Source organism: Chryseobacterium ginsenosidimutans (genome assembly GCF_039536845.1).
GTDB classification, from domain to species: domain Bacteria; phylum Bacteroidota; class Bacteroidia; order Flavobacteriales; family Weeksellaceae; genus Chryseobacterium; species Chryseobacterium ginsenosidimutans_B.
This window is the reverse complement of the sequence record NZ_BAAAZJ010000010.1, coordinates 173,015-230,685: the sequence shown is the minus strand read 5'-3', so window position 1 is coordinate 230,685 and position 57,671 is coordinate 173,015. Positions and strand designations below refer to the sequence as shown.

Annotated in this window: 44 protein-coding genes and 1 pseudogene (1 of these 45 cut by a window edge); 31 read left to right on the top strand and 14 right to left on the bottom strand. The window is 36.0% G+C overall.

Annotation, left to right across the window (positions count from 1 at the left end; genetic code table 11):
• The first annotated feature begins 591 nt into the window (after nt 1-591).
• From ABD745_RS21585 to ABD745_RS12945, 19 genes are all read left to right on the top strand, one after another.
• Nucleotides 592-720: a transposase gene (locus ABD745_RS21585; RefSeq protein WP_425549797.1), complete on the top strand. Its 129-nt coding sequence runs from the start codon at nt 592-594 to the stop codon at nt 718-720.
• 932 nt (nt 721-1,652) lie between these two features.
• Nucleotides 1,653-1,850 carry a bacteriocin-like protein gene (locus tag ABD745_RS13025; protein ID WP_344830520.1) on the top strand — a complete coding sequence of 66 codons (198 nt, stop codon included), beginning with the start codon at nt 1,653-1,655 and terminating at the stop codon, nt 1,848-1,850.
• A 524-nt stretch (nt 1,851-2,374) separates the two neighbouring features.
• Complete coding sequence (locus tag ABD745_RS13020; protein WP_344830518.1) at nt 2,375-7,246, top strand: PKD domain-containing protein; 4,872 nt, start codon at nt 2,375-2,377, stop codon at nt 7,244-7,246.
• 1,016 nt (nt 7,247-8,262) lie between these two features.
• A complete protein-coding gene (locus ABD745_RS13015; RefSeq protein ID WP_344830515.1) occupies nt 8,263-8,985 on the top strand; it encodes a phage integrase SAM-like domain and Arm DNA-binding domain-containing protein in 723 nt (240 codons plus the stop codon).
• 61 nt (nt 8,986-9,046) lie between these two features.
• Nucleotides 9,047-9,262 (top strand): site-specific integrase, encoded by a 216-nt coding sequence (locus tag ABD745_RS13010; protein WP_344830512.1) that lies wholly within the window; start codon nt 9,047-9,049, stop codon nt 9,260-9,262.
• A gap of 626 nt (nt 9,263-9,888) precedes the next feature.
• Entirely contained in the window at nt 9,889-11,745 is a 1,857-nt protein-coding gene (locus ABD745_RS13005; protein WP_344830509.1) for a DUF8202 domain-containing protein, read from the top strand.
• Between the two features lie 24 nt (nt 11,746-11,769).
• Nucleotides 11,770-22,161: a polymorphic toxin type 47 domain-containing protein gene (locus ABD745_RS13000; RefSeq protein WP_344830506.1), complete on the top strand. Its 10,392-nt coding sequence runs from the start codon at nt 11,770-11,772 to the stop codon at nt 22,159-22,161.
• A 4-nt stretch (nt 22,162-22,165) separates the two neighbouring features.
• Entirely contained in the window at nt 22,166-22,603 is a 438-nt protein-coding gene (locus ABD745_RS12995; protein WP_344830503.1) for a hypothetical protein, read from the top strand.
• Entirely contained in the window at nt 22,552-22,923 is a 372-nt protein-coding gene (locus tag ABD745_RS21580) for a polymorphic toxin type 43 domain-containing protein (protein ID WP_425549796.1), read from the top strand. Before ABD745_RS12995 ends, ABD745_RS21580 begins: the two co-directional genes overlap by 52 nt.
• A gap of 32 nt (nt 22,924-22,955) precedes the next feature.
• On the top strand, nt 22,956-23,213 hold the full coding sequence (locus tag ABD745_RS12990) for a DUF7660 family protein (protein ID WP_344830501.1): 258 nt from the start codon (nt 22,956-22,958) through the stop codon (nt 23,211-23,213).
• 360 nt (nt 23,214-23,573) lie between these two features.
• Complete coding sequence (locus tag ABD745_RS12985) at nt 23,574-24,632, top strand: RHS repeat-associated core domain-containing protein (protein WP_344830498.1); 1,059 nt, start codon at nt 23,574-23,576, stop codon at nt 24,630-24,632.
• Between the two features lie 4 nt (nt 24,633-24,636).
• Complete coding sequence (locus ABD745_RS12980) at nt 24,637-24,870, top strand: hypothetical protein (RefSeq protein ID WP_344830495.1); 234 nt, start codon at nt 24,637-24,639, stop codon at nt 24,868-24,870.
• 60 nt (nt 24,871-24,930) lie between these two features.
• Nucleotides 24,931-25,641 (top strand): hypothetical protein, encoded by a 711-nt coding sequence (locus ABD745_RS12975; protein WP_344830493.1) that lies wholly within the window; start codon nt 24,931-24,933, stop codon nt 25,639-25,641.
• Nucleotides 25,642-25,978: 337 nt separating this feature from the next.
• Nucleotides 25,979-26,365, top strand: a complete 387-nt coding sequence (locus ABD745_RS12970) for an RHS repeat-associated core domain-containing protein (protein WP_344830490.1) — start codon at nt 25,979-25,981, stop codon at nt 26,363-26,365.
• Between the two features lie 7 nt (nt 26,366-26,372).
• On the top strand, nt 26,373-26,636 hold the full coding sequence (locus tag ABD745_RS12965; RefSeq protein WP_344830487.1) for a hypothetical protein: 264 nt from the start codon (nt 26,373-26,375) through the stop codon (nt 26,634-26,636).
• Nucleotides 26,637-26,645: 9 nt separating this feature from the next.
• Nucleotides 26,646-27,032: a hypothetical protein gene (locus ABD745_RS12960; protein ID WP_344830484.1), complete on the top strand. Its 387-nt coding sequence runs from the start codon at nt 26,646-26,648 to the stop codon at nt 27,030-27,032.
• An 82-nt stretch (nt 27,033-27,114) separates the two neighbouring features.
• Entirely contained in the window at nt 27,115-28,341 is a 1,227-nt protein-coding gene (locus tag ABD745_RS12955) for an RHS repeat-associated core domain-containing protein (protein WP_344830479.1), read from the top strand.
• Between the two features lies 1 nt (nt 28,342).
• Entirely contained in the window at nt 28,343-28,603 is a 261-nt protein-coding gene (locus ABD745_RS12950; protein WP_344830476.1) for a hypothetical protein, read from the top strand.
• Between the two features lie 448 nt (nt 28,604-29,051).
• Nucleotides 29,052-29,360, top strand: coding sequence for an RHS repeat-associated core domain-containing protein (locus ABD745_RS12945; RefSeq protein WP_344830471.1), 309 nt, complete (start codon nt 29,052-29,054; stop codon nt 29,358-29,360).
• A 228-nt stretch (nt 29,361-29,588) separates the two neighbouring features.
• On the opposite strand, the gene ABD745_RS21575 is transcribed toward ABD745_RS12945, so the two are convergent.
• From ABD745_RS21575 to ABD745_RS12915, 7 genes are all read right to left on the bottom strand, one after another.
• Nucleotides 29,589-29,816, bottom strand: a complete 228-nt coding sequence (locus ABD745_RS21575) for a helix-turn-helix domain-containing protein (RefSeq protein WP_425549804.1) — start codon at nt 29,814-29,816, stop codon at nt 29,589-29,591.
• Nucleotide 29,817: 1 nt separating this feature from the next.
• The gene (locus ABD745_RS12940; protein WP_344830468.1) at nt 29,818-29,961 is read right to left on the bottom strand and encodes a hypothetical protein; all 144 of its coding nucleotides are present in this window, start codon (nt 29,959-29,961) and stop codon (nt 29,818-29,820) included.
• Nucleotides 29,962-29,968: 7 nt separating this feature from the next.
• Nucleotides 29,969-30,859, bottom strand: coding sequence for a helix-turn-helix domain-containing protein (locus tag ABD745_RS12935; RefSeq protein WP_344830462.1), 891 nt, complete (start codon nt 30,857-30,859; stop codon nt 29,969-29,971).
• A 27-nt stretch (nt 30,860-30,886) separates the two neighbouring features.
• Complete coding sequence (locus tag ABD745_RS12930) at nt 30,887-32,266, bottom strand: aldehyde dehydrogenase family protein (RefSeq protein ID WP_344830458.1); 1,380 nt, start codon at nt 32,264-32,266, stop codon at nt 30,887-30,889.
• Nucleotides 32,267-32,299: 33 nt separating this feature from the next.
• A complete protein-coding gene (locus ABD745_RS12925) occupies nt 32,300-32,842 on the bottom strand; it encodes a DUF1569 domain-containing protein (RefSeq protein WP_344830455.1) in 543 nt (180 codons plus the stop codon).
• 11 nt (nt 32,843-32,853) lie between these two features.
• Nucleotides 32,854-33,696: an SDR family NAD(P)-dependent oxidoreductase gene (locus ABD745_RS12920; RefSeq protein ID WP_344830452.1), complete on the bottom strand. Its 843-nt coding sequence runs from the start codon at nt 33,694-33,696 to the stop codon at nt 32,854-32,856.
• A gap of 235 nt (nt 33,697-33,931) precedes the next feature.
• Entirely contained in the window at nt 33,932-34,810 is an 879-nt protein-coding gene (locus ABD745_RS12915) for an NmrA family NAD(P)-binding protein (RefSeq protein WP_344830450.1), read from the bottom strand.
• Between the two features lie 123 nt (nt 34,811-34,933).
• On the opposite strand from ABD745_RS12915, the gene ABD745_RS12910 reads away from it, so the two are divergent.
• Nucleotides 34,934-35,296, top strand: a complete 363-nt coding sequence (locus ABD745_RS12910; protein ID WP_344830447.1) for an enoyl-CoA hydratase/isomerase family protein — start codon at nt 34,934-34,936, stop codon at nt 35,294-35,296.
• A gap of 133 nt (nt 35,297-35,429) precedes the next feature.
• On the opposite strand, the gene ABD745_RS12905 is transcribed toward ABD745_RS12910, so the two are convergent.
• From ABD745_RS12905 to ABD745_RS12895, 3 genes are read right to left on the bottom strand one after another with little or no spacing between them, the layout of a single operon-like run.
• A complete protein-coding gene (locus ABD745_RS12905; protein WP_344830444.1) occupies nt 35,430-36,446 on the bottom strand; it encodes an NADPH:quinone reductase in 1,017 nt (338 codons plus the stop codon).
• A gap of 23 nt (nt 36,447-36,469) precedes the next feature.
• The gene (locus ABD745_RS12900) at nt 36,470-37,309 is read right to left on the bottom strand and encodes a helix-turn-helix domain-containing protein (protein ID WP_344830441.1); all 840 of its coding nucleotides are present in this window, start codon (nt 37,307-37,309) and stop codon (nt 36,470-36,472) included.
• 6 nt (nt 37,310-37,315) lie between these two features.
• Complete coding sequence (locus tag ABD745_RS12895) at nt 37,316-37,807, bottom strand: cupin domain-containing protein (protein WP_344830438.1); 492 nt, start codon at nt 37,805-37,807, stop codon at nt 37,316-37,318.
• A 218-nt stretch (nt 37,808-38,025) separates the two neighbouring features.
• Here ABD745_RS12895 and ABD745_RS12890 point away from each other — a divergent pair, with 218 nt between their 5' ends.
• Nucleotides 38,026-38,760, top strand: coding sequence for a pirin family protein (locus tag ABD745_RS12890; protein WP_344830435.1), 735 nt, complete (start codon nt 38,026-38,028; stop codon nt 38,758-38,760).
• 167 nt (nt 38,761-38,927) lie between these two features.
• Here ABD745_RS12890 and ABD745_RS12885 read toward each other — a convergent pair.
• The 4 genes and pseudogenes from ABD745_RS12885 to ABD745_RS12870 form a co-directional block, all read right to left on the bottom strand.
• Nucleotides 38,928-39,185, bottom strand: a pseudogene (locus tag ABD745_RS12885) (DUF1348 family protein); the annotation flags it as partial.
• A gap of 6 nt (nt 39,186-39,191) precedes the next feature.
• Nucleotides 39,192-39,770 (bottom strand): Crp/Fnr family transcriptional regulator, encoded by a 579-nt coding sequence (locus ABD745_RS12880; protein ID WP_344830433.1) that lies wholly within the window; start codon nt 39,768-39,770, stop codon nt 39,192-39,194.
• A 162-nt stretch (nt 39,771-39,932) separates the two neighbouring features.
• Nucleotides 39,933-40,799 (bottom strand): alpha/beta fold hydrolase, encoded by an 867-nt coding sequence (locus ABD745_RS12875; protein ID WP_344830430.1) that lies wholly within the window; start codon nt 40,797-40,799, stop codon nt 39,933-39,935.
• A 48-nt stretch (nt 40,800-40,847) separates the two neighbouring features.
• Nucleotides 40,848-41,393 (bottom strand): carboxymuconolactone decarboxylase family protein, encoded by a 546-nt coding sequence (locus ABD745_RS12870; RefSeq protein ID WP_344830428.1) that lies wholly within the window; start codon nt 41,391-41,393, stop codon nt 40,848-40,850.
• A gap of 382 nt (nt 41,394-41,775) precedes the next feature.
• Here ABD745_RS12870 and ABD745_RS12865 point away from each other — a divergent pair, with 382 nt between their 5' ends.
• From ABD745_RS12865 to ABD745_RS12820, 10 genes are all read left to right on the top strand, one after another.
• On the top strand, nt 41,776-42,351 hold the full coding sequence (locus ABD745_RS12865; protein ID WP_344830426.1) for an isochorismatase family protein: 576 nt from the start codon (nt 41,776-41,778) through the stop codon (nt 42,349-42,351).
• A 70-nt stretch (nt 42,352-42,421) separates the two neighbouring features.
• A complete protein-coding gene (locus ABD745_RS12860) occupies nt 42,422-43,153 on the top strand; it encodes a pirin family protein (protein ID WP_344830421.1) in 732 nt (243 codons plus the stop codon).
• Nucleotides 43,154-43,354: 201 nt separating this feature from the next.
• Nucleotides 43,355-46,120 (top strand): substrate-binding domain-containing protein, encoded by a 2,766-nt coding sequence (locus ABD745_RS12855; protein WP_344830419.1) that lies wholly within the window; start codon nt 43,355-43,357, stop codon nt 46,118-46,120.
• Nucleotides 46,121-46,635: 515 nt separating this feature from the next.
• Nucleotides 46,636-47,946 (top strand): sugar porter family MFS transporter, encoded by a 1,311-nt coding sequence (locus ABD745_RS12850; RefSeq protein ID WP_344830415.1) that lies wholly within the window; start codon nt 46,636-46,638, stop codon nt 47,944-47,946.
• A 75-nt stretch (nt 47,947-48,021) separates the two neighbouring features.
• On the top strand, nt 48,022-49,575 hold the full coding sequence (locus ABD745_RS12845; RefSeq protein WP_344830412.1) for a glycoside hydrolase family 32 protein: 1,554 nt from the start codon (nt 48,022-48,024) through the stop codon (nt 49,573-49,575).
• 11 nt (nt 49,576-49,586) lie between these two features.
• Nucleotides 49,587-52,688 (top strand): SusC/RagA family TonB-linked outer membrane protein, encoded by a 3,102-nt coding sequence (locus ABD745_RS12840; RefSeq protein ID WP_344830409.1) that lies wholly within the window; start codon nt 49,587-49,589, stop codon nt 52,686-52,688.
• A gap of 18 nt (nt 52,689-52,706) precedes the next feature.
• The gene (locus ABD745_RS12835; RefSeq protein ID WP_344830407.1) at nt 52,707-54,404 is read left to right on the top strand and encodes a RagB/SusD family nutrient uptake outer membrane protein; all 1,698 of its coding nucleotides are present in this window, start codon (nt 52,707-52,709) and stop codon (nt 54,402-54,404) included.
• Nucleotides 54,405-54,416: 12 nt separating this feature from the next.
• Nucleotides 54,417-55,811 (top strand): DUF4960 domain-containing protein, encoded by a 1,395-nt coding sequence (locus tag ABD745_RS12830; RefSeq protein WP_344830405.1) that lies wholly within the window; start codon nt 54,417-54,419, stop codon nt 55,809-55,811.
• 11 nt (nt 55,812-55,822) lie between these two features.
• On the top strand, nt 55,823-57,361 hold the full coding sequence (locus ABD745_RS12825) for a glycoside hydrolase domain-containing protein (RefSeq protein ID WP_344830403.1): 1,539 nt from the start codon (nt 55,823-55,825) through the stop codon (nt 57,359-57,361).
• Nucleotides 57,361-57,671 carry the 5' portion of a carbohydrate kinase family protein gene (locus tag ABD745_RS12820; protein ID WP_344830400.1) on the top strand. It continues 601 nt past the right edge of the window, so only the first 311 of its 912 coding nucleotides appear in the window; it begins with the start codon at nt 57,361-57,363; its stop codon lies off the right edge, out of view. The genes ABD745_RS12825 and ABD745_RS12820 overlap by 1 nt, the downstream gene beginning before the upstream one ends.

Sequence of the window (57,671 nt, the reverse complement as noted above, 5' to 3'; positions counted from 1 at the left end):
TGTGAGTCAATCTATTGGTATGACAATAGAGGGTCTATTGGTAAATATTATAACTATTTAGGTCTAAAAAAGGAATTGCTCTTCTGAAAGAAAAAGAATTAAATGACAAGCTGTTAAATCTGTCAATCGATAATTTAGAAAAAATTAAAGAAGATATCATAGAGTTACTTGGACTGTTTGAAGTTGGTACCTATAATGTAGATTTTCACAAATCTACTGAAGGGCATAATGAATATGGATTAAATTACTACAACATCATTTTCCCTAAATTTGATAATTCCAATTTTACAGAGGATGAATTGGCTCAAGATTTCAGGGTAATTTTCGACAAACTAGTTAGTGAAAGAGGTAATTATATACCTGCGGACATTGTAGATTTCTCAGCAACAAATTTCTATGATGGTCGTGAAACTTGTATAATTGCTACTAAGACAGAAAGTGAACTTGAAGATTCTAGAATAGAATATTACAGAGAACAAATTAGAAACGGAAAGGGGGATAATATACTTTAATGTACAAAGTAGATGTTATTAAATTTGGAGTTGCTAACTTTGTTAGGACACAATTCTTATACTCTTTAATTTTAAGAGTATGAAAAAGATCAGAAAAAATTACAGTCTAGAGTTTAAAATTCAAGCAGTATCTTTAAGCGAGCATCGAGAGAATGTATCTTTAGTAGCCCAAGAATTGGGTGTTTGTAAAGAAAGTTTGGTCAATTAGAGAAAGCTTCACAAAGAAGGTAAGCTTACAAAGGAAAAACAAATTTCCTCTGATCCCATAAGAGAAGAACTGCTGAGGCTTCGAAAGGAACTTGAAGAAACAAAGCTAGAACGTGACATCTTAAAAAAGGTGGTAGGCATCTTCTCCAAGAGAGACGGGTAAGATATAAATATATCATCACCTAAAATCAGTAACAATAATTTCGGGTGTAACCCCTGAAGATGCCGTAATATGTGTGATGGTAGATAAATCCAAAAGAGAGGATAATGCCTTGATAGCACTATAAAGTAAACGCTACTATTTATTGCTCGTGGCATCTATGGATGACAGATGACCTTACTAAAAAATTTGTAAGGTAGAAAGAGCGAAAAAAATAGTTTATAATGCTTTATCAGAGGAACATTAATCAACAAATTATTACAATAACCAGAGAGGGTTAGATATTCGGAGTACAGCAAGGTTTTAAAAATTTCTACAACAACTTTGATGAATAGGGTCTGATAATAACCAATGATCCCGATGGGAGAGGCGAGCGGTATATGGATTTATAAACTAAAGCTAATTTTCTGAAGATGGATGAGTTGTTACGAGTAAGCAGAAGTTGCTTTTACTATACAGGAAGCAAGAAAAACCGCTAAAATCTTTTAATGTAACCAATCTAAAAAACAGCGGCTATATAAACTTTGTCTCAAAAAAGTTGCGAGTTCAAGGAAGAGGCTATCTATCTTTTGAGACAGTCTCTTTTATTTGTAAAAAGAACATCATCAATACACGATGGATAATCAGAGTATAGGAAATAAATTACACTCGCTTACCATTAAATATTTACCATATTCATGGTATTTTTTACTGTCAACAGAGTATATAATTTAGCATCAAATTCAAAACGGAATCCGAAAAGTTTTGAGTAGGAAAAATTAAAATCAAATATTATGAAAAATTTTAAAAAAATGTCAAAAGAAAGTTTAAAATTTATTACTGGGGGAATAAATACTCAAACTCTTGGTGACTGGATGTGTGAACCGGGTAAAAAGCAAGTAAGATGTGTTGATCCCGACACAGGAACAACATCTTGGCAATGTACGCTGCATGGAGATCCAAGACTATGTATAAGAGTTATACCAGTTTAAAAACTAACTCTTTTGTTTATCTAGCTGTTACTTAAAATCATATTTTATTACTATTACCTTACCAATTTATTCAATTTTGAAAAAGAGTTTCTGAATTTCTCACATATAAAATTTTTATCAATGAAATAAATTACACAATTTTGAATTGATAATGATAAAAAGTTTATTTACTTTCAGTCTGTTTGTTTTTAGGCAACCTGAATGCTTGTTAATCTAAGGCTTCTCACTGGGTGGAGAACACGTCTTTATGACAACCATGGAAATGCTGTACATTCATAAGCAGTTATAACTTTCACTTTGGTTGTTCTGATCTTGTGAGGTAAATGTACGCAATTTTACGACATGTCTTGTTGTAATCAATATGGATTTATACAGAATAAAAAACAAAGTGGAAAGAGACTTAAAAACGTAAGGTGGAAATCTCTGCTGTAAATTACCTTAAAAAATACAGCAAAGACCTAAATACTTTTAAGTCTAAATAAAAATACTTCTTTCTTAGAAATATTAAAAATCAAAAAAAGCATATGAAAAAAATTATTCTTCTTTTTGGATTAATGTTGATAGGGCATATCTATGCACAAAGTCCATTATCCAGATTTAATGCCGTGGCTTCAGGAGCCAATGCGGTGAATTTTTCAAGTACGAGTGATGGGAATCCTACCTCATTTTTATGGGAATTTACAGGAGGTACCCCATCTTCCTCAACCATTTTAAATCCCAGTGTGTCATATTCTGCAGCAGGAATATATACCGCTAAACTTACTGTTACCAATGCTTCGGGAAGTTCGGTTTCTGTAAGAACGGTAAAAGTTTCAGCAGCAAATATTCTGGATTTAGGTTCCGGAAGAAATGATGATGGAACTTTAATGTCTGATGCAAGTATTCCTGACCCTGACTGGACTTATACAGATCCGAATGGAGTTGTGAGTACACCTGTTACACGTTATGCAGCAACTGCAGCAGGCTGGTCTTCGGCATCAACAGGAGGTGTTGCAGGAATTACAAGATGGATCACGGGAAATAATGTGATAACCGGAGATCACTATTATGTAAGTAAAGAGTTTGAGATACCTGCAGGAGTGTCAACTGCCGTTTTGAACTTAAGATCATTATCTTTTGTTAGAAACTGGACATATCTGGTGAAAAAAAATGCAGACGGAACAGACACTGATACTCAAATTACAGCTACGACTTGGATGAGTGACGGAGCTAAGGGGTGGCTGAATTCCAGAAGCCCGGAAGTTGTTAATTATCCTTTGGCTCCTGGAAAATATTATATAAAAGTAAAGTCCTATACTAATAATACAGGTCAGAGACAGGCTATAGATGTTAATGCCAATGTAAATTTCGGATATGGATTTACGTTTTCGCCAATTGCTGAGTTTTCTGCAACATCTACTTCCACTTTTACAGGAAGTAATGTGCAGTTTACTAATCTTTCACAAGATACGCCGATATCAACTTTATGGAATTTCGAGGATGGAGCTAATGTATTTACTTCAACTCAAAACAATCCTGTTGTAGCATTTTCTACAGTGGGGAATCATTATGCGGAATTAAGTGCAGATTATGGCAATAGTTTGATCTCATCATTGAAAATTGATAATTATGTTCAGACCAGCCAGATTGATGCACCAGTAGTTTCTGTTATACAACCTAATTGTAATGTTTCATCAGGATCTATTACTGTAACCTCTCCACTTTCGGGAGTTACTTACAGTTTTGATAATGGAAATACTTTCCAGATATCAAATACTATTTCAGGATTATCTTCAGGAAATTATCAGGTAAAAGTGAAAAATCAGCAGGGTGCTGTTTCACAAGCTACAAATGTTACTATAAATTCTGCTCCTGCCGTTCCTATGATACCGGTGATTACAATTACCCAACCTACATGTACTGTTAGTACAGGAGGTGTTACGGTAACTTCTCCGGCTTTAGGAGTGGAGTATAGCTTTGACGGAGGTGTAACTTACCAAACCTCAAATACAAAGAGTGGTTTACAGGCAGGAACTTATCAGATTACGGTTAAAAATAGCAATGGGTGTACCTCTGTGACAAGTGCAACTATTAATGCTGTAGACTGCAGAGACTGGACCAAAGCACCTAACAGTTATGTTTTTGATCCTAATCAAAATAATGATGGGTTCTATATTCCTGTAAAAAAAGCCTATGCAATGTGGAAGGATCAAAATGGATTATTAAACGATGCTACAGCACTTGATGGTACACCAACAGCAGAAGTATACTGGGAGGATGTCGCAGGTTTGATTCGTTCTACAAATTATAATCTTGTAGTAGATGGTTCAGGAGAGAATGCAAGGATCAAAGTAGAAATAGATAAGGCAAAAGGCGAAGGAAATGCGGTTGTTGCATTAAAGATCAGCAATAAAATTATTTGGAGCTGGCATGTTTGGGTTACGGATGATCCGTCTAGCGGGGTAACCTATGGAAATATTAGAGCAGGTGCAGAAACAGCAAGTTATCTGGATAATGGGGTTGTAAAAAAGTTCACTCCAAAATGGATGGACAGAAATCTTGGTGCTACAAACAAAGATTTTGTAGGATATAACTGGGATAAATCCGGTGGATTAATGTACCAATGGGGAAGAAAAGACCCTTTTCCTGCTTTTGAATATAAAGATAGCTCGAAATATGAGATCAGTGGAACTATAGGTACAAAAAAACACTTGTATGATTATACCGGAAATGGTACTACGGATAAAATAACGAGTATGCAAAGACCTTATAGTGATATTAATAGTAATATTAAGTATTCTATAAATAATCCTTTAAATCTTATCTTTACAAATGTAGTAGCTGGACATGCATGGTTTGTTCAAAACATAGGAACGGATAATACTACAAGAAAAAAATCAGATCTTTGGGGAGATAACTCTCAGCTTGCTACCAATACAGCAGGAAGCACTGTCAATATATACCAGCGAAAAACGTCCTATGATCCTTGTCCAAACAAATGGAGAGTACCGTCTTTTCTCAACAATACCTTTGCAACAACAGTTAGCAATACTTTTTCCCCTTGGGGAAGAGATGGAGGAAGTCCGGCTAATGACTTAGCATCTTTTGTGAATACAAAACCTACAACGGAAAATGCAGCATTAAAAGGAATAAAAATTTATGCCAATTTAGGAATGGATTTTACGAATACCTATATAGGAACCACCTCAAGAAATATGGGAGTATATCCTGGTAATGGAAAATATGTAGTGGGAACTTCTACAGGCGAATTTTATCATCAGGATCCTCATGAGATTGTTGTTCAGTCTGCAACTGTTACCGCTTCATCTACTCCTTATTCATACTTTTTTTATGCATATGGAGATGCGGGTCAATTTAACTCAAAGCCTGATGTCTCATTATATCCAAATATGATTGGAAAATACTATACCTTTACTTATGAATCTGCCGGTTTATCAGGAGCCATGGCTTGCCGTTGTATAGAAGATAAGTATGCAAATGAATATGACTTCCCAACCAGTTTCTTTACTAATGAGGCTATTGTAAATTATACAGAAGGAATTAAAGAACCCAATAGTTATTTAGTTACCAGAACAACTACTGAAAAGGAAATAAAAATCCCAATTAGTAAAGCATTTTCTGTTTATAATCAATATCTGTCAGATCATGGAATGCTTGATTTTAGCAATCTAAAAGTAAACGTATACTGGTCAGATAACAGATCTCTGATCTCTAACATAAAAGTGATCAATACACCAACTAGTAGAGATAATATCAAAGATGCTTATATCTCTGTAAAGGTGGCATCAGATCAATCTGGAAATGCAGTTGTTTCACTACATAACGGAAATATTTCTACTCCTGCTTACTGGAGCTGGCATATTTGGGTAACCAATACCATTGTAGATGAAGTGGCTTATCAGACAGAAGATGTATTATTACCACCCACAGCAAATTATGTAAATTTCACAAACTCTGGTGCTCAACCAATGAAAAATACATTTATGGATAGAAACCTTGGTGCTACAGATGTATTCCCGGATGTTGTTAATCCTGAATCGGTTGATAATACAAATGAGCTTCCTTTGATCAACGGTTCTGCAGGAATGCAGTACCAATGGGGTAGAAAAGACCCTATTCCTAGTTTTATTACAACTGGAGTAAACATTTCCAATGGAGCTGCAAAAACAGGAGAGTACAGTATATGGACGTCATCTGGACCGGATGCAAACGGAAATATATACCCTTCATCATTTACTGAACTTACAGGCAATACCTATGAAAATACTTATGTTAAGCAAAGAGGTACTGATTACGGAACTGTTGGAATTACGAAGGCTGAAAACATAATGAATAATCTGAAATATTCTGTGGAAAATCCACTCGCTTTTATGATTCCGGGTACAAAATACACAAACAGATCAACTTTGAACTCTTTTTACGGACAGGACTGGTTGTATTCTACACCTAATCAAATGATGGACAGATGGGGACATGCCACATCAAAATCGGTATTTGATCCATGCCCCGGAGGATGGAGAGTCCCGGATATTTCTAATGGAGTAGTAGATAATGATCCAAATGATCAGGATCATTTGGATGACAATAAAGGAAGTTCACCATGGTATAACGGCTTTTATAAGAAAAATGCATCTGTAGATCCGTTTAGAATTCACAGTATGGGTATTGCTCAGGAGGTAGATTTTGATATCAAAAATCCAACGGATATTTATAATGGTGGTGTTCCTTATTATTTAGGAAATACAATTAAAAATGCAAGCACAGTATACGGATATCAGTTTGGTATTTCAAATGACAATAATAATCCTAGTTCAAAATATAAAATCGGAAATTATCCTGTGACGGGGTACAGAGGTTTTAGTACCGATGGTCCCATTTCAGCTTCTATGAAATTAGGAGTTTCCGGAGTTTGGACTGCAGCATTGAGATCGGCTAATTCCTATGGAACAGCACATAACCTGACTTTTTGGACCAATAGTCTTACTTCGTCTAAGCTGACATCAATGAATGATGCGTTTATTAATCATCCAATGAATGCTATGAACGTAAGATGTGTGAAAGAAGAGTCGAAATTTGGACAGTTACTGGGAACAGCGTCTAATATTGGAAAAATAACAGGAAGTACTCCATCTGCGAAAAGCAGTGTGAGACAATCTGCGGATGCTGAAACGGATACTAAGATAGATGTTTATCCAAACCCATTTAATAGTTTCTTTATGGTTAAAGGAGAAAACCTGAAGTCTTATGAACTATATGATACCTCCGGAAAGTTAGTTAAACAGGGAAGTCTTAAAGAAAAGACTATTCAGGCAAATAATTTAATTAAAGGAGAATATATATTAAAAATAACAACGAATGCAAATATAATAAAAATTAAGAAAATTCTTAAAAACTAATAGAATGGCCAGCTTATTAAGCTGGCCATTCTATTAGTTTTTCACGGCTCACTCTATTGATTTGCGATGGAACGAGGGAGTTTTGTAAATATTTAAATTAGCTAAGAGACTGATAGTAATGGATGTGAAGTATTGAAGTTGTTTAAAGATAAAGGTATAGAAAATATTTTACAAATTACTGAAATTGTAATCTTCCCCAAAAACAGGCACGTATAAAAATATAGTTTCTAAATTTGGAATACTATGAAAAACAGTAAATTTTCAGAAGTTCAGATTCTAAAAATTTTGTCTGAGCAAAATCAAGGAAAAACGGTAAATGATATTTGTCTCAAAAAAGATAGCAACTCCATCTTGTCAGTGATACAACATTTATGACTACAGATAAGATCTCAAACAAATTGAGACATATATATTGGTTTCCTTCCAAAGATGTAAACGAGGTGACGAAATTGTTCTTTATACAAAAAAAGGATTTTATAAATCTGTAAACATTAATGATGGACAGAATACCTGTCATATATTCTTTTGGGGTTTAGAGAGTTTTGTTTGGAACAATTCAGGAGATTCAGCAGTATTGTTTAAATTGAATACATGGAAAACAACGAAAATGATTTAATATTTTTTCTTATATTTGATATAATAAAACGAATTAAAAACCTACATTTCAAAAGTGAGTAATTCGGTGAGTAGCCAGGTTTCAATTTCAGAAAATATCGATAAATAAAGGGATTTAAAGAATAGGTGGTTTTACCTCTCTCTCCGCTGGTTGAGAAACTAAAATAAGCTAAAACGCTGTAAACATCAATGTTTACAGCGTTTTTTGTTTTAGTGATAGTATCAAAAAAAATCAAAATAGGTCACGATTTATATGACCTATTCCGTGACCCATCTGAAAAATTTGAAAATGGGTCACGAAAAATTCAGGGAAACCCGACCAATAGGCAGTCTAACGATTGTACATCTTGCAAAAAGTGGTAACAAAAACTAAATTATTAAACAATTAAAGTTACCACATCATGAACAAAACATTCAACCTGTTATTCTTTATAAAAAAGAATAAAATCCGAACAAACGGCACCGCTCCCACCTACTTAAGAATCACGATAGATGGCAAGGCGGCGGACATTGCCGCTAAAAGGTATATCGAACCGCAGAAATGGGATGGTAAAGCGCATAAGGCACTGGGTAACTCCCAGGAGGCTAGAACGCTTAATGTCTATCTTAAGACTTTAGAGCAACAGGTTTACGATTCACACTACGTGATGTTAAAAGAGGATAACAATGTGACGGCAGTTAGTTTAAAATCTAAACTGCTTGGAACTGATATTGAGCAAAGAATGCTCATTCCTATCTTTCAAGAGCATAATGATAAAGTAGAAGCCCTGGTCGGTCACGATTTTGCTCCCGGAACATTGGAGCGTTACAAAACATCATTAAAACATACACAGGAATTCATTAACTGGAAGTATAAAATTTCTGATATCGATATCAAGGCAATTGATCATGCTTTCATTATGGATTATGATTTCTGGCTTCGCAGTGTACGTAAATGTGGAAACAATACTGCCGTGAAATACATTAAGAACTTCAAAAAAATTATCAGACTATGTATGGCACATGGCTGGCTAAACAAAGACCCTTTTCTTGGTTATAAAGCAAAGCTCAAAGCTGTAGAATGTCCATTTCTATCTAAAGAAGAAATCCAGATAATGTATGAAAAAAGAATTTGTTTCCGATAGATTGACACAAGTACGGGATGTTTTTCTTTTCTGCTGTTATACCGGTTTAGCTTATGTTAATGTGAAGGAATTGACAAAGTCTCACATCAATATCGGGATTGATGGCGAACAATGGATATTCACACGTCGTCAGAAAACCGATACCTCAACCAGAGTTCCGCTATTACCTGTAGCTAAAGAGCTGGTTTTAAGATATGAGAACCATCTGCAGTGTGTAAACTCAAATGTGAGTTTAATTGAGATTAAAATAGTGATGGAGGTATTGAATGTAATCTAGCCTTGGGACCAAGAGGAGCATATCTTCAAACACTTTTATCGATTATCTGGTTCGATTGAGCCAAATCAAGCAGGAATTAGAAACCCCATTCTTATCCAATAATTTCTTTTAGTTTGTGTCTATTGCAATTTAATTTTAAAAATTAATAAAAATCAGTAGTGAAATAGTAAGTCTTATTTTATAAAAAAATTAGAAAAACAGTGTCGAGAAGTAGGTTTTCGATTTGCAGTCAATTTCACATATTTAAAGAATTGTTTATTAACTGAATTTTACAATAATCAAGTTTCTTGAAAAAAATTGCTAATACCTATTGTTATTGATAAATGTTCGTTTATTTAAGAGTAAATGTGTTATTTTTAGATTATTTTATCAGATTTGACTTGTTAATAAATCTTAAATTTTATTAAAATTTTATAAAAAATGCATTGTGGTTTTGTGCTAAATGGTTAGTTTTGCAAAAAAATTGATACCATGAAGGTTATAAAAATTACTAACTACTTTTTTATATCGCATTAATTTCTGCGACAATCTTTAACACCATCTTTTCAATTTCTTAATATTTAATTACTACATTTTACAAAGTGTAGCATTAGATATTCTATTAATAAAACTATTACATGAAATTTATGAGAAAAGCATTAACACTATTTTTTGTTTTTTTACAATTATTTTTATTTTCCCAAACCTCAATGCTTGGTGGCGTCTCAGGGCTTGCTTTCAGGAAAAATAGTGCACAACAACAGGTCTTGACTACAGATACATTACAAGATCGTCTGATGAATTATCACTTAATAAAAGATAATTATGAGAATATTTTTAAAAAGCTTAATACAGGCTTAAATCAACCTACTTTTTTTATTGTTGGAAATAAATTTGGAGGAAATGAAAATAAAGTATACGCCAAGATAGGAAGCTCGGTGATTAGTACTCTTGGAATTGTGGATTTTAGTGATTCGTTAAAAATAACCAATCAGGAGATTAATGCCAAAATCTTGACCTTCTCTAAAAAAGATGTCAATAAAAAGATTAATCCTATTGTTTTTTTTAGCAAGAGATCAGACAAAAAAATACTTATTCCCGAAGTTCTTGTGTTTGATAAAAACCTTTCTGATACGGAAATGCAGAAAGTTGAGACATTCTTATCCATAAAGTACGGAATTATGATCAACGATATATCAGAGAAAAACTATATGTCTTCAGTGGGACAAATATTATGGGATTCTAAGAAAAATAAAAATTATAATAATCGCATTACTGGGATAGGAAGAGATGATGCTTTTGAGCTTTATCAAAAACAGTCAAAAAATTCTAACAAAGGAAATGTTGCTATAGCCTTAGATAGCTTAAAGCTTACCAATAATTTTAATACCGGAGTTATTGAAAATCAGAATTTTTTATTGTGGGGAGACAATAGTCAGGCACTAGAGTTTAAAGAAGTTGATTTGCTTTCACAACACCCTAGAAGAGATATGTATAGGATGTGGAAAGTTCAGAATAAAAGAACAAATAATCAATATTTGACTACCAATCTATATGCCGTTTTACCGGCTCAGCCTTCCGGAATATCAGTTAAGCTAAGGTTGTTTCAAAATGAAAATAACTATCAGAATGATATATCTACAGATATTGTTGGTAAGAAAATCAACGATACTTTGTATGTATTTAAAAATATTTTATGGAATATTGATAATGACGAAATTGATTATTTTACTTTTAGTTTAGATGATAGTCAAAGTGATATTAATGTTCAATTGGTTAGTAGCTGTGAAGAATTGGGAAATAATTTGGTGAAAATTTCTGTTCCGGGAAATCTTCCACCTTTCGAGTATTCTCTACAAAGTTTAACAACGAATCAAATGGTTGTAAGTAATGCACAATCTACTTCTAGCCCTATTGTTTTTAATAACCTTACTCCTGATAACTATAAATTAAATATCTATAAGCAAGGATATACAAGTATTATAAGAACATTTGACCTGCAGGGGATTATTAATCAAAATATTGATTCTAATTACCTTTGGCAAGGAGTGCCAATCGAACTGGATTTGAATACCAACTCTTTCCAATATACTTTGATAGCTCCAAATGGACAGACTACAAATGTTGCGCCCTATATGCTTAATGGAACGGGTAATTATCAATTGAAAATTAAAAATAAATTAGGGTGTGAGGTCATTAAGAGTTTGTCTGTACTTAGCCCGACGGATTATGCATCTCTTCAGAATAATTCTTTATTTAAAAAAATCACAGTGTCACCTAACCCATCTCGAGATGGAAATATCAGTATTAGAGTAGAATTAAAATCTGCAAAACCTCTAACTGTTAAAATATTTAATGGGCTTGGGATACTCGTTAAACAAGGTGAATATAGTTCTGCGTCAGAATTTACAATTCCGATGTCTATTCCACCTGTTGTAGGATATTACAACATAAAAATATTTATTCCTGAAGAAGGAAAAGGTGTCAATTTCATTATTTATTAAAAAGCTAACTACCTATAATTTATCATGAGAAAAAGATTTTTCTTCAATATTAAACATATTGATTTAGTGCCGGTTTTCATACCTGTTATTCTTTCTTTGTGTAGCTGGACTATTTATAAGGTTACCCATAAAGACGCAAAGAAAGTATCTTCTACAAGTCAGTATGTAAATCCTTTTAAAATCAATTGCGACTTTTTAAAACCAATTTCTAACTCTGCTACACAAAAAAGAGGAACTTCGATATTCGGGACATTTATTTTACCAACAGATTCTGCATCTGCATCTACAGTGATAGCAAATGATAAAATCAAAAATATAATGCTACCTGCTCAGCCGACAATTTTATTCTATAATGATAAAGCTTTGGTGAATGCTGGGTTTATAGGTGAGATTGGGAATAGAGATGCCAAATATTGGGACTCTGACCCATCAGATAATATTTTTAATGTTCAGCTATCGAATATTAACAAGAACAGTTCTTATACATTATCTTATGATGTTGATGGTTATTCTGATATCAATTCAGTTACAAGAAGTGTTAATGGAAGCTATGCAATTGGCGGCTACATCAAAGAGAAAAAGTCGGGATGGACAGAAGTTAGCGAAAAAATTGATCCTGCACTTTTAAAAGAAGGTGATAACTTTGTTCTTTTTAATGCATTAAATAAAGGTGATTATTATACCATTAAAAATGTCCGAATTACTGAAAATAAAGTTGATAATAAAAAACCATATCAAATAGTATCAGAAATTTATAAAGACAAAGTCTTGTATATTCGAGGTTTTTTTAATGCTAATTCATCAATTGGGTCAGTCGAAGTAGGAGGACAGAAAGCTGAAGTGCATGGAAATGAATTTGAATATTTGTCGTTAGAAGAAAATAAAGAGCCTGAAGTAAGTGTCAAGTTTATAAAAAATGATAACAGTGCTTATCAAGAAGTACTTTCTAAAGATAATACGGATAAGGCATCAGAAACCAATTCTTACAGAGAACTAAATAACAATATTGTTTATAGAAATGAGACAGGGGTTGTATTAGGTCTTAGAAATATAGACTTGCCTCCTGTTGAACGCTCAATCACTAATGTTAGTAAAGATTATTACGGTTTTAGGTTTAAAGGAAAAGCTATGGAAGAAACTGTAGTACATCTTCCATACGATGAAACTGAACTACCTAATGGATATACTGAAAATGATATTTCTACTTTTAAATTTGATTATACAAAGAAAGCTTGGATTTCAGTTGATATAGACAGTGTTAATACCAAAAAAAAATATGTAGTTTTCAAAGCATTATTTGGAAATGAAACTAATTATATAAACGGGGTTATAAAACAACCGGAGAGTCCCGAAACCAGCGCCTTCACGCCTACAACCGTAAATGACGTTCCTATTGCTAATCCTGCGTCTAAAATCAATATGATTTCACCGCCTAGTGCTAATCAGCAAGGATCAGCGGTAGTTCAGTATCCCATTGAAATTCCTAAAGGAACCAGCGGTCTTCAACCTAGTATAGCTGTTACTTATAATAGTGATAATAAATCTGGCTGGGCAGGAACAGGTTGGGACATTCCTGTTGAGACCATAGAAATCGATACCCGATGGGGAGTTCCTGCTTTTGATCCATTGAAAGAAAGTGAAATTTATTCTATCGGGGGAGAGCAATTGGTATTTAAAGATGATTATTTACCAAATAAGGTTCAATTTCAGGAAAATAGGAGTTCTGCAGATACAAGATTTTATTTTAGAATGGGTGTTACAGAAGGTTTATATATAACAAGAAAAGGTAATACACCGTCATCATATACTTGGGAAATATTAGATAAGGATGGAGTAAAGAAAGAATACAAGGAAGTATTGACCGATAATTCAGCTTCTAATTCTACAGGTAACAGGATCAGATGGTATTTAACACAGGTAACAGACCGTTATAATAATACTATTGTTTATCAATATGCAGATTCTTTCGAAGGAGGAGGAAAAGGTAAATACCTGTCAAGTATTACTTATGGTAATAATACAGTCATTACTTTTGAAAATGAACCGGGGGTTAGAGCGGACCGAACTTTTAGTTATAAATTAGGAGTTAAACTTACGGATGCTAAAATTTTAAATAAAATTGCTGTTTACAGAGCAAATATAAAAATTAGAGAATATCAGCTTTTCAATACAACACTCGGACAATTCAATAAAAGACTTTTAACAGCAATTACACAAAAAGATGGAAATGGTAATGAGTTTAATACCCATAGATTTTCTTATAATAAAGTAAGGATTTTTGAAGACCAGCCTCAAACATACAATGCGGGAATTGATGTTGGTAATGTTGGACCTTTTAACGGGGCAAACGCTTCTGCAATTAGTGGAGATTTTAGCGATAATATTAATAAAATTAGAGGTTCTCTCAATATAGGAAGTGGTTCCGGATGCTTTTTTATAGGTTTTAATAAAAAAAATACGGTTGGGATCAATATGTCTTACAGCGAGAATAAGACCTATGGGAAAAGCCAGTTGATGGATATTGACGGAAACGGATTGCCGGATAAGGTTTTTTATGGAGGGAACGGAAACTTATGGTTTAGAAAACATTACGGATCAGGTTTTGGAGGTGTTTCCAGTTCGGTGGACTGGCCAACAGGAACACCACTTTCAAAAACGAGTTCTTATGTGGGATCTGCCGGAGTAGAATTTGTTTATAAAAACTATGCCGCTGGAGCAAATATTAATTGGTCAAATAACAACACACCGGTATATTTTTCAGATGTAAATGGTGATGGTCTTGCCGACTTAATTAGCTATGGAGACGTATATTATAGCAGAATAAGAAATGGAGTGCCTGAGTTTCAGGCTCAAAAAGATAACGAACCTAACGTTACGGAAACAACTCCGAATGTTATTTTAAATGGTGTTCCTGCAGTACAAGTCATTGAGCCGGGACAAACAGGACCACAACTTTTAGGCAACATTGTGAGAATGTGGGAAGCTCCTGTATCAGGTACAATTGTATTTGATGCTAATGCAACATTAGAGCAGCAATCTGTAGATGGTGTGGACTTTTGGGTGGAGTTAGGATCTATGACTAAAGCTAACGAAGATAATTCATCTTATGTACCGGCAAATTCAACAGTATTAGGTTCTCCTGTTACATTAACAACTCCGGGGCAGCAAGCTACAATTCATCAGACTGTTGAAGTTCAAAAAGGACAAAGAATTTTTGTGATTGCCAGTGCTAAAGAAAATCCAATCAAGGATAAAATTAAATCTGAGCTCGGGATTGCTTATGTTCTTAATAGTCCAACTGACATGGCAAAAGATGCTAATGAAAATTACTATTATCGCTTTTATTCACCCGATTCCTATTTAGCGTCTAGTAGAAAGGGGAATCCTGTTGGAGAAAAAGCGAAAGTAGATATTTCTTGGGGGAATGTAGGCAGTCAGGACTTTACAGATGATATTGACTTTAAGATTTATAAAATGGTTGTTCCTAAATCGGATACAACAGGAAGTATGCAACCAAGTATTTCAAATTTAATTTATCATCATAAATTATTAAAAGGAGATGCTTTGAACACTGTAACTCCAACAAGCAATTTAATTTCGGGAGTGGATCTTTCAAATATTTTGGTAAATCAGGTAGTTTCTGATGCCACAATTACTATATTTATTTTTGATGTTTCCTCAGATACCAATGTTTCATGGGAAAAGATAAAGTGGCAACCTAAAATGGAGGTCACAACTGATACTGAGGTTCAGCAGATGAACGCTCTGGTAGAATACCATCCGTATGGCGAAAGACTTTCCAATAATCTTCCTAAAGATTTCAGTCAATATAACCAATATTCTGAATGTAGATTTTTACTATATCCAAAATTCACAAGTAGTCCTTATCAGCCACTCACGATCAATCTTCCAACGTTACATAACACTACGGTCACTTTCTCTTTAAAAATGAAAGATGGCAGTGGAAATATCCCATACTTACTCAAAAATACGGTCAATGTGGTAGATAATGTTATGGAAATTCCAAAATTTAATTTTTGTGATATATTTGGTATAAACGGAATCCCCGGGGTCCCTTATTCTCAATTGTGGCAACATTTGTTTTATTTCGAGATCACGTCATCAGATTATGAAGTTGTAAAAAAATTAGCGGAGTTAAATCCTAATATTTACAATTATAATTTTGAAACGCCACCTAACCCGCCAAGTGCAGGAGATACGGGACATAAAGCGGATTATTTTGCAGCAAGATCAAATAATGTCCATTATAACATCAATACAGGTTTAGTCTACCAAGGCTGGGGTGGCTTCTCTTATAACGGATCCAAATATAAAGGTGAGACTATCAGGGAAAGTGAGTTTAACTCGAGTTTGGCTGGTTTTAATCTGAACCTATCAAATCCTACTCTTCCTTGTTCCGGAGATCCAACTACGCAGGCTTATCAGGATTGTCTGTTCGACTATATCAGTCAGATGATGAATTCAAGATATTTCACTCCCATAGATTTAAAAGCAGATGCAGAAACATATACATCGCCTTTGGAGTCTGCAGAACTGGATCAGTATCATATGCAGCCTGCCCTTTTAGGAACTTATACAGAGCCGGACAGTGAATCTCAATATCCCGGATATTCAGTACCAAGCCCAAGAGGGATAATTAAGTATTACAAAGGAAATGGATTTAATTTATATGGCAGTGCATTTATTGTTGGAGGTAATGCCGGTAATTCAAGGGATTATACAAAAGATCATTTCGTAGATTTTAATGGGGACCGTTATCCGGATGTAGTTTCGAGTTATTCAATACAACAAACCAATCTTTTAGGGCAGTTGGGTAGTCCTTCCAATACATTTGAAAGAGAAATGTATAATACAACTACGAATTACGGATTGAGTCTGGGATTACCGGTTCCTACTAAATTTAGTAATACAGCCAACGGGGGATTCCAAACGGGTGGAGAGAAAAATACTCAAACCACAACATCTGCCAATGCCGTAGGTATTGGATTAAATGTCCAATTAGGTGTAGCTAAATCAAAAAGTAAAGCGATTTGGTTTGATATTAATGGAGATGGTTTACTGGATTTTGTATCAGATGGAACATTATATATTAATAATGGACATACTTTTGTCAGTGAATCTCATGACTGGAATATTTCTGATCTGGCAAATAATAACTCGTCATCTTTATCCGGTGGCGGAGGAATCAGCTGGCCTAATGGAAGTTTTGCTTTAGGAGTGGGCTTGTCTAAATCTATATCGAATACCAACACTGCATTTTTAGATATCAATGGAGACGGATTGGAAGATAAAATTATAAGATCAGCAAACACTTATGATATGTTGATCAATACCGGAACTTCATTTGAAAATAGTGTGATGAATGAAGATTTTGAGCTGGAAAATAAACAAAACTCATCCGGCTTTAACTTCAATTTTACAGTATGTGCTTGTTTTGGAATTAAGCTGTGTGTTAGTTTTGGATATAATAAAGATAAATCTGTTAGCAAACAAACGGTAGATTTAAGAGATTTTGATGGAGATGGTTTACCAGATTTGTTGATGTCTGATGATGAATCCAGTTTGAAAGTTTATCATAATAATTTAGGAAAAGCAAATTTACTTGCAACCATTACTAACCCGCTTCAAGGGAATATCTCGCTTGAATATGATATTCATAACAGTGGTAATTCCGGAAATCTTATTGGGGGCACTTACCAAATGCCTTTTTCGAAACTGGCATTAACAAAAGTTACGGTTTCAGATCTGCAAAGTATTACTGCAAATGGTTCGGGAACGCCTATGTCGATTAATAAGGCTAAGGTGACATTCGAATATGAAAATGGTATTCAGGACAGAAGAGAGAGAGCATTTTTAGGATTTGGTGTGGTTAAAACGATAACATATGAAGGTCAGGAAGGACAGCCATTTACTCAACATCAAACTCATGTCACTGAATATGAAACCAATTTTGATGACAGTGATTTTTATGTAAACTATAATGATACAAGAGTAAGACAATATTTTTATAAAAAAGGTTTGGTAAAGTCAACTTATCTTGTTGATGGCAACGGAAGAAAGCGCTCTGAAACTAAATATACCTATAGATATTTTGACCAACTATCCAATATGGGATACCAATTATCAGAAGCTCAGGTTCAGCCACAGTATAAGGATATAGGGAGAATTATTCCATTATTATATAAAACAGAAAATACAACTACTGAATTTGTTGGAAGCACTAGCCATAGCAAAACGTTGATATCTACGGTAGATCAGTATGATAAATATGGAAACGTGACCCAATATACGGATAGAGGTACTAATCTTACCAATACTAATGATGATATTGTAGTAACAATAGGATATCATGATCCGGGAGCTAAAAATATAGTCGGTATTCCGAGCGAACATCATGTCCTTGCAGGAGGTATTACAAGAACGACAACTTCAACAGTAAATGCTAACCGTAATATTACAAAGATATCAAGAACAATAAACGGGCAGCCGTCAGAGACCGATATGGAGTATGATATGTATGGAAACCTTAAAAAAGTAATAGAACCGGCATCTAATAATGGGCAGAGATTTATAAAAAGCTATACTTACGAAACTATATATAATACTTATTTGACAGGAGTAGTAGATTCTTATGGCCTCATAAGCTCTACACAATATGATTCGAATTATTTATTAGGAGTACCAACTGTTATGACAGATACAAATGGTATAAGCTCTTATTATACCTATGATTCATTTGGAAGGGTAACACAATATAGATCTCCTCTGGATACCGATTGGACAATTAAATTCTACTATTATCCAAATGAAGCAGTTCCGGTAGCTATTACTGAAAGAAAAGCTCCTACTGTTAACGGTGTTACACCGTCTCTTAATTATTTTAGTAGTTTATTTACCAATTTGTGGGGACAAGAGCTGGCTGGCAAAAAATTATTTAAAGCTTTGCTTAATAAATATTCTTTTGCTAACAATATCTTTCAGATTAAGGATTATTTGGGACGTCCTGTTAAAACGGTTCTTAGGGATAATGTGACAACTATTACGGGAGCAGCAAACATAATTTCTGCTTTAAAAACATATGATAATTATACCAGTACAGAAGACGCAACAGCTCAAATATTTTTAACGACCACTTATGATGAGCTTGATCGTCCGAGATTATCTACACAATACAATGTTCAGACAAATAACGGCGTGGAAAATCTCATTACTGAAAATAAGTATGGATTTGGGACTGACAGAGATGGAGTAACGCAGTTCATGACCACAACTATAAGTCCATTAGGTAATACTTCTGTTTCTTATACGGATGAAAGAGGTCGAACAACATCTGCAAAGCAAACTGATGGATCTCAGGATTTATGGATAAGTAATAAATATGATATTTTTAGTCAAGTAACTCAAGTTAAGGATCAAAATAATAATATTACAACTTATCAGTATGATGATTGGGGAAGAAATATTAAAATGATTCAGCCGGATGCAGGGGAAACGAATTATCAGTACGATGCTACAGGAAAAATAATTAGTTCAAATAATGCAAAGCTTATTGCAGCGGGGCAGTCCATTACGTATACGTATGACTATAATAGGCTTATGATGGTTAATTTTGCGCCTAATGATTTTGTGAAATACACGTATGGAGATAGTGGAGCTTCAGATTATTCTGCAGGTAGACTTACGAGTCAGTTGGATAAAACAGGCTTGCAAACATTCAGGTATACAGCGTTAGGCCAGGTAAAAGAAAATACAAGAATTATAGTAGCTCCTAATAATGCTCCTAAACAATTTAAAACTTCTTTTGTTTATGATGTATATAATAGGATTAATAAGATAACGTATCCGGATTTAGAAGAGGTATTTTACAACTATAATGAAGCTGGATTATTGAAAAATATCTATAGTAAAGCTCCTGCAAATCAGCCTTTAGTTCCGATTGTAAGTGATATTGCGTATGACAATAGAGATCAAATGGTTTCTTTTACGGCAGGAAACCAGACCCAAAGCAATTATAACTACAGTCCCTGGGGAAAACTTGCAGATTTGTCTCTAATCAATACAAGTACCAGCTCGTTAATCCGTGAAAACGAATATACATTTGATGGAAATGGCAATGTGGTGAACACAGTTGGCACAACTCCAATGGCGCATAGCTTACCGCTTGATCCTGTTACCGCATACAGTCAGAAAACTTATAAGTACGACAGCTTTAATAGACTTGAAAATTCAAGAATTAATACGATAGGGAAAGAGTATTCCCAGCGTTATGAATTGGATATGACCTATAATAGTGCAGGAAATATTGACAGTAAAAATTACAGATTAAAATCCTACCAAAATAGTGTGACATGCCAAAATCCGGGTAATCAAGGAAACGACGCTAAATATTATTATGCAGATCCGGTACACCCAAATGCTGTTTCTAAGATAGAGTATAAAAGAAATTACCAGTTCAATGCTCCTATGGACTGTGGTACGGGGTCTAACTTTCCTACGGACAATGCCGAACAGTTTGGCTATGATCCAAATGGGAACCTGCAATTGATTTATTTGGTTAATGGAAATAAATTAGATCTGTACAGACAATTATTTTGGTCTGAAACAAATAATTTGAAAGCTCTTGGAGAGCGTGGTGTATTAAGCCATTATGTGTATGATGCAGGTGGAGAGCGTGTCTTGAAAAGTGATGGAGTTTCCAAAAAAATGTATGTGAATGGGAATGATCCTAAAAATACAACACAGATGGGAGCTTATACCTATTATCCTAGTGGTTATCTGGTACTTGGTGAAAAAACAATGAGTAAACATTACTATATTGGAGATCAGCGAATTGCAACAAAAGTGAGTGGGATTCCAACACACAGATTTAAAATAGAGGAAGTCTATCCATATTATAATTTGCGTCCCGCATTGGAATCCGAGATAATGGACATCGCAAATCAGGCACAATATCCTCCTGTGGTATGGGTTCCTAACGAAGATTCGCAAGGTACTTACACACCGCCTACGAATACATTGGTCAACGAGCCCGATTGTCAGTACGCAATGGAACAGTTGCTAATGAATCTTTCTCAGGATCCAAGTAAAGAAAGTTGTTATGAAATGTTATTAGGTATATATGGAGACTTACTTTCAGGTGGAGGAAGTTTTTGTGGGGTACTTGATGATATTACTCAAAATAATCCGGATAATTGTATGGATGGTCAGATCCTTCCTGAAATAATGGACTCGGAAACCTATTGGATACATCCCGATCATTTAGGAAGTTCTTCTGTTCTTAGCAATAGTGCATCTAAAATTACCAATTGGTATGAATATATGCCTTTTGGAGAACCTTTAATGGAACTGTCTACTAGAGCATATGACAATCCATACAAATTCAATGGTAAAGAACTGGATTCCCAAACAGGATTGTATTACTATGGTGCAAGATATTATGATCCTCAGAGAAGTTTTTGGTTGTCTGTTGATCCTTTGGTAGAAATTACAATGTCGCCCTATGCTTATACTTGGAATGATCCTGTTAATTATACAGATCCAACTGGAATGATTGGGGAAAGGATTGGTGATCCTGGTGGACCTAATATCTTTAAAAAAGTATATGATTGGATATTTGGACATAAACCTAAAAACAGTCTTGTAATTGGAACAATAACATCTAGCCGTGAACCTGATCAAAGTAATTCAACAGAGTTACCATGGTATCTTAATAAAAGTGAATATGGAGGAAAACCTGTTTTGACGTTAGGAGCACATAATATTAAACTTCCATACTTAGAAAGAGAAGAATATGGAAATAATATTCTGGAAAATGGAGATACTTTTTTAAAGAACTCTCTTGGCTCAGCTTATAATGGTCTCGCATCTATGTGGAACGATGGAATGGCAGGGAAAGAAGGTGCAGCCATGATGTATGAGGGAGATAGTGATATGGAGTCTACTGTGAGACATATGTCCAGAGGGAAAATAAATGCAGTGGAAATTGAAGGATTAGCAGCATTAGCGCTTATTCATAAAGTAAGTAGAGGCGGACCTGGAGAAGGGCTAACTGGGAAAAACTGGGAATTTAATCCTATAAAAGATATTGATATGCGAGGTGGGGCAACACATTTGATGGCTTTAGAAGAAGCTTTTAAAAGAACAGGCGTTCCAAAAGAATTATTTAAAATTACAAAATGGGCAAAAGATGCGAATGGAAAATCAATACCTGTAGAATATCAGGGACCAGGAGGAGCTAGTGTAAATATGGATATACCTACATTTAATAATGTAAAGTCTGGTGGGAAATTAGGAGAAGGGCCTCATCAATCCCATATAGGATACCAAACAAGTGGCAGAGGAGCTAATAGAATAAGAGGGCATATTTTTATAGATAATATACCAGCAACAAGATAAGAAAATGGAGAATACAGATTTTTTATATAGAATTAAAGAATTAGAAGCAGCAGCAAAGAAATTGTTTTTAGAATATTCAATCATTGAAGGAAAAATGGCTAATGAATTTATTCAAAATACATTTAATAAATTTAATCCTTTTAAAGTAGTAGGTCATTTATCAATAGGTAGCGATATTTCGGAAAAATTATCAACTGATGAATATGAGTTTACATTTTCTGAAAAATATCTTTCAGGTGCTGTGTATATTTTTTTTGAACAAGATTATTACAATAAAAATCAAATATTTGTTTTAAAAGAAGGAAAGCTTCTTTCTAAATTAATTCAAGAATGTTATGCAATGGAGTACTTTATAACGAATGATAAGAATAATTATTTTATCTCTGTTAATTGGTATGTTATAGAATTATTAGGAGTAGGATCTGGACCAGCAGGGTACTAGAAGTTAGTGATAGAGTAAAGTCTGTCGGTCAATTTAAAAATTATTTTCCTAAGCAAGAAGGAATTGAATTTATATTTGATACTGAAAATAATATTTTTTTAGTTGGAAAAGTGAAACCTCCAAGATTTATGTCTCCACACGAAAGCTTGGTTAATTTAATTGCACCAGGAGAGATCGGAAAGAGTAGATATGTTGGGGGAATGTTTCAGAGGGATGGAAATAACATATTAACAACTGAACACTCTGGTCATTATGGTCATAATTGGACGGATCAAAATAGAGTACAATTCAAAGAGTTTATGAAAAAAAGACTGGACTGACAGTTAAACATGAAAATTGGTAAATTAATGATATGCAGGATTTTAAAAAAGTTATTGAAGAACTTAAGACTAAAGATGATTTTATTATTTTCGTCGAATTATTAATTAAAGATTTAAAAAATAATTCGCAAGAATGGTCTAATAATACTCTGAATGAATATCTAGAGGGTATAGCGAGCTGGACGGAAGATATGGAAGGATATTACATAAATAATAACATTCCAGTACCTGAAGATATAAATTGGAAGGTATTTGCTAATATTTTAATTGCAGCAAAAATGTATGAATAATCTATAGAAAAGAAACCGCCGCTCTCGCACGATTGCATCGTGTGGATAATAACAAAAGCTCTCGCCAATTGGCGAGAGCTTTTGTTATATGGGTTCGAAATGAAAGTTAAAATAAAGTGAGTAGGCAAGAATAAAGGAGAAAGTATTATCATCAATATGTAAAAATTAAAAGAGATAATGATTCTTATTTATACTTAGATTTGAAATATGATTATTTTATTAGAAAAAGGATCATATTTTTATTTAAATGCTCTTCCCTGAAATAATAGATTCTGAAACATACTGGATACACCCGATCATCTAGGAAGTTCTTCTGTTCTTACAAACAGTAGATCTAAAATTACAAACTGGTATGAGTATATGCCTTTTGGGGAACCTTTAATGGAGCTGTCTAACAGAGAATATGACAATCCATACAAATTCAATGGTAAAGAACTGGATTCTCAAACCGGGTTGTATTATTATGGCGCCAGATATTATGATCCTCAGAGAAGTTTTTGGCTGTCAGTAGATCCATTGGTAGAAATCACCATGTCTCCGTATGCTTATACATGGAATGATCCTGTTAATTATGCCGATCCTTCCGGTATGCTTGGAGAAAGGATTGGAGATCCGGGAGGTCCTAATATTCATAAAATATACGGACCTAAAGGCGGTACATTAATTGAAGGGGTTGTAATAACTGTAATTAAGCCTATTCCTGATAGACGTAATATGCTGTCTGGTATTATGTCTGGTATGCAAACAACTTTAAAGGATGCCGTAACTTTTAAAGGAATTAGAGATATGATTGGTACAGGAATAAACTCAGTTAGAAGTCTTGTTGATCCATCAGTAAAAAATAGTGATGTTTGGCAGCCTCAAACGTTATGCATTACAGGAGATTGTTCTAAATTTGATCCAATAGAAGAAGCTGGTCCTGGAATGGATATGGCATTTGATACTTTTAATAGCCTTCGAAATGGCGATTATCATCATGCCGGTGAGAATATTGGGACAGGGATTGTAATGTTGGGAATGTTGTTTTTTCCTGAAGGAGAAGCCGGAGAAGCTGGAGCAGTACGAACGGGGAATGGATTTAAAGCTCTTTCTAGGAGGCAAATGGCTAGTGTTAGTGGCGCTAATCTTGTAGAGATAGGTACAATTGAAGATGATGTAATGATATTTTCATCAAAAATTGGAACAGAAACTGTTGAAGGAGTAACAAATTTTTCTGTTAAAGATGGTAAACTACACTTAAATCAATTACATTTACAAGGGTCTTCAGCTGGAATGGTTGGTAGACAAGCTCTATGGAATATTGCTAAGGATTTAGGAAAGCAATTCAATGTAGAAGAAGTAGTTATTCAAGGAGGAAAAAGAACCACAGGGAAATATAAAGGGCAAGTTCCATCACCGAGAATAATTAAAGTCGATTAAATATATGATAAAAATAGTATTAAATAGTTGGAGAGAAGGACTTGAAAAAGTATCTCTAACAAAACTTCAAATTGATATACTTGGAAAATCTTTAAAAGAAGCTAAAATTAATGTAGATTCTCTTTTAGAAGATAAAAAAGTGATTATTGAAATCAATAATTTAGATTTGGCAAATGAATTTTTGAGAGAAGCTGAAAAAATTGGAGTAAATTGTCAGTTGCTTGTAGATCAAGAATGATCGTAATTTGTAAAAGTTTTACAGATCGCCCTCCTAATCAATATCAACCACCTCATTATCATGGAAAAAATGGTGAACATTTTTCTTATAAAAGAGGTAAAGTTCGTTCTACAAATAAATATAAATAATTTAATAGGTATGAGAATCTACAAGGATATAGATAACATGTTTTTGGCTAAAATATTTGAAGATGATTTACTTTTAAAATATACCAGTACTTGGTGTTTTTATAACAAAAGAGAGATGATAGACTTAGAAAAAAAGTTTAATGAAGATAACAAAATCTATTCTTTTTTATGGGCATATTCGGATGAAGGAATCTTAAAAAAAATAGATGAATGGAAAAGAGCATTAAAGAGAAATAGTATTTTAGTTCCTTCAAAATCTGTTGTACATGAAATAGATGTAATACTTGAAAACAGAAAGATATATTTAGATATCATGGAATCTGAAATCACGGACAATACTATGATATTAAGAAATGAAAATCTGACTCAGCTTATTGTAAATAACGAACTGTCATTATCTTCAATAGAGTTAAATTTTATAGATATTCAAAAATATGAATTAAGACTTACAGAATATATTAAACTTCTTGATATAGAAAATGTTGAAACCATAATTCTTAATGGCTATCATCACAATGGCGATCTAATAAAAATATTTTTACATTTAAATACAAAAGAAATTTTTCCTAATTATGAAAATTTAAGGTTAAAAGTATTTGAAAATACTTTTATATATCTTCCTTTTAAATGGGGTAGTAGGTAACTTGGGGGTCTCCCCCGCACGATTACATCGTGTGGATAACCACAAAAAACCACCGCAATTGAGGTGGGTTTTTATTATATAGGTTCTAGATGAAAGTTAAAAATATAGTCAAGAATAAAGTATTATCATCAATATATAAAAATTAAAAGAGATAATGATTCTTTTTTATACTTAGATTTGAAATATGATCCTTTTTCTAATAAAATAATCATATTTTTATTTAAATGCTCTTCCCTGAAATAATAGATTCTGAAACATACTGGATACACCCGATCATCTAGGAAGTTCTTCTGTTCTTAGCAATAGTACATCTAAAATTACAAATTAGTACGAGCATATGCCTTTTGGAGATGACAATCCATACAAATTCAATGGTAAAGAACTGGATTCTCAAACAGGCTTGTATTATTATGGGGCAAGATATTATGATCCTCAGAGAAGTTTCTGGTTATCTGTTGATCCTTTAGTAGAAATCACCATGTCACCTTATGCTTATACTTGGAACGACCCTGTTAATTATACAGATCCCACAGGAAGGATTGGTGATCCAGGTGGAACTAATCCTGATAGCATCTGGCATAAACTTACATGGTCAAAAGCGCATAGAAATGCTGAGCGTTATGCCAATACTATGCGTTATGGAAGCAATGATGTAAGCATGTATAAGCATAATTATGGTGATTGGTCAAGGAAATTTAACAGATGGAGTTTTTACAGTTTCTAAAGAAGCTATGTTAAAGCATAAAGTTGATTTAGGAATAGGTGGAAAGAGTATTTTCTATTCAACAATAAATGCAGATGAAGCTGTACTAAAAGCAGCACAGTATGCTGAAAAAAATAATCTCTGGATATATAATGGAGGTACTAAAGCTAAAGTTCCTATATTAAATACTAATATTGGAACATTAGGTAATGGACAACCAACAAATTTTATAAATGTTTATAAAAATGCAAAGAACGTAATACACGGAGCACCAGGAACTCCGATAAAATAATATTGATTTATGAATATAACAACCTTTATTAAAAAAGCAGTAAACTTAGAAGTAAATTGGAAGTATTGTGACTTTTATGATATTATTGGAGAGCTTACTAAATTCTTTAATATTAACTATGAGTCTGAAGTAGAAAAAATTGCTGTGGTTGAAATTGAAAATAAAATTGTTGGGTATATATATGCTAATTATCCAATATTTTTCATAGAGGATAAATTTTTGTTTCAAATAAAAACAATTTTACATAAGTATGATTATATACAATACATAAACGTTGATTCTTTTGAGCATGAATATCTATCTATGGATAAAGAATTATATGATAAATATTTTAATTGTATGGATGATTTAAATAATTTTTCAGTATTAGATTTTTACTTTTATAATATCACTTAAGTAATTGATGTATACATTTTAAGAGTAAGCTATTTTTACGAAAATAATTATCTTAATATGATAATTGGTGTTGTATTTAAAGGTGGGGTCACGGATAACAGTACTTGATGATATTACTCAAAATAATCCGGATAATTGTATGGATGGTCAGATCCTTCCTGAAATAATGGATTCGGAAACCTATTGGATACATCCCGATCATTTAGGAAGTTCTTCTGTTCTTAGCAATAGTGCATCTAAAATTACGAATTGGTATGAATATATGCCTTTTGGAGAACCTTTAATGGAACTGTCTACTAGAGCATATGACAATCCATACAAATTCAATGGTAAAGAATTGGATTCCCAAACAGGATTGTATTACTATGGGGCAAGATATTACGATCCTCAGAGAAGTTTTTGGTTGTCTATCGATCCACTTGTGGAAATTACGATGTCACCCTACGCTTATACCTGGAATGATCCTGTTAATTATACAGATCCTACAGGAATGATAGGAGAACGGATTGGTGATCCTGGAGGTCCAAATATTAATAAAATATATGATGGGGGTACTATAGAAGAAGTAATTATCAGAGGTATAAGAAATAAACCAGGAATGCTAAATTTATCTTATAGAGGTAATAGTGGAGGTTGGAACGCTTCAAGCGTGTATACAAATTCTACCAGATTTAATATATCATTATTTGGTTTAGTTGATTTAAGTAAAAATTTCACATTCAACTATCCTGTTACTGGAGCTAGAGTACAAATAGGTTTTGATGATTTTTATTTTAAAGATCGGGCAACCGCTTGGGCATATATTAAAGCTATTAATAACTTAGATGACATAAATAATAATGTAGCCCATCATGCTACATTTGATAAATCAGTTACAATAGGAAGTAAAACCTATGATACTTCTGAAAGACCAAGAGATTTTGATTATGGAGATATAAATGGTCAGGCATTATCCGAATTAGGGTGCAATTGTGGAGCAGTAATGATGGGAGCAATGGGAGCAGGGATTAGAACAGAACTTCCAAGAGGTCAACGTTTATCAATGTTCAAAAGTAAGTTGTCTCGAGCTCCAAATCCAACTACCCCACAGGGTGCTTTAAAGTTGATTAACAAAACATTAGATGGTATTGAATTGAATCATGCAGGTGCAAATGATAGAATGTTCGGAATACTGGATAATAAATATGTTACATATCATAGTAGTGGTAATGTGACAGCCCTGACCAAAAGTCATCGAATTGAAATTAAAGCTAACGGAATGTTTAAAATTTTTGATAGAAGAACAGGAAATTTATTTTTTAAAAAATAATATGAAAAATATTAAAATACTTTTTGAATATACACGAGATTTATTAAATCGGGAATCTATAAAATACGAATTTCGGCAATTTGCTTCTGGAGCAATAATGTTAGATATTTGGTATAAAGAAAAATTCTATGTCATTCAATTTGAAAATTTTATTGGTATTTCAGAAATATCTGATGAAAATGTCGGTTTTGATACCAACCCTGATGAAAAGTTTTTTGATGAATCTCAATATAAAGAAAAGTTAGATAATATAACCAGTTGAAAGATAGTAAAAGGATTCTCCTCTCGCACGATTATATCATATGGATAACAACAAGATCCCTCGTCAATTGGCGAGGGGGGTTATACTATATGATGTAGCGAAGTGATAATTGAAAAATAATGAATAACATTTAATTTATTTCTATCTACTGAATTAGTGAATTTTATGATGAGTTTGTATTTATCGATAAATGAAATTTAACTGTCTGATTCAATATGTTTTTATGTGGGTATAGCGTTGTGGTAAAGGAGAAAGTATTATCATCAATATATAAAAATTAAAACATATAATGATTCTTTATTCATACTTAGATTTGAAATATGATCCTTTTTCTAATAAAATAATCATATTTTTATTTAAATACTCCTCACTGAAATAATAGATTCTGTAACCTACTGGATACATTCGATCATTTAGGTAATTAGTTTATCTAAAGTTACTAATTTGTATGAATATGCCTTTTGGAGAGCGTTTAATGGAATTGTTTACTAGAGCATATGACAATCCATACAAATTCAATGGTAAAGAATTCGATTCCCAAACCGGGTTGTATTATTATGGGGCAAGATATTATGATCCTCAAAGAAGTTTTTGGCTGTCTGTTGATCCTTTAGTAGAAATTACCATGTCTCCCTATGCTTACACTTGGAATGATCCGGTTAATTATTCAGATCCTACAGGAATGATTGGGGAAAGGATTGGTGATCCTGGAGGACCTAATATTCATAAAATATACGGGGCTAAAGGGGTACATTAATTGAGGGGGTTGTAATAACAGTAACAAGACCTATCAAAAGTAATATAATGTCCGGTATTATATCTGGCATAACAACATCGGCAAAAAATGTTATGAACGATGCTATAACTGCTCAAGGATTTAGGGATATAATTGGTACCGGAATAAATTCAGTTAGAAGTCTAGTTGATCCATCGGCAAAAAGTGATAATATCTGGCAACCTCAAACATTATGTATTACAGGTGATTTCAGGCGTTTGATGCATCGACATGTACTGGATTACAGTGGTTTGATAATAATTCTAAAGGATTATCATATTTTAAGCTAGATAAAGAATATAATGATATTCTAGCTTTTGTAAACTTACCTTCTTTGTGAAATTTTCTCCAATTGATTATACTTTTTTTACAGATCCCCAATTCTTCGGCTACCGAGGATACATTACTTCGCTGCTCACTTAAAGATGCTGCTTGGATCTTAAACTCTAAACTGTAATTTTTTCTGATCTTTTCTTAAAGATAGAATATAAGAATCGTGTCCTAAATAAGGTAACAACTCCAAGTCAGTACGAACATGAAAATGGCTCAACCAGATATATACCTGATATAGCTGTCTGGCCATTTGCCTATTAATTTAAGAGTCTCTTTTTAAAATCCTTTGGTGTTTGCCCGACTTCTTTTTTAAATAATTTGGAGAAGTACGACATATTTTCAAATCCCAGTGAATAAGCAATTTCAGATACATTTTCGGATGATTCCCTTAACCTATTTTTTGCTACTGTTATGAGCGCAATATGAATCAGTTCCTGCGCTGTTTTCCCGGTCTCGATCTTAAGGGCATTACTTAGATAACGGGGAGACATATGTAGTTCAGATGCCATATAGCTAACGGATGGAAGCCCTTGTTCAAAAGCTTTTTCATCCTTTAAATAATTACCAAGCAATTTATTAAAGGCAGTCACTGTTTTTCCTGACAAATCCTTGCGGTTGATAAACTGCCGTTTATAAAAACGTTCAGCATATCTCAATAAAGAGGTGATATTAACCAGAATAATATCCTTACTGAATTCATCCTGGTTATTGCCATATTCTGAATCTATGGAATCAAATAAACGAGCAACGGTTTTTTCTTCCTTTGGCGAAAGGTGTAAAGCCTCATCTGCTTCATAATCAAAGAAGGAATATTTTTGGATTTCCTTTTGCAGCACGTCACCCAGTAAAAAATCTTCATGAAACAGAAGTATGTAACCTCCTTCCTCCAATTCCAGATTGGTGATTTCGATTACCTGACGGGGCTTCCAGAATACCATAGATCCTTTTTCATGGTCAAACTGTGTGCGCCCGTATAGCCAGTGGCCCGCCTTAATATTTTTTAATCCGATCAGATAAAAATCACAGGTAAATTCAGCGAAGTTTAAAACCAGACCGGGGGTGATCCGAAGCAGGCTCAGCATCGGATGTTCGGGAGCAGCTAAACCATTTTCCCGATGCATTTCGCTTAATGATTTAAAATGTTTCATCGTTTTTGCTATTAAAAGTAATCATTTTTAATAAAGAAACCATTGGTTCAATCCTGCAATCTTTTCCTGCGTATATGGCGGGATCAAATGTTCTATGGATTTTCCTGAAGGGCCATGTAATATCGACTTGGCATGTGTTAATGATTCAAAGCCTGACTTGCCATAATAATTACCAATCCCGGAACTTCCAACGCCTCCAAAGGGCATAGACAAAATATAGAGATGAATGTTTACCTGGTTAACCGCGCCGCCACCGAAAGAGAGTGTATGTAGCAGAAAATCAATATTAGCCTGATTACTGCTAAAAATGAATGCTGCCAATGGCTTTGGTCGTTTTTTGATGTTGGCTACGACTTCACTCGTTTCTTTATAGGTTAATATGGGTAAAACAGGCCCAAATACTTCATCCTCCATAATCTTATCGTTCCAGCTTACAGGATATACGATAGTCGGTGCAAAGTAGTGGGCGTCTTCGTCATAATCTCCACCGGCTATTACTTTTGCCGGGTCAATCAAATCAACCATTCGCCGTACTTCTTTTGCGTTGATGATTCTGGAATAATCAGGGCTGTTTTTGGGGTTGTCGCCATACATTTCCCTTAAAGCTTTTTTTGCTTCCTGTGTAAATGCCTCCGCTATGGATTCGTGTACATAAGCATACCCCGGTGATGTACACCATTGGCCGCCCCAGGCCGTTGCCCCCCAAACTGCCTTACGGGCTGCGTCCGCAATATCAGCTGTCTGATCCACGATGAGCGGGTTTTGTCCGCCGAGTTCCAATAGTACAGGCGTTAAATTTTCAGCTGCTGCGCGTGCCACTATTTTACCAACCCCGGTACTGCCGGTAAAGAAGATAAAATCAAACGGAAGCTTTAACAGCTCGGTTATCGCTTCGCGGCCGCCGGCAACAACAGCAACGGATTCCTCTTCAAAATAGGAAGGTATCAGTGATTGCAACAACCCGCCGCTTTCAGGCAATGCATTGGATGTTGTTAAGATTACAGGATTACCCGCTGCAATAGCTGTGATGGCCGGATGCAGCAATAATAACAATGGGCCATTGAACGGTCCCAGTATCAGGGTAACGCCATAAGGTTCACGGTAAACCATGCCCTTGTGGCCGGTATCAGCAAGGAATTTTGGTACAGGAGCTTCAGCAGGCTGCATCCACTCCTGCAATTGTGATTTGGTGTATTCGGCAATGCCTACAACGGCATCCGTTTCAAAGACCTGTTCAGCAAAGGAGCTTTTGAAATCCTTGCCCACGGCATCTCGTAGGGCTTGTACATTTTCGAGCAACATGCGTTGCATGCGATTCAGTTGATCGATGCGCCATTCATAAGACTTGGTGGCATCGGTATTAAAATAAGCTTTTTGCTTATCGAATATGGTTTGATACTTGTTCATTGCAATAAGTTTTAAAATAGTTTTATAAGATAATCAGGCATTGAATTGTCTTAGATGATAATCCACATGGATCTGCGCCAGTTTACCCCATTGCTTGCGGGTAAGTTTTCCAAACAGCGGATGCGGTCCCCAGTCTTCTGTAGGTGTCTGCCATGCCTTTTCCAATATTTCCTGCAAAAGTTTTTTCTCTTGGTCAAAATCGAATTGTTGGTCATGCGGAATAATGAAATTCAGTGGCATACGCAATCCCTTTGGTTGTTCAGGAAAGAAATCTACCAGTATCCATTTAAACAGCGTCCGGCTCAACCCGTAGCTTTCATCAAAGAGCTTGAAATAGCCCAGTGCCCCGCCAAGGGACAAAGAGAGATGGTGCAGCATCTGAGCAACACTCATCGTTCCCCAAACCCGTTTGGAGTTAGAGGTGAGACTTTGTACCCTTGCCCTGAACTCAGCCTGTTTTTGTGGGGTGTAAAACAGCATCCCATCTACCTGTGGTGTGATGATGGCCCTGGGAATATATTTGATGATCGCAATGAAGGAATACCACAATTCCTTGTTTAGGATAGCGCGTTTCATGGCTGTATGTTTTAATCATCGATTTCGGTTGGTGTAAACTTTCCGGCCAAGGCCTCAATTTCTTCACTCATTTTATCGCGGTTAGTCCGGTAGGTCTGCAGTGAATCCAGGCCAACAGGCAGATGGACGGGCGGGTTTTCTACAGCCGCAAGTTCCACTACGACTTTCGCAAGTTTGGACGGATCGCCGGGTTGGTTACCGTGTAAGGCATCAGGAGCATTTCTCATTTGCCCAACCGTGGTGGTGTTATAATCTGAGATAGCGGTAGCTGCCAGGGAATAAGACTGTGCATTTAAAAACTGTGTGCGGAACAATCCCGGGGCAAGCGCCGTAACTTTAATGTTGAATGGAGAAAGCTCCAGGGCAAGGCCTTCAGAAATGCCTTCAACAGCATACTTGGTAGAGCCATATAAAGCCCAGGCAGGTAAGGCTCCATAACCAAAAAGCGAGGAAATATTAATGATATGGCCGGCTTTCTTTTCGCGCAGATGAGGTAAGGTCGCACGTACGACATTCAGCAAGCCAAAGACATTGGTATCGTATTGTCTCCTTACTTCGTCATCAGAGGCTTCCTCTATGGCAGCTACAATACCAAATCCCGCGTTGTTAACTACAACATCAAGTGTTCCAAACCGGCTTATGCCGTCTGCCACAGCCTGCTTTACTGCTGCTTCATTGACCACATCCATCGTAACGACCAGTAAATTTTCCGGATTGCCCAAATCATCCTGCAGGGCAGTCGCATTATTACGCACAGTAGCGATTACGTTATCGCCGGAGGCAAGTACAGCTTTTACGATTTCAAGGCCAAATCCTTTGCTGGCGCCTGTTACAAACCAAACTTTCTGTTTCATGATCTTAAATTTTAATGATTGTTTTAAATTATTTTTTTGTAATACCCTGTTGCTAAATGTTATTGGATATTTGATAAATCAAAGGTACAACGGATGTGGAGGGAGGTGCTAACCCGAATTTCAGAATTACTAACACTTATTTACCTGCCTGTATTTATCATGTTTGCTCTCACCAAACTTGCGCTACAAACACCAAACCCAAGCCCATTTAGGCTTACAGTAAATGAACCGATGGTTATACGAACAAGGCTTTGTTGCGGGTAAAGAAATCAGCAAGCGTTGTTGGCTTATTACCGGTAATGGTTTCGATCAGATCATTTGTCCCTGAAAAGATGCCATTGACACAATCTTCGGACACATGGGTAACATGCTGGACAAAATGTTCGCTTGCAGCTCTTTTTGAATTGATCTCAAAAAATTGGCCAATGGTTACAGGTTCATACTTTACTGTCCTGCCCAGTACATTTGAAATGATTTCGCTCATTTCAAAGACATTATATTCTTCCGGGCCATAGAGTTTAAGTACCTGTTCTTTATAGTCATCAATATTGGTTGCAACCCTTGCGACTACGCGGCCCAGGTCTGCAGAATCAACAGGGGCCCAGCGGCCATTTTCAAATGGCAATACAATGGAACTATTGGTGTGAATGCCATCCCGGATATAAAGAAACCAGTCATCGAAGAAAGTCGGTCTTAAATGGGTTACCGGTATGCCTGTATTATTCAGGATTTGTTCGCCTACCCAATGATCCTGGGCAGCATTACTTTTCGCTTCACGTCTTGCTGATATCTGCGACATGTTGACGATACCTTTCAACCCATTTTCCACAGCAGCCTGTGCGAAATAAGCAGTAGCCTGTAATACTCCCGGTACTAAGATGGGAAAACACAAATAGGCGGTATCGATGCTTTTCATAGCAGCGGAGATATCATTGAGGTTTAACAAGTCGCCAACTACGACTTCTACGCCTTTCCGCACAAGTTCTTGTGAACGTTCATCAATGCTGTGAACCATTGCCCTGACAGGATAACCCATTTTCAAAAGTTCGTCTATGGCAGCACCGCCGCTCTTGCCTGTGGCACCGGTAATTAATACTTTAGTCTGCTTTTCCATTTTGAAATATTTTAATTATTGGACTTCAAATTGTTTAAGCAAAGATAGATTAGATACACTCGGTCGGTCTAACACAAATTTCAGATTTACTATCACTTTTTTACCGGTGGTTGTATGACTTAAATGATAAAAGAAGAGCGAGATACTTTATCACCCAGGCATTTGCTTAGCGGTGATGATTTTAGTGCTGAAACAGCAGCAAATTATGGTTGGATAAATCGTGCATTTCCGGACTACGAACTGGATACTTTTGCTGAAAATTTAGCAAATAGAATTGCTTCATTTGATAAAAATATCATTACAACCATTACATCTGTTATAAACGAAAGAGTAGTAATTCCTAAAAATGAAGATATTATGAAAACTCAAACCCTATTTTTCGAAGCATTGGGAAAACCGGAAGCTGAAGACAGGATAAAGAATTTAATGGCGAAAGGTGTACAGACTTATGGCGATGTTGAACTCAATCTTGCTAAATATCTTTAAGATATATCTAAAAGTAACCAAATAAAAAGCTGTATGTAAGTCTTACATACAGCTTTTTATTTGGTTATTTTAACGATTAAATTTGTGGAGCTTCAGACCAATCAACGGGTACTTGGAGCGTGTAAAATATTTTTTAATTTTCATCATTTGAAATCCGCACAAGGACTTTCCCTTTAACCTTATGAAACTCCAACGCATCATGTGCTTCCTTGATCTTATCAAAAAGAACAGTGAGTCCAATAGTAGGATTATATTTTCCTTCATTAATACAACGAGTGATATTTTCAATCGCTTTCTTTTTAGATTCTTCAGGCATTGTATAAACATATACAAACCGGAACGCAATATTATCTTTCATAGAATTTAATATTGGCAGGGCTAAACTTTCACCAGGATTTTTTGCAGAATATGTACTTATTACTCCACCAGTTGCTATGCTTGCAAGATTAATATTTAAATTGGAGCTCAGGTCAACTTCGATAATTCTGTCTACGCCCTGACCATTTGTTGCTTTTTTAATTTCTGCAGCTACGTCTTGGTTGCTCATGTCGATGACCAGATCTGCTCCTTTTCCACGGACACGTATTTCATCTTCGGGATTTCGTATTGTAGCTGCAACCCATGCACCCGACCATTTGGCAAGCTGTATTGCAGCTTCACCAACGACTCCTGCTCCTCCTTGAATTAATACCCTTCGCCCTGCGATATCCCCGTCTGCAAATAAACAATAATGGGCAGTCATCGCTGGTATTCCTAAACTTGCACCAGTCTCAAAAGAAACATTTTCAGGTAGTCGTATAGCCTGATTGGCAGGAATCACAATATACTCGGATGCTGTTCCATTTGCTCTGCCATATTGTGCTTCATATATCCAAACTCTTTCGCCTATCCTTACATGATCTATTCCTTCTCCTACAGCATCTATGATACCTGCACCATCCTGATGTGGTATAATTCTGTTAAAAAGCATAGGACCCCAAAAACCTGTTCTCGATTTTATATCAGAAGGATTTACCCCTGATACAATAATACGGACGCGAACTTCCCCTTGTCCGGGAACAGGGATCGGTAATTGATTTACCTGCAAAACATCGGCTGCTGTTCCCTGTTGTTCAAAATAGGCAGCACGCATCGTAATTTTATCTTTCATAATTTTTATTTTTAAATTGATACTTAATACACCGACTCCGTAACTTTTTTACGGTAATGAACAGGCGAAACCCCTTCTTTACTTTTAAAAAACCGACTGAAAGTCTGAATATTATCATATCCCAGTTCGTAAGCAATCTCTTTTATGGATAAACCGGTATAATTAATCTGTCTTTTTGCATGAATCATTATTCTGTCATGAATAATGTGAAGCGGTGCCCGTTGAGAAACAAGAGAAAATAAATTCGACAATGTTTTTGGAGATTTATTGAGTCTTGAAGCATAAAAAGCAACATCGTGGTGCTCTGCAAAATGTCTTTCGACCAAATAATTAAATTCCCTGATTACATCACTCTGATTTTTTTCAAGCTTATTGAATTTGTTGGATTGCCCTAAAATTCTCACAGACAGGATTAGCATCCTTTTAAGCAAAGACTGTAACATTTCCTGCTGAAGAATATCGGTTTTGTTCATTTCCAAGCACAAAATCTCCCACGATAACTCAAAATCTCTTTTCAAAGCCTCATCAACAGTCACGATAGGAATATCCGAAGCTCCGAAAAACAGCATTCCTTTACTTCCCACTTCATTATCATGGTTTACAATACAGTAAAACGGTTGATTAAACCTTACCAATCTGGCAGACTCAATCTCCAGAGAATCAATTTTATGGAATTCCGTTAAAAATATAATCTGATTCCTTTCAAGAATATAAGCATTCTTATCTACTTCTATTTTCATGGATTCTCCTGTATTCCAAATAAAAGTCATGTCAGTTTCTTGTACGTTTGAAACGATATCGGCATTTGCCTGATCCAGATTACAGACCTGCAATGTTTCATTTAAATTATTTGTAAAAATCATAATTTTTTAATCTAAATAATCGATAGGATAAGTTTTCTGTCCGTGAAGCTCATCTAAATATTTTAAAAAGCTTTTTCTTTCTTCCGTCATTTCGGGAACGGGTAAAAATTCATTTTCTTTTACTGGCTGTCCGATTGCTTCAAATATTTTTTCCAAACCTGCAGGCATTACCGTACAAATAATTTTGGCAAAAGAATATGATGTATTTTTAAAACAATGAATATCACCACCAAAAGGAATCATTACAAATCCTCCTTCGGAAACGGTCGTTCTTCCCTGCTCTGTCTTAAATTCAACTTCACCTTCCAACACATAAAATGTTTCATGTGTATCCGGATGAGAATGGGGTGGTGGACCTCCTCCCGGCGGAACCGTCATTTCAATTACCGCATAGCTTTGATTGGTATCATCACCTGACACTATTATCCTGTAATTGCCTCCTGCAACACCCAATCTTTTTCCTTTTTCTTTATCAATGATTCTTATACCTGACTCCATAATTTTCAGTTTAAAGTTTTTCTATTGACAAATTTACAGACCATATAATGTCAAAACGTTGACATTTGTCACAATACAGGAGTGATAAATAATGAAAAGAAAAATTCTGTAATTACAAGACTGAGTAATGATTGATTGTGACAAATATCAACGTCCGGCAGAGTATGACAAAGGTAACTTTGTAAAAGCAAAACAAATATTAATTAAAAAAAGAAGCTATGTTACAGAAAATATCAGGCACTACATTTAATGATCATGGTCCGATCAAGATACTTTATCCGGGTTTAGATAGTACTGCAGACTCAGGCATCGGAAGTATCGGAAGAATAGATCACGCGACATTTCGGGGAAAACATAAAATCCCTATGCATCCTCACGTCAACGATGAAATTCTTTCTTATTTCCGCACAGGAAAGGTAAAACATTCAGATTCTGAAGGTTTCAGTGAAAACCTTGACGGCAAGAAAATAATGCTGATGAAAGCCGGTAAAAGGTTTTATCATGAAGAAGATATTGACGGACAAGCTGAGCCACACGAAGGATTACAGATTTTTATCAGACCGGGAAAAAAAGATCTGAAACCGGAAGTAATCTTCCAGGATCTTGATGAGCTCTACAGCGATAACAAATGGCGCTTGTTGGCATCGCCATGGGTAGAAACGAAATTCCGTTTCAGCAGCCAGACATGGATATTTGATACAAGATTATCAGCAGATACAAGCATTGTCCTTCCTGAATTACCTAAAGATGGTCTTACCGGCCTGCTGTATGTTTATCAAGGCTCTGTAATGATAAATCAGGAGATTAGTTTAGAAAAAAATGATGCGCTTGTTTTCAAAGACGAAAAATTTACAATCAGTACTTCATCAGGAGCAGAATTAGTTTTGTTTTTTACGGATGAAAATAGCTCTATTTTTAAAGGAGGTATGTATAGTGGGAATAAAAAAGGTTAAATTACTGAGTACAAAAATAAAGACTTATTATCCTTTCTTACAGTAGATAATAAGTCTTTTAATTTTATACTATCTCGATTAAATATCTTTATAAAGAATCCAATGAAAACAAGTGTAGGTAGGAAAGAAAAGTCTAAATTTAATGGACTGTATTTTTCAAATAGATATTAAAGCCTTCTTTCAGATTCTTGTATAAGCAAATCATTTACACTTGCAAAACGTCTTTGCATCAAAACATTCTCGTCAAATTCCCAGTTTTCATTACCATAAGCCCTGAACCATTGCCCATCAGCATTACAGTATTCATATTCGTAGCGTACGGCAATACGGTTATCTGTAAAAGCCCAGAGTTCTTTTATTAATTTATAATCCAGTTCTTTCTGCCACTTTCCTGTTAAAAATTTTACGATTTCTTCGAGGCAGTTGGAAATCTAACGAAAACTTTGTTTCCTAATTCTGCTTAAGGTTTCTCTTGAAATCCCCAAATAAGAAGCAATCTGATGGAGAGGAAATCTTTGTATCATCTCAGGATGAAGCTTCACAAAACTTTCATAGCGTTCCAAAGCACTAAGGCTTATCGCATCATCAACGCGCTTCTGCGATGCAATATGATTGTTTTCGCTCATTTTCCAGAACATCGCCTTTATGGCAGGAATTTCCAGAAACGGATCAAGATTAGGTCTCGGTAAAAGCAGCAATTCAGTGTTTTCCCATGCTTCAATATAGTATTTTGAAGGAGTTTGATTAATAAAACTCTGGCGATCCACAACCCACCAGTTTTCAACGGCTAATTGAATAATATATTCAATTCCATGGCTGTCTACACTGAACATACGGATTGACCCATTGAGAATAAAACCGGTATATAGACAAGCATTGCCTTCCTCAAGAAAATATTGTTTTTTTCGCAATTTTTTGGGTACGAGCAACGATTGAATTATTGTTTTTTCTTCAGGTGAAAGACCTGAATTACTGTAACGTTCAATATAATCAAAAAGCGGTTCGTACATTTTTTTATAATTATTTGTAAGATTGGCAACTATAGAATAGCGAATTACCAAATTTAAAAAAATTCCGTCTTTTATTATTATTAATGTATTTTTTTTAATCAAATGTTGAAATTTATTAAAAATCGCTCTGCAAAATTTCACGGAGCGATTCAAAAAAATAAACTACTTATTAACTTTTCTGTTAAGGAAATCATTGATGATTGCCGAAATTTCATCTCCATGACTTTCCAATGCAAAATGTCCAGTTTCAAATAAATGGAACTCAAGATTTTTAACATCTTTTTTAAATGCTTCTGCTCCTGAACTTGGGAAGATGTAATCGTTTTTACCGTATACTATTAACATCTCCGGTTGATGATCCCTAAAATATTGCTGCCAACTTGGATATAATGACACATTATTCTGATAATCATAGAACAAAGCCAGCTGTATCGCTCCATTTTCAGGTCTTTCCAAATGTCGCAAATCGATTTCCCAATTATCCGGAGAGATTACACTTGGATCCGGTACACTGTGGGTATATTGCCATTTCAGACCATTATGATCATGGAAACCGCGAAGGGTATTTTCTGCTTCTTTGTCTTTAATATCCTTCCAGTATGCTTTGATAGGATTCCAAAAATCTTCTAATCCTTCTTCATATGCACAGCCGTTTTGTACAATTAATGAATCTATTTTTTCAGGAGATGCAGAGGCAATTCTAAATCCTACCGGAGCTCCGTAATCCATTAAATAAAGACTGTATTTCTGAATATCCAGTTTAGCCAATAACTCTGTCACTATTTTCGCAAAATTGTCGAAAGTATATTTAAACTCATTCATTGGAGGTTGTTCGCTTCTTCCGTATCCTGGATAATCAGGCGCAATCAAATGATATTTATCTGAAAGGTCTTTAATAAGATTTCTGTACATGTGTGAAGAAGTTGGATAACCGTGTAACAAAACCAGCGTTGGATTTTTTCTGTCACCTGCTTCTCTGTAAAAAATTTCTACTCCATTGATATCGATTGTATTGAACATTGTTTTCATTGTTGTAAGTATTTAAGTTTAAGATTTACATTAAGTTATAATTGTTGATTAGTTTTTAGAGATTGGAGCCAGCTTTGGAAAATCAATATCTGTATCCGCTAAAATATTCGCATAATTGGTAAAAATGCTAAGTGACACCTGAGCTAAGATTTCAAGAATCTGAGCATCATCAAAATCTGCTGTTCTTACTTTTTCTAAAGATTCATCTGAAACTGCTCCTTTTTTATTCAGAATTTCTTTTGCAAAAATTAACGCTGCATTTATTTTAGAGTCAGAAGAAACACCTTTTCTTGAATCATCAATATCCTGTTCGCTGATTCCCATTTTTCCACCAACAAAACTGTGTGCAGCGTTGCAATAGTTACATCCGTTTTCGTTGGCTACGGTAAGCGCAATCAGTTCTCCTAATTTTCCTCCAAGCGAAGAATAACTTAATCCGGCATTGAATCCTAGATATCCATTAAGTACCGCGGGAGAGTTTCCTAAAGTTCTCATCATGTTGGGAACCATTCCCATTTTAGATTTTACAGTATCGAAAAGTTCTTTTGTTTTTCCGGTAGCTTCTTCCGGATTTAATGCTTTAATGCGTGCCATAATATTATTGTTTTTAAATTATTAAATATGCTTGTCGTTATTGACGGTACAAAATTGTGAATTTGAACAAGGCAACAGTTAGGCATCATTTCCCGAAGAGTTGGCAATTTTTCTCAGAGCTGTTTTTTCAGTAATTATTGTCAATTAATTTTTTTACATAAATGAGGTAATATCAATTCTAATATTGTTTTTATGATTTAAGGTATTGTAAATCAATATTTTATTTTTAAAAATTTGAAATTCATTGACATTTGTCACAAACTTTTTGTATCAAATATCACCGTTTTAAGGCTTGCAATGAGCATAATTTTGTCCTGTACAACAATCAGATAATCTGTTGTATTAAAAAACAAATTTTTATTAACATTTAAATAATTACATTATGCACACAAAAGCATTCAACCCGGAAAACGCAGCAATGCTGCTTATTGATCATCAAGTAGGAACAATGGCATGGACTCATTCACATGACATTAACTTAGTAAAACAAAACGCTATTAAACTGGCAAAAATTGCAAAAGCGCTTAATATGCCTGTAATCCTTACTTCCAGCATGGAAGAATATGTACAGGGACCGCTGATTCCTGAGCTGGAAGAAATTTTACCGGAGGCATTCGAAGCACGTATCAAACGCCCCGGAATTGTAAATGCTATGCACCACGACGGTTTTAATAAAGCGGTAAAAGCTTTAGGACGTAAAAAACTTTTCGTAGCAGGGGTTACCACAGAGATTTGCGTTACTTTTCCAGTGCTTCAAATGCTTGATGAAGGATATGAAGTACAGGTTTCTGCAGACGCATCTGCTTCTTACACTCAATACGGAGATAATTTAGCTTTGGAAAGAATGAGACAGGCAGGAGCAATCATTACGACTGTTGACCAGATTATTTCTGAACTGGCTATTGACTGGACAAGCCCTAACGGACAGAAGTTAGTAGGAATTTTAAACTATCATTAACAGCTAATTCATGAAAAGAAACATGGGTTTTATAATCACCTGTGTTTCTTTTTTTATTAAAATTAAAGTTATGAAAATCATAAAAGCTTCAGAAAAACATACCCATGGAAATTCTATTTTTCATGTAGAAATTCTGTATCCAGGTGCTAATCTAGGTAAAACAGATACCGGTTTTTTAACAATCGGGAGAATCGATCATGCCTTATTTAAACCTCCGGGATTAGTTCCTATGCATCCGCATCAAGACGATGAGATTTTATCTTACATACGTTCCGGAAAAATGATTCACAAAGACAGCACAGGGCATGAAGAGCACTTGAATGGTTCTTACATGATGATGATGAATGCCGGAAGTGGTATTTCTCATGAAGAAAGTGCAGAAGAAGATGTTGAAATGCTTCAGATTTTTATGCGCCCTTCGGAAAATGATTTGCCTCCAAAAGTTCAGTTTTATCAGTTTGAAAATATTTATAGTGAAAATATTTGGCGCTTAGTTGCGGGAAATGCAGAAAATGCCCCTTTGAAACTACGAGTTGATAGTAATATTTTCGATATAAGATTGAGTAAAAGCACCCCCGCCAAAGTTCCAGAAAATAATGCGGAGATTATTAATTTCCTTTATTGCTTTAATGGAAATATTAAGATAGGAAACGAGACGATTACCAAAGGAGATTCTGTGATTTTTGAAGAAAATATAATGCTTGAAGCCAAAACGGAAAGTGATTTGATTTTATTTCAAATTAAAAAAGATGCGGAATACAGTGATACAGGAATGTTTAGTGGAAATAAATTTACCAGATAATAGCGGTGAAAGCTCATTAAATTGAGTAGCCCTTTTATTTAAAATTAGTTGTATTACTTCATATAAAAGTTTCATTGTTACGGCAAGTATAAACTGGAAATTATTAAAAATATATGCACATAATCAATAGAGCAGATTTAATGCAAAATACTATCACTAAAAATTGCCCGTCTGCAACATCTTTATTAATATTGTGTTCATATGTCAACAATAAAATTTTTGAAAGTTTTCGGTTTTCTTAAGGCTTATAGAATGTTATTTCTTCTGTTTTTCCTTGTTTTTTTTTCTTGTGAAAAATCGCAGAAAACGTCAGACAAAATTACTATCGGATTTTCACAAGGCTTGGGAAATCATCCGTGGAGACTGGCAATGAACCATTCTATGGAGATACAGGCATCGCTTCATTCCGAAGTAGAGCTTAATATACAGAAAGCAGAAAGTTCTGTTAATAAGCAGGTTCAGGATATACAAAAAATGATTGATCGTAAGGTTGATGTGATTATCATCTCACCCATTGATCCCGAATCCTTGGTTCCTGTGGTGGAAAAAGCGGCAGCCAAAAATATTCCGGTTATTTTGCTCGACAGGAAGATCAATTCAGAAAAATATACGACCTATATCGGCGCAGATAACTTGGAGATTGGTAAAGAAGCGGCCAGTTACATTCTTTCAGATTCCAAAATTGATAAAAAAGTAATCGAAATAAGAGGTGATGACAATTCCTCACCAACCATAGAAAGAAGTCTCGGCTTTCAGGAAATTATCAAAAACAATCCCAGCACAGATCTGATAAAAACCTTTAAAGGTCTTCCTGTAGATGCTTTCCGGAAAACACTTGATTCCTTGGGAAATCAAAGTCTGTATGTTTTTGCCTTTAATGATGAGCTTGCGACCAATGCGTGGCAGGTTGCACGGAATGCCGGTTTGGAAAATCAAATCAAATTTATCGGCGTTGACGGACTGAATACAAAAGACGGCGGAATCCAGATGGTTCTGGATGGAAAGCTAAACGCCACTTTATTGTATCCGACTGGCGGAGCAGAAGCCATCGAGACTGCGATTAAGATTTATAACGGTGTTGCCGTTCCCAAACGCATTAAACTCAGTACAACGATTATTGACCGGATGAATGCAGAAATTATGCGCAATCAGTTTGATAAAATCATCGAACAGCAGGGTGTTATAGAAAATCAGGTACAGGCGGTTAAAAAGCAGATCGAGCTTTATTCTTCGCAAAAAGAATTGTTCCGATGGTCTGTAATATTGTTGATATTGATGTTTTGCCTGGTTGCCTATTCTATATACCTTATTTATGCGATCAAGATAAAAAATAAGCAGCTTACGCTTACCAATGAGAGAATTACCATTCAAAGAAACCAGATTGAAACCATTGCCAATGAGTTGAAAGACAGTAATGAAGCGAGGGTTAATTTTTTCACGGGATTGTCTCACGAATTTAAAACACCCATTACGCTTATTCTCAGTTCATTGGAGTCTTTGGATTCCGACAAAACTAAAGGTGTAAAACCATCCTACGAGTTGGAGCTAATTAATAAAAATTCCAACAGATTATTGCGGTTGGTGGATAACTTGCTGGATTTCAGAAAAATAGAAAATCAAACTTTTAATCTAAGAGTTTCCAAGACGAATATTTACGATTTTACTTATGCAATTTTTCGTGATTTTGAAAATGAAGCTAAGAAAAGAAATATCAAATTCGAAATTCATTCGCAGAATAAAAATCTTGAGCTTTATATCGACAGAAACCTGATGGATAAAGTTTATTTCAACCTTTTGTCTAATGCTTTCAAATTTACACCGGACAATGGAAAGATTGAAATCACGATTCAGGAAAAAGGAAATCAGGCGGTTATCAGCTTCAAAGATAATGGAATCGGAATCCCCGAAAAAGAGATTATCAATGTCTTCGAAGCATATTTCAAAGGTTCCAACAACAGAAAAAACAGTTCAGGAATTGGGCTTCATCTTAGTAAGCAGTTCATTCAGCTTCATCTTGGGAAGATAGAAGTGAGCTCTTTTCAGGGAACGGAATTTATCATCAGTCTTTACAAGGGAAACAAGCATTTCAACGAAGACCAGATGGTAAAAGAATTGAGTCTCACAGATAAAGAAAGCTTTGTAAACGATGCCGTTTTTACTGGATTTGAAGATGAAACTATTACCCAAATGCATGAATCTGATAGGGAACGTTATTCGCTGCTTTTGGTCGAAGATAATTCAGATTTGTCCTTCTTTTTGAGCAAAAAGCTTAAAAATGAATTTGAGGTGATGGTTTCTGACGGTACGGATGCGATTGATAAGGCTTTGAGTGAAATTCCGGATATTATCGTCTGCGACGTCAATCTTCCGGACAAAAACGGTTTTGAAATCTGTGAAATCCTAAAAAATGACCTTAGGACATCACATATTCCGGTTATTCTTCTGACTGCTTTGGACAATAAAGAATCGTACTTGCAGGGACTGAAATCCGGTGTTGATCTTTATCTCACAAAACCTTTCAGTTACCCGATTCTGATACAGTCGCTGCGTGCACTGCTTTACAACCGTGAAAAACTACGTTATTACTATACAAACAATATCGGCAGGATTGTGGACAGTAAGTCGTTTGGAAGCATAGAACAGACCTTTGTGAACAATCTCAACCAACTCATCAAAACCAATATCGACAACCCCGATTTTTCAGTCGAAAATCTTGCAGACCTGCTCAATATTTCCAGAATTCAGCTTTACAGAAAGATAAAAGCAATGTTTGATTTAAACGTGAGTGATTATATCAACAATTTCCGTTTGGAACAGGCCAAATCAATGTTGCAAAATCACGAACTGACGATTTCTGAGATTGCATACAAGACCGGTTTTTCTTCCCCTAATTATTTCTCCACCGTTTTTAAAAATAAATTTGGGGTATCCCCGAATGCTTTTAGAAAGTCTGCAGGGAAGGAGTGATAAAAATACAAAATCAACTGATTATATATTTAAATACAATAGCATTGTGACAGATTCTGAAGCTTTAATTTATATTTAAGATCAATTTTCGCATCTAATATTTTTACAATATTCAGCAGCAGTAAATCAAACTGCTGCTTTTTTTATTACACTTTCTCAACAACGCATCTTCATCCGTACGAACAAACAGCTTTCTGAATGATTTATAATTCCTAAAAGTTCCTGACTTAAAAACCATACACCTTGACTCGTTTTTCGGTTAAAATTTTCATAACATTAATTGTTCTTAAACTTTAAAAACACCAAAACACACGTAACATTTTTATAAAACAATGTTACATTTTTGAAACCTGATGAAACTTTAATGAAATTATTTTTAAATAAATTATTGATATTCAGTTGATTGTAATTAATTAACAAATAATTAACCTTGCTGAAATATTTAGTTACATAATTAAACCTTCGGATTGCCGCCCCGGGATATATTAGCCACAAACAAATAAATATTTTAAAGGATGAATAAAATTCTTATGTGGTCTATTACGGCAGCTTTGGCAGGATTTCTTTTCGGGTTTGATGTGGTAGTGATTTCCGGCGCAGACAAAAAATTGCAGACACTCTGGAACAGCTCAGATGCATTTCACGGAGCAGTCGTAATGGGAATGGCATTGTGGGGTACAGTGATAGGTGCCATTTTCGGCGGAATACCGACTAATAAATTGGGAAGAAAAAAAACGCTCTTGATCATTGGTGTCTTATATGCGTTTTCTGCTATAGGAACGGCACTTTCCAATGATCCTTATCTGTTTGCATTTTTCAGGTTTATGGGTGGTTTGGGTGTTGGTGCATCTACTATTGCTGCACCGGCTTATATTTCAGAGATTGCACCTGCAAAAGACCGTGGCAGAATGGTTTCACTATATCAGTTTAATATTGTCCTGGGGATTCTGATTGCATTTTTATCAAATTATTTATTAAGCGGTATCGGCGATAACGACTGGAGATGGATGCTTGGCGTGCAGGCAATTCCTGCAGCTATTTATACATTATGTGTATTCACCATTCCGGAAAGTCCAAGATGGCTGGTTTCCCATTCCAGAATAGAAGAAGCGAAAAAAGTGATGAAAATCCTAAGTCCGGATCAGGATTCTGACATCTTAATTACACAGATGGAAGATGACCACGCAGAATCGCCAAAGGAAAATATCTTTATGAAAAAATACCGTTTTCCGCTGATGTTGGCTTTTCTAGTAGCCTTTTTTAATCAGATGTCGGGGATTAACGCATTCCTTTATTATGCACCAAGAATTTTTGGTGAAGCAGGTTTGGGTGAGAAAACAGCACTTCTCAGCAGTATCGGAATTGGTGTTGTGAATATGGTTTTTACTTTGGTTGGGGTCAACCTCATTGATAAAGTCGGGAGAAGAACACTCATGTATTTGGGTTCCGTAGGTTATATCATTTCTTTAGGATTGGTTTCTATGGCATTTTATTTCCATTGGTCGGGATTGGCGATTCCAATTTTCCTGTTCCTATTTATTGCTTCACACGCCATTGGTCAGGGAACGGTAATTTGGGTATTTATTTCGGAGATTTTCCCAAATCATCTTCGAGCATCGGGACAGGCTTTCGGAAGTTCCACACACTGGCTTTTGGCAGCAATCATTCCATCCTTAATTCCTACATTATTTTCTACTATCGGAGCAGGAACCGTCTTTTTGGTATTTACTATTGCGATGGCATTCCAATTATTATTCGTGATGTTTATGATGCCGGAAACCAAAGGAGTGTCTCTTGAAAAATTAAGTAAGACATTGTCTAAATAATATCCTTTAATAACATTTTGTTCCAATCAGTTTCATAAAAATGACGGATTTAAAAGAACATCAAAAATAATTTAAATGAAAAAATATATTACTACGCTGATCGTAGTCCTAGCCGTTAATTCAGGACTTTGCGCCCAAATGCAATCACAGTCCGAAGAACAGCATTACCGGCCTAATTTCCATTTCAGTCCGAAAAAAGGATGGATGAATGATCCAAATGGACTCTATTACAAGGATGGTATTTACCATTTGTTTTTTCAATATTTTCCAGATGGCAATAAGTGGGGACCAATGCATTGGGGACACGCAACAAGCAAAGATCTGGTAAAATGGGAGGAGCAACCCGTTGCACTTTATCCTGATGAGTTAGGCTATATTTTTTCGGGAAGCACAGTTGTTGATAAAAAAAATACTTCAGGCTTTGGCGGCGGCGATAATAATCCTGTAGTTGCTATTTATACCTACCATGATCCCAAGCGTGAAAAAGATAGAAAAATAGATGTGGAATCCCAAGGCATCGCTTACTCACTTGATAATAGTAAAACCTGGATCAAATACAAGAATAATCCTGTATTGAAAAATCCGGGAATCCGTGATTTCCGTGACCCGAAAGTATTTTGGGATACTAAAAGACAGCAATGGGTGATGACTTTGGCGGCACAGGACAGAGCACATTTCTACACCTCGAAGGATCTGAAAGAGTGGACATTTCAATCCGAATTTGGGAAAGATTTAGGCGGACACGGCGGCGTTTGGGAATGTCCGGATCTTTTTCCGATGAAAGTGGAAGGAAGCGATGAAGAAAAATGGGTGCTTATCGTCAATATCAATCCGGGTGGACCCAATAGCGGCTCTGCAGGTCAATATTTTGTCGGGAATTTTGATGGCAGATCTTTTACTGTAGATGATCATTTTACCAAACAGCTGCAAAAGGAGAAGGCAGCCTGGCTGGATTGGGGTAAAGACAATTATGCAAGCGTTTCCTTCAATAATGTTCCGCAGGAAAAGCGAATCATTATCGGCTGGATGAGCAACTGGGAATATGCTCAGGAAGTTCCTACGCAAGCTTGGCGAAGCAGTATGACTACGGCAAGGGAAGTTTCGCTTAAAAAGACAAAAGAAGGCTACATTTTGAAAAATATTCCTGTTTCCCAACTCAAAAATTACGAAGGAAAGGCAGTTAAAAAAGAAATTAGTCTTGTCTCCGATAAAAAGCTCATCAGCAAAGGAGAAATAGATCTTTCCAAAGCTGTTATTGATGTTGATTTCAAAAAAATGACCAAAGGGATTTACGCTTTTGCTTTAAAAAATTCATTAGGAGAACAAGTGATTTTCGGAATTGATAATAATAAGCAGGAACTTTTTATTGACCGTACCAAATCCGGGAAAACCGATTTTAAGAACAATTTTGCAGACAGGATTTCAAAAGCACCATTAGCAAAAAATTACCAAAATGCAACGTTCAAAATTGTATTGGATAAAACTTCCATTGAAATTTTCTTCAATAACGGCGAAAAGGTAATGACCGAAATATTCTTCCCTAATGAAAACTTCTCGGAACTGAGCTTGTCCACAGATACAAAAGGAAGTACTCTGAACATTAATGCTCATCAGATTAATATCAAATAAAAAACTATACTATGAAGAAATACAAAATAGCCATCGCCTTTTGCCTTCTGCCTTTTTCGTATGTATTTGCGCAGGAAGTCGTTAAAGGTAAGGTAGTTTCCTCAAATCAGAAACCGTTGAGCGGGGTTATCGTAACCGTTTCGGAAACAGGCGCCAATACCACAACAGACAGCAGCGGTGCATTTCAGATCAATGACCTGCAAAAAGGAAATACTTTAATTTTCACTTATCCGGATTATTCCACCCGTGAAGTGGTTGTGGATGAGAAGACGGTTCTTAACATCGTTTTAGCTGCAGAGAAAATAAAAAGCATAGATGAGATCATTGTAACCGGATATACCAAGCAGAAAAAAGCAGACATTACGGGTGCGGTTTCCGTGGTAGATATGAAAGACCTGAACAAGCAGGCCGAACCCAATCCGATCAAATCTTTGCAGGGAAGAGTAGCCGGTGTTAACATCACAGCCGACGGCTCTCCTTCCGGCAGTAATACAAAAGTGCTGATTCGTGGGGTGGGAACCCTGAATAATACAGATCCGTTGTACGTAATAGACGGTGTTCCCACAAAAGCCGGAATGCACGAGCTTAACCCAAGTGATATCGAAACGATGCAGGTGCTGAAAGATGCATCTTCGGCAAGTATTTATGGTTCCAGGGCTGCCAATGGTGTTATCATTATCACCACTAAAAAAGGGAAAAAGGGGAAGATGAGAATCGACCTCAATTATTATACGGCATATTCACAATATGCAAAGAAAACAGAGGTTCTGAACGCAAAACAATTCGGACAGGTGCTTTGGCAGGCGAATATTAATGACGGACTGAACCCGAATAGCAACAATTTGAGCTACAGTTTTGACTGGGGTGTTCAGAATGGCATTCCTACATTGTACAATAGTTTCGTGCCTGAATATCTGGATGCTGGAAAAACCATTAAGTCGGCCAATACCAACTGGTACGATGAGGTTTCGCAGACCGGTGTTGCCAATTCGCTGGATGTTTCTGCTTCGAGTGCTTCTGACAAAGGTTCTTATTTTTTCTCTTTAGGATATTATGACAATGATGGAATCGTGAAATTGACCAATTTCAAAAGATTGTCTGCCCGTGTCAATACCTCCTATAACTTTTTTGACGGAAAACTGAAGATAGGGGAAAACTTTACCTTCAATAAGACCAATGAGCTGATGGATCCAGGCGTTCTTGACCCTGCTTTACGTGCTTTGCCCATCATTCCGGTTCATACTGTTGACGGAATCGGCTGGGGAGGACCAGTTGGCGGAATGAATGACAGACAAAATCCTGTCCGACTTTTGGAATACAATAAAGACAACGGCTACCAATACCAAAGATTCTTCGGAAATGTTTACGCCGAATTGCAGCCTGTGAAAAATCTGACCTTAAAATCAAGCTTCGGAATCGATCTTTCCAATTATTACAAAAGAATGTTGCAAAGAAGCTATGTTTCGGGTTACCTGCAAAATAAAACCAATGCAGTGAACATTGACCAGTCAGACACAGAGAAATGGACATGGTCTAATACTGCACAATACACTGCAAAAGCAGGAAAACACCATTTTGATGTTTTGGGCGGAATGGAAATGTACAAGGATACATTTAAAAATACCTGGCTGAGAAAAGAAGGATTCCTGATAGAAACACCTGATTATATGTATCCCGACGCTGGAACTGGGGACGCTTTCAATGGTGGAAGTTCTACTTATTACAGCCTGTTGTCCTACTTCGGAAAATTCTCTTATGATTATGACAACCGTTATCTTTTCTCTGCAACAATGCGTTATGACGGCTCTTCAAGGTTCGGTAAAAATAACCGTTTCGGAACTTTCCCTGCATTCTCGGCAGGATGGAGAATCAATAAAGAACATTTTGCAGAAAATCTGATTCCGTTTTTTTCAGATTTGCGATTAAGAGCAGGTTGGGGACAGACCGGAAACCAGGAAATCAGTAATTCAGCGGTGTATTCACTATATATGGCGAACTATGCAGGAGGAAATCCAACGTGGGCAACATCTTACGGTACGGCTTACGATATTTCCGGTGTCGGAAGCGGATTACTGCCATCAGGATTTATTGCAACGCAGACAAAAAATGACGACCTGAGATGGGAAACCACTACACAGACCAATCTTGGTCTGGATTTCGGATTTTTTAACCAAAAACTGACGGGGAGTGTCGATGTTTATAAAAAAGCAACAAAAGACATTCTGGTATTGCCGCCCTATCTTGGTGTGATCGGAGAAGGAGGAGATCGATGGATTAATGGTGCATCTATGGAGAATAAAGGGATTGAAGTTGCATTGTCTTATCAGAATGAAACAGCAGGTGGTTTCCGCTACGAAGTTTCAGGGAACATCTCGATGAATCGCAACAAAATTACTGCACTTCCACAATCCGTTATCAACAATTATGGTGGAAACGGAACCACGGATAATATTCTCGGAAGACCGATCAATTCAATGTACGGTTATGTTGCTGATGGACTTTTCAGGACTCAGGCAGAGGTGGATAATTCCGCAACTCAGTCAGGCAAAGGTTTGGGAAGAATTCGCTATGCGGATCTAAATGGTGATGGAATGATTGACGACAAAGACAGAACGTGGATTGGCAATCCGAATCCGGGATTTATGTATGGTGTCAACCTCAACTTTTCATATAAAAACTTTGATCTTTCAACATTCTGGCAAGGCATCGGCGATGTAGATGTTATTAATTCAAAAAAATATCAGACTGATTTCTGGAGCGTGGATGATGTAGGTTCCAATAAAGGGACAAGGCTTCTGAATGCTTGGTCGCCTCAGAATCCCAATTCGGATATTCCTGCACTTACGACAGTGGACAGCAATGCAGAATCCAGATTCTCATCGTATTATGTAGAAAGCGGAAGTTATCTGAAGCTGAGGGTTTTACAGTTGGGCTACACGTTCCCGAAATCTTTAATGGAGCAATATCACATTGTTAATTTCAGGATGTATGCAAGTGTTCAGAATCTTTGGACGATAAAATCGAAAAGCTTTACAGGAATAGATCCTGAAACACCGGCATTCGGTTACCCGTTACCGTTGACGTTCAATTTTGGAGTTAATTTTTCCCTATAATTTTTAAATAATAAAAAAATGAAAAAGAATATACTTTTAACAATAGCTTTTGCCTTTTTGCTGGGAACCACTTCCTGCAATGATTTTCTGGACAATGAGCCGAGAGGTGTCCTGTCGGAAACCGATGTGGTAACGCCTCAGAATGTGGATGGTTTTGTGGTTGCAGCGTATGCATCTCTCGGAAACGACCATTATGATACTCCTTTCAGTCTTTGGCCTTATGGAAACGTGCGTTCGGACGATGCGTACAAAGGAGGAAGCGGAACCAATGATATCCAGACCTTTCACTTTTTTGAAATTTCAAACAATATCCGTTCAGATTTTGGTGAATTAGACAGATTATGGTATCTCAATTATGTAGGGATTTCCAGATGTAACAAAGCGATTGCCGCGCTTAAGCAGCTTTCAGATTCCGAATATCCGAACAAGCAAAGAAGAATTGCCGAGATGAATTTCGTAAGAGGACATTACTACTTTTTACTGAAAACGTTATTTAAATATGTGCCTTATGTAGATGAAAACACACCGATTGATGATTATCCGAAAATCTCAAACAGAGCAAAGACAGACCAGCAGTTATGGGAGGCTATTGCTTCTAATTTTGAATTCGCAGCTGCTAATCTTCCTGCTACACAATCGGAAGTGGGAAGACCAAAGAAAAGCGCTGCTTATGCCTATCTTGCTAAAGTAAGGCTGTATCAGGCGTATGAGCAGGATGATAACTATACGGTAACGCAGATAAATCCTGTCACCCTTCAGAAATCTATTGATGCTGCCAATCAAGTGATCGGAAATTACACGTTGGAACCTGACTTCGGGTATAATTTCCTTCCGGGAACACATGAGAATGGACCGGAGGCAGTTTTTTCCATTCAATATTCTGACAATGACGGAACGCTTTTCGGAAGGCTCAATTACGGTGATGTGCTTTCTCTGCCGCAAGGTTTGGGATGTTGCGATTTTCATAAGCCGAGCCAGAATCTGGTGAACGCATTCAAAACGACACCGCAGGGATTACCGATGTTCGATACTTTTAATGATGTGGATCTGAATTACAACCAGCTGAACAGTTATAAAGTAGATCCTAGATTATATCACACCGTTGCCCTTCCTGGACTGCCGTGGAAATACGAAGAAAACAAAATCTTTCAGGAAAGCTGGAGCAGAAGCCCGGGAACTTATGGATATTATTCTTCATTGAAGGAAAATGTACCTGTAGGATGCGGCTGTACTGTGAATGTAGACCCTTTCTACGGAAATTCCAAAAACAGAATCATCATAAGATATTCCGATGTTTTGCTGATGAAAGCCGAAGCCTTAATTGAACTCGGACAAATCAACGAAGCGTTGCCATTAATCAATCAGGTGAGACAGAGAGCTGCCAATAGTACGGTTCTTACAGGAAGTTACACCTCCAACAATTTGATCAGCAAATATGAACCGGGCGTAAACTGTACTTGGAATCAAGATTTTGCAAGAAAAGCGTTGCGATGGGAGAGAAGAATGGAGTTTGCCATGGAAGGAAGCCGTTTCTTCGACCTTGTAAGATGGGGAACTACGGCAGGAACGATGAACAGTTATTATTCTGTCGAGAAAACTAAAAGATCTTTCTATTCTCAGGCAGGGTTTGACCACGGAATTGAAGAATACTGTCCGATTCCATTGGCACAGATCAATTTCAGCCAGGGACTGTACAAACAAAATAACGGATACTAAAACAAGATACGAATGAAAACGATATTCAAAAAAACTCATATTATCATCATTCTGCTGATCTCTGCTGCCTTTATCTGGTCTTGTGACAGTCAGATGGAAGATGGGCTTGTTACGGATGTTTCAGTTAATATTTCTTCTTTCAGAGTGAATGGTGTTTCAGGGGAAATTGACCATAAAAATGATAAAGTGACTGTAACGCTTCCTTATGGAACAAGTGTGAAAGCTTTATCGCCAATCATAGAAATTCCACAAGGTTCTGTAATTTCCCCGGCTTCGGGAACTGTAATTGATTTTTCCCAGCCTGTCAAATTCAGAGTGAAGAACGGTAATATTTATAAAGATTACCAGGTGACGGTTCAGGCTCAGGTTCCGATTATCAGTTTTAAAATCAACGGATTATCGGCAACCATCAACCATTCCAGTAAGATGATTTTACTCACAATGCCGGAAGGAACAAATCTTACCGCATTGCAGCCAATCATAGAAACAGGAAACGGTGTAAGCATCAATCCTGTATCAGGAGCAACTATTAACTTTTCCAATCCGGTTTCGTTTACTGTTTCTAATGGGAGTATTACGGAAGTGTATACGGCTAAAGTAATAACGCCTGTTTCCGGACCGTCCGTTGCATTCCTTGGAACGGCTGCTACAAGAACAGGATTGACAAATCCGGATGAGATTGCTGCTTCTGACTGGCTTTTCGGAAAATATTCAGGAGCTGTCTACGTTTCGATGGCAGATGTTGCAAGTGGTGCAGCCAATCTTACGGGAATTAATGCGATCTGGTGGCATTTTGACTCGGCTGCTGCTCTGCCGGGCGATGCGCTGAATACGAATGTAACTTCCAAAATCAAAACCTATCTGAATGGCGGAGGAAATATTTTACTTACAAGCTTTGCTGCACAATATGTTGACGCATTGGGGATAGTTCCTGCAGGAAAAGGACCGAATAATGTTTTCGGAGATTTTCTTCCGAACGGATTTATAGATACAGGAAGTGATTGGGGAATCTCTTTCAAAGGATATGAGAATCATCCTGTTTTCGATGGTCTTCAGACGTACGAATCCGGGAAAGCGAATCTGCTTCAGAAAGGTACATTCCGTCTGAATCATACGGCTTGGTGGTTTCTCCCTGATTGGGGTGGATATGTAAATGGTGCCGGCTGGAGAAATCAGACAGGTGGTAATAATCTTGCCAGTGAAGCCTGGGACAATACTTTGGACGGACGTGTTGCTGTCGCTGAATTTCCCGGCGGAACTGCCAACAAAAAATGTATGGTTATCTGTATGGGTGCTTATGATTGGTACAATGAAACCGTGAACGGAAACCCGAGCCAGCCCAACTCGTTTCAGGATAACATCAAAAAGATGACGGAGAACAGTCTCAATTATCTTGTAACCCATTAATATCAGAACTCATGTCAATTAAAAAAATATATGTAGCAGCCATACTTTCACTGGCAACATTTTCCTGTCAGAATCACGATTCGGATACGGAAGTGAATCCGGAAGATATTTACAGCAAAACCAATATCTTTCCTCAGCCGCCCAATCAATGGATGGGAGAGAGCAATCCTTATTATACAGAAGGTTATGCAGGGGATGTAATGCCTTATTATGAAAACGGGAAGTTCCATCTTTTCTTTCTTCACGATGCAAAAACAAAGCCCGCAGGAGAAGGATTTCACGATATTCATAGCTTTGAGACCAGCAATTTCACAGATTTTACTTATCAGGGAAGACAGATTCCTTACGGAACGTCATCAGAAGCCGATTTTGGAGTGGGAACGGGAAGTCTTGTAAAGGTAGGAAATATCTATTATTACTATTATACTGGTCATAACGCCATTGCTTCGTTCCTTTCGGGCAATCCACGGGAGAGCGTTCTGTTAGCAACAAGTACGGATATGAAAAACTGGACGAAAGTCAAGAATTTTAAAATCACTGCTCCGGTAGGATATTATGATTATGAATTCCGTGATCCGCACGTTTTCTTTAATTCCGAAGACGGAAAATATTGGATGCTGGTTTCTGCTCAGACCTCTGACAAAAAAGCGGTCGTACTGAAATTTACCACCAATCCGTCAACAGGAAACTGGACCGCAGAAAATCCAATTTATACAACCAGCTCTTCCGAAAATTATATTATGCTGGAATGTCCGGACCTTTTCAAAATGGGCAATTATTGGTATCTTGTTTTTTCTGAAAACTGGAGCAGCAATACAGGAACACATTACCGTATTTCGACTTCACCAAACGGACCGTGGACTACGCCTCAGAATGACCGTCTTGACGGCTCTTATCTCTATGCTGCCAAAACGGTTTCGGATAATACAAACCGCTATCTGGTAGGATGGACCGCAAGAAAAACTCCTGAAAATAATACTGGTGGAAAAGACTGGGCAGGAAATATTGTTGCTCACAGACTGGCTCAAAATTCGGACGGAACACTGGCTGTGAAACCTGTTTCAGGATCACAATCTGTATTTGGTCAGAATGCTGTGTTATCAGTTGATAAAATCACTGGTAATGCCTCTCAGAATGGAAGTAGCTTTAATTTATCCGCCAATTCTCAGGTCACTTTTTCAAAACTTCAGAAGGCTAATCAGATTAACTTTACATTGAATGTATCTGCCGGAAAAGCAGGAGTTATTCTGGCGCAAGATACCGATGCAGGAAGCGGAGTTAAGATTGCATTTGAACCTGCAAATAACAGAATTGCGGCTTATGTAATGAATTCCGGTTCGGAGGATCTTATGAATTCTTATTCATTAAGTTCGGTTTCAGGAACATCATATACTGTAACAGCTTCTATAAGCAACGATGTTTGTGTGATCTATATCAATGATAAAATAGCTTTCACCAACAGAATTTATAATATTGTTAATAAAAAATGGAGTATTTTTAGTTCTTCAGAGAGTTCATTCAGTAATATCAATATCAAAAATCCCAATTAATGTTTATCAATAAGAAAATTAATGTAATAAGTTTTGGAGAAGTACTTTTCGATGTTTTTGGAGAAGAGAAAAAAATTGGCGGAGCACCTCTCAATCTGGCTCTCAGAACGGCTTCGTATGGCTTTCCCGTTGCAATGATCAGTGCCGTAGGAAATGATGAAGATGGAAAGGTAATCCTGGATTATACCAAAGAAAATGCTCTTGAAACTGCCGGAATCATTGTTTCTCCGGAATACGAGACAGGAATTGTTCAGGTCTCCTTAAATGAACGTGGCTCCGCAACTTACGAGATCAGGTTTCCTTCTGCGTG

Coding starts and splice junctions, on each gene's coding strand:
- ABD745_RS21585 (WP_425549797.1), top strand. CDS start 592: ATGAAAAAGATCAGAAAAAATTACAGTCTAGAGTTTAAAATTCAAGCA.
- ABD745_RS13025 (WP_344830520.1), top strand. CDS start 1,653: ATGAAAAATTTTAAAAAAATGTCAAAAGAAAGTTTAAAATTTATTACT.
- ABD745_RS13020 (WP_344830518.1), top strand. CDS start 2,375: ATGAAAAAAATTATTCTTCTTTTTGGATTAATGTTGATAGGGCATATC.
- ABD745_RS13015 (WP_344830515.1), top strand. CDS start 8,263: ATGAACAAAACATTCAACCTGTTATTCTTTATAAAAAAGAATAAAATC.
- ABD745_RS13005 (WP_344830509.1), top strand. CDS start 9,889: ATGAGAAAAGCATTAACACTATTTTTTGTTTTTTTACAATTATTTTTA.
- ABD745_RS13000 (WP_344830506.1), top strand. CDS start 11,770: ATGAGAAAAAGATTTTTCTTCAATATTAAACATATTGATTTAGTGCCG.
- ABD745_RS12995 (WP_344830503.1), top strand. CDS start 22,166: ATGGAGAATACAGATTTTTTATATAGAATTAAAGAATTAGAAGCAGCA.
- ABD745_RS12990 (WP_344830501.1), top strand. CDS start 22,956: ATGCAGGATTTTAAAAAAGTTATTGAAGAACTTAAGACTAAAGATGAT.
- ABD745_RS12985 (WP_344830498.1), top strand. CDS start 23,574: ATGCCTTTTGGGGAACCTTTAATGGAGCTGTCTAACAGAGAATATGAC.
- ABD745_RS12980 (WP_344830495.1), top strand. CDS start 24,637: ATGATAAAAATAGTATTAAATAGTTGGAGAGAAGGACTTGAAAAAGTA.
- ABD745_RS12975 (WP_344830493.1), top strand. CDS start 24,931: ATGGAAAAAATGGTGAACATTTTTCTTATAAAAGAGGTAAAGTTCGTT.
- ABD745_RS12970 (WP_344830490.1), top strand. CDS start 25,979: ATGCCTTTTGGAGATGACAATCCATACAAATTCAATGGTAAAGAACTG.
- ABD745_RS12965 (WP_344830487.1), top strand. CDS start 26,373: ATGTTAAAGCATAAAGTTGATTTAGGAATAGGTGGAAAGAGTATTTTC.
- ABD745_RS12960 (WP_344830484.1), top strand. CDS start 26,646: ATGAATATAACAACCTTTATTAAAAAAGCAGTAAACTTAGAAGTAAAT.
- ABD745_RS12950 (WP_344830476.1), top strand. CDS start 28,343: ATGAAAAATATTAAAATACTTTTTGAATATACACGAGATTTATTAAAT.
- ABD745_RS12945 (WP_344830471.1), top strand. CDS start 29,052: ATGAATATGCCTTTTGGAGAGCGTTTAATGGAATTGTTTACTAGAGCA.
- ABD745_RS12940 (WP_344830468.1), bottom strand. CDS start 29,961: ATGGCCAGACAGCTATATCAGGTATATATCTGGTTGAGCCATTTTCAT.
- ABD745_RS12935 (WP_344830462.1), bottom strand. CDS start 30,859: ATGAAACATTTTAAATCATTAAGCGAAATGCATCGGGAAAATGGTTTA.
- ABD745_RS12930 (WP_344830458.1), bottom strand. CDS start 32,266: ATGAACAAGTATCAAACCATATTCGATAAGCAAAAAGCTTATTTTAAT.
- ABD745_RS12925 (WP_344830455.1), bottom strand. CDS start 32,842: ATGAAACGCGCTATCCTAAACAAGGAATTGTGGTATTCCTTCATTGCG.
- ABD745_RS12920 (WP_344830452.1), bottom strand. CDS start 33,696: ATGAAACAGAAAGTTTGGTTTGTAACAGGCGCCAGCAAAGGATTTGGC.
- ABD745_RS12915 (WP_344830450.1), bottom strand. CDS start 34,810: ATGGAAAAGCAGACTAAAGTATTAATTACCGGTGCCACAGGCAAGAGC.
- ABD745_RS12910 (WP_344830447.1), top strand. CDS start 34,934: ATGATAAAAGAAGAGCGAGATACTTTATCACCCAGGCATTTGCTTAGC.
- ABD745_RS12905 (WP_344830444.1), bottom strand. CDS start 36,446: ATGAAAGATAAAATTACGATGCGTGCTGCCTATTTTGAACAACAGGGA.
- ABD745_RS12900 (WP_344830441.1), bottom strand. CDS start 37,309: ATGATTTTTACAAATAATTTAAATGAAACATTGCAGGTCTGTAATCTG.
- ABD745_RS12895 (WP_344830438.1), bottom strand. CDS start 37,807: ATGGAGTCAGGTATAAGAATCATTGATAAAGAAAAAGGAAAAAGATTG.
- ABD745_RS12890 (WP_344830435.1), top strand. CDS start 38,026: ATGTTACAGAAAATATCAGGCACTACATTTAATGATCATGGTCCGATC.
- ABD745_RS12880 (WP_344830433.1), bottom strand. CDS start 39,770: ATGTACGAACCGCTTTTTGATTATATTGAACGTTACAGTAATTCAGGT.
- ABD745_RS12875 (WP_344830430.1), bottom strand. CDS start 40,799: ATGAAAACAATGTTCAATACAATCGATATCAATGGAGTAGAAATTTTT.
- ABD745_RS12870 (WP_344830428.1), bottom strand. CDS start 41,393: ATGGCACGCATTAAAGCATTAAATCCGGAAGAAGCTACCGGAAAAACA.
- ABD745_RS12865 (WP_344830426.1), top strand. CDS start 41,776: ATGCACACAAAAGCATTCAACCCGGAAAACGCAGCAATGCTGCTTATT.
- ABD745_RS12860 (WP_344830421.1), top strand. CDS start 42,422: ATGAAAATCATAAAAGCTTCAGAAAAACATACCCATGGAAATTCTATT.
- ABD745_RS12855 (WP_344830419.1), top strand. CDS start 43,355: ATGTCAACAATAAAATTTTTGAAAGTTTTCGGTTTTCTTAAGGCTTAT.
- ABD745_RS12850 (WP_344830415.1), top strand. CDS start 46,636: ATGAATAAAATTCTTATGTGGTCTATTACGGCAGCTTTGGCAGGATTT.
- ABD745_RS12845 (WP_344830412.1), top strand. CDS start 48,022: ATGAAAAAATATATTACTACGCTGATCGTAGTCCTAGCCGTTAATTCA.
- ABD745_RS12840 (WP_344830409.1), top strand. CDS start 49,587: ATGAAGAAATACAAAATAGCCATCGCCTTTTGCCTTCTGCCTTTTTCG.
- ABD745_RS12835 (WP_344830407.1), top strand. CDS start 52,707: ATGAAAAAGAATATACTTTTAACAATAGCTTTTGCCTTTTTGCTGGGA.
- ABD745_RS12830 (WP_344830405.1), top strand. CDS start 54,417: ATGAAAACGATATTCAAAAAAACTCATATTATCATCATTCTGCTGATC.
- ABD745_RS12825 (WP_344830403.1), top strand. CDS start 55,823: ATGTCAATTAAAAAAATATATGTAGCAGCCATACTTTCACTGGCAACA.